The following is a 57,671-nucleotide window of genomic DNA, read 5'->3' on the forward strand; positions in this document are numbered from 1 at the left end:
GGGCGGTGTCCGGCAGTACTGGACACCGCCCGCCGCGCTTCATGAGGTAGCGCATGAATCTGACCCCAGCCTCACCCGCAGCCCCGCAGCCAGGGCTCGAGCCAGCCGCCGTACTGCAAGCAGCCGCAGCCAGTGTCTTCGCCGAGCGCGCCGCGCGCTTCAAGCGTCTTGCCACTGCTCATCCCTCGGGCGACTACCTGGTGTTTCTCGCCCATCTGAGCCAGATTCAACACGAACTGCTGCAAACCCACCGCGTTGTGGCCCTGCCCTCCAGCGCCCAGCGCGAACAGGCGCAGCAACACGGCATGCCGGCCATCGCTGCCAATGGCTGGCAGCGCGATCCAGTCTGGCGTCAGCACCTCGCCACCCTGGCAAAGCGCCTGCTGCCAGTTGCACCCGAGACACTGCGTCCGGTCCTCGCCGCGCTCATTGACGCCGACACCGCCGAGCTCGAACGCCTTGCCGATGGCGTGCTGCGCACCGAATACGATCCCGCCCACAGTGCCCGCCTGCCTCTTGTCGCCGCGGCCCTGCAGGTGTACTGGACCTGGATGGCCACCCGCCCCGAACTGGCCGGACTGTCCCGGCTCGATGTGCCCGGCGTATGCCCGTGCTGCGGCAGCCTGCCGGTGGCCAGCGTCATCCAGCCCGGACAATACTCGGGCGCGCGTTACCTGCACTGCTCGCTGTGCAACACCGAATGGAATCTGGTGCGTGCCAACTGCGCGAGCTGCGGCGAGACCGACAAGGTCTCCTATCGCGTGCTCGAAAGCGCCGATGGCAGCACCCACGAACTCGTGCGCGCCGAAGTCTGCGGCGACTGCCGCAGCTACCTCAAGCTCGTGCTGCGCGACAAGGACACGAGCGCCGACCCGGTGGCGGACGACCTCGCCACGCTGGCGCTGGACATCCTGGTCGACGAGGCTGGCTATCTGCGCAGCGGGCCCAATCCGCTGTTCATTCCGGGCAACGCGGACGAGTGAGCAGCGGCCATTGAGCCGCCGACTCCTCTCCCTTTGAGCTTTCTGCCCGCTTCGAGCGCAGGCCATGAGCACACCGGCTCTTGCCTCTTTGCCCGCGTTCGCTGCGTGCAGGCAAGAGCATGCTCACCGGCTTCGAAAAGACCGCAGCAGCATTTGTCCCCCGCCCGCTCGATCGGGCATCATTCGCATCCTCGCTGCAATGGACGGCATGTCCATCGCAGCGACCGGACACATCAGGCCGATCTTCATATCGGCCGTCCGGTACGGCGACGCAGCTCGCCACCCCCACAGCCTGGCCCCAAGCCTGGCTCATTAAGCTCCGGCGGCATCCCGCACCGGGGCGGCTCACACATCGGGAGACCCCATGACACACCCTCATTCCCCACCCCAGCGGCGCCTTGAGTTCGCCTGCGCACCCCACGGACGAGGCTGCGCAGACCACCTTAGATGAGCACGCTCAGCCGCATGACAGCGGCGATCGCACTGAGCGTGGCGTGCACCGCCAGCCCCGCAGCGCCCGCCCTGGCCGCGAAATTGATGCCGGCGGACGCACTGCCGCCACCCGCGCCGGCGCTGCAGAAGGCACTGGACAGCGCAAGCGGCAAAGCCGTGATCGTCAACTTCTGGGCAAGCTGGTGCGAACCCTGCCGCGACGAGATGCCGGCCCTGGTCGAGCTCGATGAAGCCGAGCCCGGCTTGGTGCTGATCACCGTTGCCGTCGCCGATCGCGCCGTGGACACGCTGCGCTTTCAGACCGAGCACTTGCTCGAAGAGCTGATCGTCGTGCCCGACCCGGACCAGATCGTCGCGCGCGCCTGGCGTGCGCGCATGATCCCCACCACCTATGTACTCGACGCCAGTCACCAACCCCGCTACCACATCGTTGGTGAAGCGGACTGGCACGACCCTGCGCTGCTGGCGCCGATACGCGCCCTCGCCACCACAAAATCGAACGGATCCAAACCATGAATCGTCGCAACTTCATCAAGATCTCGGCACTCGCCGCCAGCCTCCCTGCCTTCCCCACCCTTGCCCGCGCAAGCACCGACGCGCTGCCCGACGCAGCGGCTTCACCGGTGTTTGCGCCGAGCTCCGACGCCGGCTGGCGCCAGTTCGAGGTCAGCACCCATGTTCAACCTCAGCGTGCCGACGGCATTGTTCGCGCCTGGATCCCGCTGCCGTCCATGTCCGAAGCCGCCTGGTTCCGCCCGCTGGGCAATCTCTGGCAGGGCAATGCCGACACCATGCAGCTCCTGCGCGACCCCCACTCCAAGGTCGAGATGCTGTACGCCGAATGGTCCGCCAACACCGCCGAGCCGATGGTGGAGGTGATCAGCCGCTTCGCCACCCGCGACCGCAGCACCGACTTCTCGCGCCCGAGTGCGAGCGCGCTCACCCTGCCACCCGAGCAGCACGCGCTGTACACCCGCGCCACCGAGCTCCTGCCTACCGACGGCATCGTGCGCGAAACCGCGCTTGCGATCACGGCCAACGCCAGGACTGACGAAGACAAGGCGCGCGCGATCTACCACTGGGTGGTCGATAACACCTTTCGCGAACCGAAGACACGCGGCTGCGGCATCGGCGACATCAAGGCCATGATCGAAACCGGCAACCTGTCGGGGAAGTGCGCCGATCTCAACTCGCTCTACGTCGGCCTCGCCCGTGCCGCAGGCCTGGCGGCGCGCGATGTCTATGGCGTGCGCGTGGCCGACTCACGCTTCGGCTACAAGAGCCTGGGCAAGAGCGGCAACATCTCCAAGGCGCAGCACTGCCGTGCCGAAGTCTTCCTCGAGCGCTTTGGCTGGGTGCCGGTGGACCCGGCCGATGTGCGCAAGGTCGTGCTCGAAGAGCCGCCGGGCAAACTCGCGTTGGACGACCCCAAGGTGCGCGCGGTGCGCGAACAACTGTTCGGCGCCTGGGAGATGAACTGGATGGCCTATAACGACGCCCACGACCTCAGCCTGCACGGCAGCAGCGGCCCCATCGTGCCCTTCCTGATGTACCCGCAGGGCGAGACCGAGGCTGGCCGTCTTGACAGCCTTGATCCGGACGCCTTCCGCTATACGCTGACTGCGAAGGAGCTCGTGTAGGCATGCTGATCGGCACCGCCGGCCATATCGATCACGGCAAGACCACCCTGGTGCGCGCGCTCACCGGGGTGGACACCACCCACTTGCCCGAGGAGAAGGCGCGCGGCATCACCATCGAGCTCGGCTATGCGTATGCGCCGCTCGAGCAAGCGCCAGGGGACGCAGCGGGCGCTGCATCCAGTCTTGGCTTCATCGACGTACCCGGTCACGAGCGCTTCGTGCCGACCATGCTCATGGGCGCAGCCGGCATCGACTACGCCTTGCTCGTGGTGGCGGCCGACGACGGCGTGATGCCACAGACGCGCGAGCATCTGGCCATCCTCCACCTGCTCGGCATCGAGCGCGGCGCCCTTGCGCTGAGCAAATGCGATCGCGCCTCGCCCGCCCGTGTTGCCGAGGTGGAAGCCCAGATCACCAGCTTGCTCGCCCCGACCCGGCTCGCCGGCAGTCCGATCTTCGCCCTGTCGGCCGTGAGCGGCATCGGCGTCGACGCGCTGCGCACCCATCTCCATGCCCTCGCCCGCAGCGAATCACAGCGCTCGACCGACGCCGGCTTTCGCCTCGTCGCCGACCGTCGGTTTGCGCTCGCCGGCGCCGGCACCATCATCACCGGCACGGTGCACGCGGGCGTGGTTCATGTCGGTGACAAGCTACTGCTGGCGCGGCCCGATGGTTTCCGCCGCGAAGTGCGCGTGCGCGCGCTGCGTGTCAGTAATCGCAAGGCCGACAGCGGCGGGCCGGGCAGCCGCTGTGCGGTGAACCTGAGTGGCATCGACTACGGCGAAATCGAGCGCGGCGACTGGCTTCTCCACCCCGCCCTGGCACGCGCCACCGAGCGTCTCGACCTGCGCCTGCATCTGCTGCCGGAGGCTTCGCGCAAGCTCGGCCAGTGGGCCAGCGTCACCTTGCATCATCCCGCTGGCCATGCGATGGCACGCCTCGCCCTGCTCGATGACACGCTCGAAGCCGGTGGTCTCGCTCCTGGCCGGTCCGCGCTGGTGCAGGCGGTGCTCGATCGCCCGGTCTTTGCCTGCAGCGGCGACCGCATCGTGATACGTGACGCCGCCGGGCGTGAGACCCTGGGCGGCGGTGCGGTGCTCGACCCCTTTCCGGCCGCACGCCATCGGCGCCGCCCGGCACGGCTGGCCTTGCTCAGCGCGCTGGAGCAGGCGGAGCCGGCATCACGCCTGGCGGCGGTGCTCGCCAGCGCCGCCAACGGCCTCGATCTCGAAGAGCTCACCGCCGCGCACAACCTGCCCGATGCACGCTGGCAGGCGCTGCTGCCCGACGCCAGACAGGTGTCAACGAAAATGGGCGGTCGCATTTTTTCGGCTACGGCCTGGGCCGACTTGGGTGAGACCGTTCTGGCACGACTCACCGCACACCACGAAGCCTTCGCCGACGAACCCGGCGTCGAGCGCGAGCGCCTGCGCCGCATGTGTGCGCAGCAACTGCCGCCAGCGGTGTTCCTCGCCCGCCTTGAAGAATTGCTGGCCGAGGGCCGCATCGCGCGCGCGGGCTCGGCCTGGCATCTGCCCTCGCACACCGTCGAACTCAGCGCCGCCGACCGCGAAAAGGCCGACGCCCTGCTGGCACGCCTGCAGGCAGGCGCCTTCGACCCGCCCTGGGTGCGCGAGCTCGCCGCCGCCTGCACGCTGAGCGAAACAGAGGTGCGCAGCCTGTTGCGCCGCATCGCCCTGCGCGGCGAGGCGTTCCAGGTTGTGCGCGACCTGTTCTATGCGCGCGCCACGGTGGCGCAGATGTGCGCGCTTGCCGTCGAACTCGCTGCAGGCGAGGATGGCCGCATCCGTGCCGCCGACTTTCGTGACCGCATCGGCGGCGGCCGCAAGCGCGCAATCCAGATTCTTGAGTTCTTCGACCGCGTCGGTTTCACCCGTCGCGTGGGCGATGGCCAGCATCGGGCACACGTGCTGCGTGGCGAAGCGCCAGCACACGACGAGGCATGAACGGCGTGTGCACGCTTAGAATGTTGCTGCAAACGGAAGAGATGCGTTCCCCGGTGGGGCGACTGGTCTTCAAAACCAGGTGGGGCCGTCAGCCGGTCCCAGGTGGGTTCGACTCCCATTCTCTTCCGCCCTCCCTTTCCCCGTCACCCTCGTTCATGGTGCGACATGGCTGAACTGCGCGGCTGCTCATACCCCGAGGATCTGCGCTACGACGCCGCCAACCACCTGTGGTTTGCCGCCGAATCCGACGACATCTGGCGCGTGGGCGTGACGCCCTTCGGCATCGCCATTGCGGGCGAAATCCTGTTATTCACCGCCAAGCCCGCACCTCGCGCGCTCAACGCCGGGCGCGCTTTCGGTCTGCTCGAGGCGGGCAAGACCGTGTTCCCGGTCAAGACCCCGCTCGATGCCGAACTGGTGGAGGGCAACGCGGCGCTGGCCGACTCGGCCTCACTGATGAACACCGACCCCTATGCGGCCTGGCTGGTGCGGCTGCGCATCCCCGCAGCCGATGCTGCGGCCCATCTTCTGGACTGGCCAGCGGCGCGGATCGCGATCACGGCGCAGATGGATCTGTGGCACTTCGACGACCTGCGCAGCTTTCGACCGCCGCTGCTGGGCGAAGGCGCGAAGGGCCTGCGCGCATGAGCGAGCGTCTCGCCATCCTGGTGTGGGCGGCCGAGCCGGGCACACCGCAGCTGTGCGCCACACCCTTTCATTTCGCCGCCACCGCCGCGGCGATGGACGCGGAAGTGGAGATGTACTTCACCGCACGCTCGGTACAGCTGCTGGCAAAGGGCGTCGCCGAGACCATTTACCCCGGCGGTCGCCCCGGCAGCGAACCCACGCTCGCCTACTTCGTGCAGCAAGCGGCGCAGTTCGGCACCCGCTTCTTCGCCTGCCCGACCGCCATGCTGGCACACGGCGTTGACGCCGCCGCCCTGCGTGCCGAGGTCAGCGGCCAGGCCGGCGCTGCTGCCTTCATCGGCCGTACGCTGGACCCGGCCTGGCGCACCCTGAGCTTCTGAGCTCGCTGTCGTTTCAAGGCGGACATCAAACCGGAGCCCGGATCATGAGCATCGACGCTGCAGCATCGCGACAATTCGCCCTGGTCGCGAAGGCCATTGCCTTCATTCGCGCTCAGGGAGCGCAAGCACCCACGCTGGAGGAGATCGCCGCTGCCGTGGGACTGAGCGCGCAAGCGCTGGAGCGCGTGCTCGCCGACTGGGCGGACATTTCGCCCCAGCGCTTCTTGCACTACCTGAGCAGAACCTACCCCAGTCCTCACGTGCAGTGGGCAGCGCCATCGCCGCGAACAGCCTCGGTTTCCTCGTTCCCTGTCACCGCATGATTCGCGCCGACGGCAACTTTGGCGAATACCGCTGGGGCAGCACGCGCAAGCAAGCGATGATCGTATGGGAGGCGCACAATCTCACCCTGAGCGCTGTCGGCACATCGGCCGATGGCCGTGCGCAGCGCCCTTGAGGACTTCATCCTGTGTCGCTCAAGGCCGCGCCATGACTGTGTGAAACACCCGTGACACATCACCGCCCCGAAACCATGAACCGTCCTTCCATACTGCACCGGCTCAACACCCTGATACGCGCTGAATGGCAGCATCTCACCGCCATCACACCCAGCGATCGGCGCTGGCAGATGCCCTTCGCCGGCGCGCTGGCGTCCGCGCTGCCGCTGGTGGTGGGCGCCTTCTTCGGCCATCTGGGTTACGGCCTGATCTCCTCGGTCGGCGGGCTGGTCTTCCTCTACCAGCCCCACACCGCGCTCTCGCATCGCATGGTGTGGCTGATGGCGTGCGCGTTCGGCATGACGGCCTGCTACGCCCTCGGCCTGATCGCGCACTTCCTGCCCCTCACCCAGGCCGGCGTGCTCGGCATCATCACCATGCTGGTGACCATGGTGTGCCGCTTCTATCGCGTCGGACCGCCGGGCAGCCTGTTCTTCGTCATGGCTGCGGCCATCGCGATCTATACCCCGGGCGTGGTCGAGGACATCCCGCTGCGGGTGGGCCTGCTCACCATGGGGGCCTTGCTCGCCAGCCTGATCGCCTTCTTCTACAGCCTCTACATCCTGCGCCTGGTTGGCACCCGAAGCGACCCCCACGCTGCAGCCGGCGACCTTCGACTTCGTCGTCTTCGATTCGGTCATGATCGGTGCCTTCGTCGCCCTGTCGCTGGTGCTCGCCCAGGCCCTGCAGCTGGATCGCCCTTATTGGGTGCCGATCAGCTGCCTGGCGGTGATCCAGGGCGCATCGCTGCGCGCGGTGTGGAATCGCCAGCTGCAGCGCGTGCTCGGCACCGCTGCCGGCATGGTGCTGGCGTGGGGCATGCTGTCCTTGTCCTTGTCACCGTGGAGCATTGCGCTGCTCGTGTTCGTGCTCGTCTTCATCATCGAGAGCACGGTGGTCCGCCACTACGGTTTCGCCGTCATCTTCATCACCCCGCTCACCATCCTGCTCGCCGAGGCCGCCATGCTGGATCAGCTCCCCGCCGCCGCCGAGCTCATCCAGTCGCGTTTCAACGACACCGTGCTGGGCTGCCTGGTCGGTCTGGTGGGCGGGATCTGCCTGCACAGCCGCCATTTTCGTGCACTGCTCGGGCCGCTTTTACGCCGCCTGCTGCCCTCACGGCCTGCCCAGCACGACACCTGACACGACTGCTGACACCTCGCCACTGAAGAACATGGCAGCTTCGGGCGCGTGCTAGGGCATACTGACGCGCCCCGCGTCGGAACCGTCATGTCTTCCTCCCTCACCGACCTGCTGTCGGCCGCCCTGTCTGCCCGCGCAGACCTGATCACCGCCTTGCACGCTGAACAAACCGATGCCTACCGTGTGTTCCACGGCACGGCCGAAGGCGCCCCCGGGCTCACGGTCGACCGCTACGGCGCGGTGCTGCTCGCACAAACCTTCCACCGCCCGCTGAGCGAAGAGCAACTGGCCGAACTGCAGGCTTTCTATGCCAGCGCTCTGCCCGGCCTGATGCTGGTGTGGAACGACCGCAGCGCCAGGAATTCGCGCATTGCCAACACCCTGACGCCCGAGCAGCAAGCCCTCGCCGCCCAGCCCTCCGAATTCAGCGAACTGGGTGTGCGTTATCGCTTCCAGGCCCGCCATGCGGGGCAGGACCCCTGGCTGTTCCTCGACCTGCGCGCCGCGCGCCGGCGCGTCATGGCCGAAGCCGAGGGCAAGTCCCTGCTCAACATGTTCGCCTACACCTGCGGCGTCGGCGTTGCCGCCGCCAAGGCCGGTGCGAGCCATGTGGTGAATGTGGACTTCTCCGAATCCAGTCTTGCAGTGGGCAAGGACAATGCCCGCCTCAACGCGCTGCCCATCCGCCTGCGCTTCGTCAAGTCCGACGCTTTCGCGGCGCTGCGCCAATATGCCGGCCTCGGCCAGGCCAAGATGGTGCGCGGCAAGCATCTGCCCCCCTTCCCCGAACTCGCAGCGCATCGCTTCGACATGGTCTTCCTCGACCCGCCGCGCTATGCCAAAAGCCCGTTTGGCGTCGTCGATCTGGTGCGCGACTACGCCGCACTATTCAAGCCTGCGCTGCTCGCCACCGCAGAGGGCGGCAGCCTGATCTGCTGCAACAACGACGCCCGTGTATCCCGCGAAGACTGGCTCGACCAACTCCAGCGCAGCGCCAGCAAGGCCGGCAGGCCGGTGCGCGAAGCGCAGTGGATTGCCCCGGAGGCGGACTTCCCCAGCCTTGACGACAATCCGCCACTGAAGACCCTGTTGTTACGGGTTTAGGTCGCCACCCTGAACGACCTGCGGCCGACACGGTCGGAGCCGACTGCAGCCCTGCGCGCAGGCCCCTCCGACCCCTCCTTGAGCACCCCCAAGCACACCATGTCCCGATTCATCCTTACCTCCCTTGTTTGCCTGCTGACGCTGGGCGCCTGTAGCGGCCCGGTGGAGGACACCCGCCCCGGCCAGCCGGTGAAGCACCGTCAGGACGCCTTCAAGGCCATGCTGCGCAGCTTCGAGCCGATGGGCGTGATGTTGCGCACCCACGGCTACCGCGCCGACGAGTTCGCCCGCCTCGCCAATGAACTCAACAGCCGGCGCGATGCGCCCTTCAACTCTTTCGCCGCCGACACCCATTATCCGCCGACCAAAGCCAAGGCCGCGGTGTGGGAACGTACGCAGGAATTCGAAAGCGAACGCCAGAAGTTCTACGAACTGACCGACGCCCTCGCCGCCGCTGCGCAGACGCATGACGAGGCCAGCGTACGGACGGCCTACGACAAGGTCCATGCCAGCTGCAAGTCCTGTCACGACGATTTCAAGAACTGAGGCGGCTAGTCAGGAAGGTCTCTCACCATGTCCGTGCGGTTTGAACGCTTGCTCGGCGCTGCCGCCCACCCACGGGCGGCGCCCGACTACCTCGCCGGCTACCCTGCCCACCTGCGCGAGCCGGTGTTGGCCCTCATCGAGCAGCAGCGCTTCGCCGCGCTCCTGCTCAAGCGCTATCCACGCGCGCACGAGGTGCGCTCGGATGGCGCGCTCTACGACTACGTGCAGGCGCTCAAGGCCGACACCATGCGCAGCGCAGCGCCGCTGAGCAAGGTGTGCTTCGACAGCAAGCTGCATGTGATCCGCAACGCGCTCGGCACCCACACCACGATCTCGCGTGTACAAGGCGCCAGGCTGCAGACCAAGCGCGAGATCCGTGTCGCCACCCTGTTTCGCGAGCTGCCGCTGGAGTTCCTGCGCATGATTGTCGTGCATGAGCTCGCCCACCTGCGCGAGCGCAATCACGACAAGGCCTTCTACCAGCTGTGCCAGCACATGGAGCCGCACTACCATCAGTACGAGTTCGATCTGCGCGCTTACCTGTGTTATCGCGATGCGGCCGGTGCGCCGCTATGGTCGGCCTGAGTCGCGCGACACGCTGGGCCTGGGGTGGCAATGTGCGCGTGCATGGGGCCGATTGAAAGCGCGCCTGTAATCCCGCCGCCGATTTGAAGGAAAATGGCGGCCTCGCCGCTTGTCTCCCTCAGCTGGGCCGAGCCGTCCCCGAACTCTCCTTCAGGAAGCGATCATGCTGCACAAACTCTCCACCTTCGCTGGCGTATCCGGTCCCGTCGTCGTCATCATCATGGACGGCTACGGCATCGCCAGCAACAAGGCCGGCAGCGCAATCGATGCTGCAACCAAACCCACCCTGGACCGCTTGTTCGCGCAGTTTCCGCACATCCGCCTGCGTGCCCACGGCACCGCGGTCGGCATGCCCTCGGACGAGGACATGGGTAACTCCGAGGTCGGCCACAACGCCATCGGCGCCGGCCAGGTCTATTCCCAGGGCGCAGCGCTGGTCGCCAACGCCATCGCCGACGGCTCCATCTGGCAAGGCAACGCATGGCAGGAAATCGTTGCCGGCGCCAAGGCGGGCGCACACGGCAAGCCCGGCACCCTGCACTTCATCGGCCTGTTCTCGGATGGCAACGTGCATAGCCACATCGACCACCTGCGCGCGCTGGTGGTACAGGCCAAGGCCGAAGGCATCAACACCGTGCGCATCCACGCCTTGCTCGACGGGCGCGATGTGCCCGAGACCAGCGCGCTGGATTACATCGTGCCCTTCGAGGCTTTCCTGCAGGCCCTCAGCACCGACGGCTTCGATGCTCGCATCGCCTCCGGCGGCGGTCGCCAGACCATCACCATGGACCGCTACGATGCCAACTGGCCGATGGTGGCACGCGGCTGGCGCACCCACGTGCTGGGCGAAGGCCCGCAGTTTGCCAACGCCACCGCCGCGGTGATCGGCCTGCGTGAGATGCACCCCGGCACCATCGACCAGGACCTGCCCGAATTCGTCATCGCCGAGTTTGAGGAAAACGGCCATGGCAAGCCGATCGGCACCATTGAAGACGGCGACGCGGTGGTGCTGTTCAATTTCCGCGGCGACCGTGCGCTCGAGATCACGCGCAGCTTCGTCGACGACGACTTCAGCCACTTCGATCGCGTGCGCCGCCCGGACGTGAGCTATGCCGGCATGCTTCAATACGACGGCGACCTGCAGCTGCCGAAGCGCTTCCTGGTGAGCCCACCGGCGATCAAGGACACCTCGGGCGAATGGTTCAGCAAATCGGGGCTGGCCCAGTTTGCGTGCTCGGAGACGCAGAAGTTCGGCCATGTCACCTATTTCTGGAACGGCAACCGCTCGGGCAAGTTCGAAGGCGAGACCTGGCAGGAGGTGCCCAGCGACCTCGTGCCTTTCGAGCAGCGCCCGTGGATGAAGGCGGCCGAGATCACCGACGCCATGATCGCCGCCCTGCAGTCAGGCAAGTACCAAGTGCTGCGCTGCAATTACGCCAACGGCGACATGGTCGGCCACACCGGCAACTTCCGCGCCGCGACGATGGCGATCGAGGCGGTCGACCTCGCCCTGTCACGCCTGCTGCCGGCAATCGACGCAGCCGGCGGGGTGGCACTGATCACCGCCGACCATGGCAACGCCGACGAGATGTTCGAGCTCGACAAGAAGACCCGGCAACCGACGCAGAACGAGAACGGCAGCTTCAAGGCCAAGACCGCCCATACGCTCAACCCCGTGCCCCTGATCCTCTATGACACGGTCAGCGGCGGCAAGCTGGGCCTGCAACAGACCGACAGCGCCGGTCTGTCGAACATCGCCGCCACCGTGGCCAACCTGCTCGGGCTGCAAAAGCACGACAAGTGGGACGACAGCGTACTGCAGATCAAGTAAGGCCGGGTTCGGCTCGTCCCGGAGAGGGCATCAGGCTGGGGCCAGCAAATGGGCCGCGCCGGGGTGTCGGCTACAATCAGGCAAGGCTTCAAGGAGAACCTGACCCATGATCCGCTCCATCTCGTGCACGCTGGGCGCTGCCTTCCTGCTGTCGGCCTGTGCCACCCCGGCGCCGCCGCCAGTCGCCACCGCTGCTGGCATTTCCATTCAGAGCGGCCAGTTCGAGTTTGCCCTGGCGAGCGGCGACTACCGCTGTGAGCGAGGCGTGCGACTGGGGATGCAGCGCGAGATGCGTGACCGCGTCAATCACCGCATCCAGCTCGACTGGAACGGCAAACACTACCAGCTCGAACGCGACCCCTCCTACTCCGGCCTGCCACGCTTCGAGGATCAGATCAGCGGCCTGGTGTGGATAGACCTGCCGTGGAAAGGCCTGCTGCTCGACGGCCGCACGCACGCGCCGCTCGCCAATGAGTGCCGTGTGAGCTGAAGGACACCACGCGCAAGCACGCGCGACGCAGCCGAAACCGGCTCAGGCCGATGGAAGGCCTGCAGCCGCGCGCGCGCGCTGCTTGGCAGCGACGAAGTCGCCGCGTGGAATGTAGAGCAGATCGCCGAGCTTGAGCATGAGCTGGGTCTCATGATGACTGAGACGGCCATCGGCAAAAGCCACCTGCCACAGCTGCTCGATCATGCCCACCCTCTGTTCGAGGCTGAAACCGCGCGCGAGGGTGGAGGTGAAGCGGTGCAGATCCGATGCCTCGCGCGCAGTCGCATCGGCGAGCTCGAGCAGGCGCGCCACTTCGTCGTCGGCGAGCGCAAACCCGCTCGCCAGCGCATTGACCGCCGCCTGGCGCTCCTCAGGCTGGCAGTCGTTGTCGGCGCGCATCATCTCCACCAGGAGCACGGCCGAGGCGAGCTGGAGCACGTGCTCCACTTCGCCCACGTCCGCGCTTGGCGGCATGAGCAGGGTGGAGAAGAACTGTTTCAGGGTCTGGATCATGAGCACGTTCGTACGTTGAGCAATGACTACCTTCAGTGTGCGCGATGGCCCTGGAGTTCCCCCTCCGGGCCCCGCACACAGCTCACAACATGAAAAAGCCGGTGTGCCTCGCAGGGAGGCCACCGGCTTGCAGACGACAGGCGACCGGGCGCGCCCGGCCGGGCGTCAGGCGCGTGCTGCCTTGAGGATGGCGTTGAGCGTGGCGCTCGGACGCATCACCGCGATGGTCTTCGCGGCATCGGCCTTGTAGTAGCCGCCAATGTCCACCGGCTTGCCCTGCACCGCGTTGAGCTCATCGACAATCTTCGTCTCGTTCTCGCTCAGTGCCTTGGCGAGCGGGACGAAGTGGGCCGCCAGCTCGGCGTCCTCGGTCTGCGCCGCCAGGGCCTGGGCCCAGAACAGGGCCAGGTAGAACTGGCTGCCACGGTTATCGAGCTGGCCGGTCTTGGGCGAGGGCGACTTGTTCTCGTCGAGCAACTTGCCGGTGGCGGCATCCAGGGTCCTGGCCAGGATCTTTGCCTTGTTGTTGCCGGTCTTGATGCCCAGATCCTCGAACGACACTGCGAGCGCCAGAAACTCGCCCAGCGAATCCCAGCGCAGGTGGTTTTCCTGCACGAGCTGCTGCACGTGCTTGGGCGCCGAACCGCCGGCGCCGGTCTCGTACATGCCGCCACCGTTCATCAGCGGCACGATCGACAGCATCTTGGCGCTGGTGCCCAGCTCCAGGATGGGGAACAGGTCGGTCAGGTAGTCGCGCAGGATGTTGCCGGTGACCGAGATGGTGTCCAGGCCACGCCCCACGCGCTCGAGCGTGTAACGCATCGCCCGCACCTGCGACATGATGTGGATCTCCAGCCCCTTGGTGTCGTGATCCTTCAGGTAGGTGTGCACCTTCTTGATCAGCTCGTTCTCGTGCGGACGGTAGGGGTCGAGCCAGAACACCGCCGGCATGCCGGAGTTGCGCGCGCGGGTCACGGCGAGCTTCACCCAGTCACGGATCGGTGCGTCCTTGACCTGGCACATGCGCCAGATGTCGCCCGCCTCGACGTTTTGCGCCAGCAGTACTTCGCCGGTGGCAAGGTCGGTGATGTTGGCCACACCCGCTTCCGCGATCTCGAAGGTCTTGTCGTGCGAGCCGTATTCCTCTGCCTTCTGCGCCATCAGGCCGACGTTGGGCACCGTGCCCATGGTGCGCGGGTCGAAATTGCCGTGCCATTTGCAGAAGTTGATCATCTCCTGGTAGATGCGGGCGAAGGTGGACTCGGGCATCACGCACTTGCTGTCGTACTGCTTGCCGTCCGAGCCCCACATCTTGCCGCCCTGACGGATCATCGCCGGCATCGACGCATCGACGATGATGTCGCTGGGCGAGTGGAAGTTGGTGATGCCCTTGGCTGAATCCACCATCGCCAGCTCGGGACGGTGCTCGTTGCAGGCGTGCAGATCGCGGATGATCTCGTCGTGCTTGGACTCCGGCAGGGTCTTGATCTTCTCGTACAGGTCGACCATGCCGTTATTGACGTTGATGCCGAGCTCATCGAACAGCTTGCCGTGCTTGGCGAAGGCGTCCTTGTAATAGATGCGCACGCAGTGACCGAACACGATCGGGTGCGAGACCTTCATCATCGTCGCCTTCACGTGCAGCGAGAACAGGATGCCGGCCTCACGGCAGTCGTCGAGTTCACGCTCGTAGAACTCGCACAGCGCCTTCTTGCTCATGAACATCGAGTCGATGATCTCGCCGTCCAGCAGCGACACCTTGGGCTTGAGCACGATGGTCTTGCCCGACGCGGTGATGAGCTCCATCTTGACGTCGCGCGCCTTGTCGAGCGTGATCGACTTTTCGCCGTGATAGAAGTCGCCGTGGTGCATGTGCGAGACGTGGGTCTGCGACCACTGCTTCCACTCGCCCATCGAATGCGGGTTCTTCTTGGCGTAGTTCTTCACCGCCAGCGGCGCGCGCCGGTCGGAGTTGCCCTCGCGCAGGACCGGGTTCACTGCCGAGCCCAGGCACTTGCCATAGCGCTGACGCAGCGCCTTTTCTTCGTCGGTCTTGGGGTCTTCCGGATAGTCGGGAATGGCGTAGCCCTTGGCCTGCAATTCCTTGATGCACACCTTCAACTGGGCGACCGAAGCGCTGATGTTGGGCAGCTTGATGATGTTGGTATCAGGCAGCAGGGTCAGGCGGCCGAGCTCGGCCAGCGTGTCCGGCACGCGCTGCTCTTCGCTCAGATACTCCGGAAACTCGGCCAGCACACGGCCGGCGACCGAGATGTCCGCAGTCTCGACCTCGATGCCGGTCGGCTCGGTGAAGCTGCGGACAATGGGTAGAAACGCGCACGTGGCCAGCAAAGGCGCCTCGTCCGTGAGCGTGTAGATGATCTTGGATTTCCCCTCAGCCATTCTTTTCCCCTTGATTTTGGTCTCGTGGCGCCAACCCAATGGCGACTCCCGGTCGCTTTGCACGACACGTGGGCATGCTTGCGCAGCCGGCAGGAAAATACCATGCAACGCGCAGCTCAGCATCGGTATACATCAAATCCCTGGCAGAAAGCGGGCGAATGCCGGCAATCCTGCTGCGCTCCCTTCTGCCGCGGTGTCCATTGCTGCACATGGTCAAAGCGGGCTGCGAATTGCCATGCGTTTTTTCGCGGGCGTGCGGGCGCAACCCGCGCTGCACTCAGGCCGGCCTGGCGGACTTTTCAAGCGCAGCAGCGGCAAGATCACGCCGCTCCACCACCTTGAGCACCAGCAGCAAGAGCGTGCCCAGCACCATCGTGCCGGCGGCGAAATACAGACCGCCCGCATAGCTGCCGAAAGCAGCGCCCAGCCAGCCCGTCACCGCCGGACCGATGATCTGTGCGATACCGTAAGTGACGGTCATCTTGCCCATCATCTTGGCTGGGCGGGTGGGGAAGTAGCGCCCGGCCATGGTCAGCACCAGGCTCACCATGCCCACGAAAGTGCCGCCGAACAGCAGCGCGCCGCCAAGGGCGCCTGCCATGCCACCGACCACCACCGGCAACAGGATGCCGAAAACCTGCAGCGTCGCGGCCATGACCAGCGCGTTGAGCTCGCCAGTACGACGCGCGATGAAGTCCCACACGATGCAGGCCGGCGCCGCCGCCAGGCCGATGGCAAGAAAGCTCCAGCTCCCCCTGCCCTCCATCCCGGGCAGTCGATCCACGATGGCAACGATGAAGGTGGCGCTGACGACAAAACCCACACCGGCACAAAAGTAGGACGCCATGAACACGCGCAGAAAGAGCGGGCTGGGTGGATTGTCGTGCATCGACGCACCCGTTTTCGTTACCCCACTGGTATCGGGCAAGGGCAGCCAGCCCAGGGCCGGCACCAGCAACACGCAGCCCATCGCGCTGAAGGCGATCCACTGCTGGCGCCAGTCCATGCCCTTGCTCATGAAGATCACTGCCGCCGAGCAGCCGGCGATGCCCAGACCGATGCCCATGAAGTGAATGCCAAGCTCGCTGCGATGATTGTTGCGAATCAGCCAGTTCAGGATGAGCCCGGTCCCCAGCAGCATGCTGGCCGCACTGGCCAGACCCGCAAAGTAGCGCGCCACCGCCCACACCCAGAAATCGGTGGTGAGCCCCATCATCAAGGTGGTCAACACTGCCACCACCATGCCGATGCGAAACAGCCTGTCCTTCAGCACCAGGTCGCTGATGGAGGCCGCGACCAGCGCTCCGGTGAGGTAACCGCCATAGTTGATCGCTGCCAGCCAGCCGCCTTCGGCCAGGCCCAGCCCGGCCTGCTGCTGCATCAGTGGCAACAGCGGCGTATAGGAGAAGCGCGCCACGCCCAGTGCAAGGATCAGGCTGAAGATGCCGGCGCCCAGCACCTTCATGCGTTGGATCTGATCAGTCATTGTGTTTGCGTCTTGTCATCAGCTGGGGTCGAAACCATAGTCGGCGTCCGCCATCTATTCAAGCGAATGTTCAGGAATACAGCATTGCCGGGAAGATGTCGCGCCACTTCGTGCCCGCTCACCACAGGGTACGCGTATCCAGCCAGGTGATGCGGTCGGTGTGGCGCCTGACCGCACGCACCATATGGTCGGTACCACCGGGGCCTGTGCCCTCGGCCCCATTCCACAGGCAGATGAAGCGCAGCCGATGCGCGCCCCACGTCAGCGCGGTCTGTAGCAGCCACAGATTGCAGCGTTCATAGCGGCTCGTTTCTTCCTCATCGCATGTTGTGGCGCTCAGGATGCGGGGCGCATCATCGAGCGTGGCGCGCAGCGCCAGATAGCGCGCACGCCAGCGTGCGCCATCGGCATGCAGGCACACCGAGCGCGCAATGAATTCCGCCTCGGCAAACGGCAGCATCAGCACCAGGCGCAGCCCACGTGCCTTGCACGCCTCGAGGAACAGCAGGTCGCCTCCATTGGCAGCCTGAGCCAGGGCGAGATCGCCCGGCCCGGCGCCGAGCTCATCCAGCGCGGCGGCGATGGCGCGCGCCGCAATGCCTTCCTTTTCGGCTGGAAAGCGCGGCTCGGCACGGTCGGGAGCATCGACCATGTGGCCACTGAAAAGAAAGACCAGACGTGGCGGCACCTGCAGGGCAACATGGGCAGGCTCGATAGCGGGTGCTGCAAGCGCGGGCGGCTGCCGCTCCATGGACTCCTCGCTTGCGCTGGCTTTCACTGGCGCACGCACAAGTATGGGTAAACTCCGCCTCATCTCATCCACTCCTTGCCGTCCATGCGCCATCTGCAACTCCTGTTGTTCCTGTTGTTGCTGCCCCTGCTCGCAGCTGCCCAGCCGGTGGCACCGCCCCTTGCCACTTCGGTGCAAGCGCGACTCGATGCGCTGAGCGCACGCAAGCTGCCTGCCGCCGAGGAGGAGGCGGCGAGACAGACGCTGCAAAAGACCCTGAGCGAATTGACTGCGGCCGAGGACAGTCGACGCCAGCTGACAAGCCTGCGCCAGCAGCTCGAGCGCGCCCCCGCGCTCATCAGCGAAGGCCGAGCTCGTCTTGCACAGCGTCAGGCGAGCGCCCCCACTCCCTCCGCAATACCCGCCAATGCCACGCTGGAGACGCTGGAAGCGCGTCTGGCCGAGCGCAACACCGAGCTTACACGCTGGCGCAGTGCGCTCGACGATGCCAGCGCGCTGAGTCTGAGCGCCAGCGCAGAACGCGCGCAGGCCGAAATCAGCACCAATCAGGCGCGCATGCAGCAACTGGAGGCCAGCCTGCGCACTGGTCGTGATGGCACGCGCACGCTCAGCCCTGAGCGCCGTGAGGCACTGGCCGCCGAGTGGCATGCGCTCGACGCCCGCGTGGCCGTGCAGCTCGCCCAGCTCTCGGGGAGCAGCCTGTTGCAAGACCTCGGCCAGGTGCAGCGCGAACGCGCGCAATTCGAGCTCGCGCTCATCGAGGGTGACATCGAAGCCCTGCAGAACGCCATCAGCGCGCGGCGCAAGGCCCAGACCTTGCAGACACTGCGCCAGCTCTCGCGCACCGAATTCAGTGCAGCTGCGGCCGGCAGCGTGCTGGCGCGCGAGGCTGCGGTCAATGACACCTTGTCGTCCTACCTGCTGAGCAGCTCCGAGCAGCTCGCCGACCTCACCCAGCGCAAGCTCGACACCCGTCAGCGCCTGGACGCCCTCAACCGCAGCAGCAGCGTGATCACCGAACAGATCAACATCCTGCAGGGCAGCCCCTTGCTGGCCCGCATCCTGTATGAACAGCGCCGCGCTCTGCCGCAGCCGCGCACGGATGACAAGCTCACCGAGCGCATCTCCGAGATCCGCCTTTACCAGTTCGAGATGAACAAGCAGCGCGAAGCCCTTGCCAACCCGGCACGCTACGCCAGCCAGCTGCTCGCGCAGGAGCCCACCGTACAGGACGGCGAGCTCGAAGCCCTGCAGGCCCTGCTCACCACGCGCTCCGGGCTGCTCGACAGCCTGAATCGCGAACTCAGTGCCCTGCTCAGTGAATCCATCACCCTGCAACTCAACGAGACCCAGTTGCAGACCACCGCCGAGCGCCTGCGCACGACTCTGGACGAGCAGATGTTCTGGGTGCCGAGCAATCGCCCGCTCGACCTGGAATGGTTCGCAGCGCTGCCCGCTGCCCTCGAGCGCCAGCTTGCCGCCCTGCCCTGGCGCGCAGTGGCGGAGCAGCTCTGGCAAGGCTTGCTGGCACGTCCCCTGGTGCTGCTGCCGGTGCTGCTGATCTCGCTCGTGCTCTTGCTGCGCCGGCGCTGGCTACGCAACAGACTGCACGGCCTGCATGCGGACATTGGCTATGTGCGGCGTGACAGTCAGTTCCACACCCCGCTCGCCATCCTGTTCAACATCCTGCTGGCGCTGCCGGTCAGTCTGCTGCTGGCGCTCGCCGGCCTCGCCCTGCAGATCGATGGCCGCGGCCAGAACCTCACCCTGGGGCTGGGGCTGATGGAGATGGCGCAGGCCTGGCTGGTGTTCTATACCGCCTACCGGGTGCTGTCACCCGGCGGCATCGCCGAGCGTCATTTCGAATGGAAGCCCGAGCTCACTCAAGCGGCCCACCGTCGCTTGCGCCACCTCGGCATGGTGGTACTGGCGGTCGTGCTGGTGGTCACCCTGGCCGAGCATCAGCCGGAGGGGCTTGCCGACGACGTGCTCGGCATTCTCACCCTGCTCGCGGTCTACGCCGTCATGGCCTGGCTGATCTGGCAGTTGCTGTCACAGCACCGCCTGCAGAACGCGGCGCCCTCGCCACTGATGGTGGTGTTCAGCATCGCGCTCGCGCTCATGCCCCTGGCCCTGATCGCGGCGCTGAGCATGGGCTACTACTACACCGCACTGAAGCTCACCGGCCGCCTCATCGACACGCTGTCGCTGCTCATCATCTGGGGGCTAACGGAAGCGACCGCGGTGCGCGCTCTGGCCGTGGCCGCGCGTCGCCTCGAACATCAGCGCGCGGTCGAGCGCCGCGAGGCCGCTGAACGCGAAGCCGGGCTGGACGTGGCCACCGACTCCGAAGTGCTGGAGCGCCCGGTGATCACCGTCGAGAAGCTCAGCCAGCAATCACTGCGCCTGGTACACCTGGGCCTGCTGGCGGCGCTGCTCGGCGGGCTGTACTGGGTATGGGCGGATCTGATCACGGTCTTTGCCTACCTCGACAACGTCACCTTGTACGAATACAGCAGCACCGTCGGCGACGCCTCCAGCCTGATACCGATCACGCTCAGCGATGTGCTCGGCGCCCTGGTGATCGCGATCTTGAGCTTCACCCTCGCCCGCAACCTGCCCGGGCTGCTCGAAGTGCTGGTGCTGTCGCGCATGAAGCTGGCGCAGGGCAGCGCCTATGCCATCACCACCTTGCTGTCCTACGTCATCGCCGTCGTCGGCTTCGTCGCCACCCTGAGCACCCTGGGCGTGAGCTGGGACAAGCTGCAGTGGCTGGTGGCTGCCTTGTCGGTAGGCCTGGGCTTCGGCCTGCAGGAAATCTTCGCCAACTTCGTCTCCGGCCTGATCATCCTGTTCGAGCGTCCGGTGCGCATCGGCGACGTGGTCACCATTGGCCAGCTGTCGGGCACGGTCAGTCGCATCCAGATCCGCGCCACCACCATCACCGACTTCGACCGCAAGGAGATCATCGTCCCCAACAAGACCTTCGTGACCGGGCAGTTGCTCAACTGGTCGCTGAGCGACACGGTGACGCGGGTGACGGTGAAGGTGGGCGTAGCCTACGGCTCGGACCTGGAGCTGACGCGCACGCTGCTGCGACAGATTGCCGACGACAACGCGCGCGTGCTGAAGGATCCCGAGCCGCTGGTGCTGTTCCTGAGCTTCGGCGCCAGCACCCTGGACCACGAGCTGCGCATCCACGTGCGTGAGCTGGGCGACCGCAATCTGGCCACCGACGAGATCAACCGTCGCATCGACGAATTGTTCAAGGAGCACGGGATTGAAATCGCCTTCAACCAGATCGACGTGCATGTGCGCAGCATCGACGGCAAGGAGGCAAGACTGGAGACGATCAGCCGCAACGCAGCCGCAAGCGCAGAGGAGCCCGCGCCCGCGCCCGAGCGCAGCCCGCCGCCCAGGTAGAACCGAAGGCAGGGGTGCGCAGCGCCACGAAGACCAGCGCCGGATCAGCGCCGGATCATCGCGTGCAGACGGGCGATACGCTCCTGCGTGGCCGGGTGAGTGGAGAACAGCCCGCGCAGGCCACCGCCGGAGAGCGGGTTCATGATCATCATCTGCGCGGTTTCGGGATGCTGATCGGCGGTGTGCAGCGGAATGCCACGGGCGTAGGCATCGATCTTGGCGAGGGCGCTGGCAAGCGCTTCAGGGTCGCCGGAGATCTCCGCGCCGCCACGGTCGGCGCCAAACTCACGCGTGCGGCTGATCGCCATCTGGATGATCATGCCCGCGAGCGGGGCGAGAATCATCATCGCGATCGACACGATCGGATTCGGTCTGTCCTCGCCATCACGACCCGCACCGAAGAACATGCCGAAGTTGGCGAGCATGGAAATGGCGCCGGCCACGGTGGCGGAGATGGTCGAGATCAGGATGTCACGATTCTTCACGTGCGCCAGCTCGTGCGCCATCACCCCGCGCAGCTCGCGCTCGGACAGCATGCGCACGATGCCGGTGGTCGCCGCCACCGCCGCATTCTCCGGGTTACGCCCGGTGGCAAAGGCGTTGGGCTGATCCTCGTCGATCAGATACACCTTGGGCATCGGCAACTCGGCGCGCTGTGCCAGCTCACGCACCATGTTGTAGAGATAGGGCGAGGAGCTGGCATCGACCTGGCGCGCCTTGTACATCTTCAGCACGGCCTTGTCCGAGAACCAGTAGGCCCAGAAATTCATCGCGCCACCGATGACGAGCGCGATCAGCATGCCTTGCTGACCGCCGATGGCCGCACCCATCGCGCCGAACAGGGCGACGATGCCAGCCATGAGGATGGAGGTCTTGATCCAGTTTCCGAACATTGCGCAGTCCTTGCTAAAGAGTCGGTTTGAGTCGACAGATGGGGGCGGAGCCGCCCCGCATCAAGTCGCGCCGGCTTCAGCGCATGCGAAGCGCTCACCGGCACAGACTGCGAAGCCGTGCAGGAATTCCCCCGCCGGCAGGCGCTTGCTTCCTGGGCGCTGCAACACCGTGCACCGCAGCGCGCCGCGCCCGCAGGCGATGACGACACCGCTCGCATCCGCAGCCAGAACCGTGCCCGGAGGGTGATCGGGTTCGCCATCAGGGTCGACGAGCTCGGCTGACCAGAACTTGACCACGGTGCCGCGCAGCGTGGACGCAAGACCGGGAAAGGGGTCGAAGGCGCGCAGCGCACGTTCGAGTTCGACGGCCGGGCGCGACCAGTCCACGAAGGCCTCGGCGCGGGCGATCTTGGCGGCATAGCTCACACCTTCAGCGGGCTGGGGCGTGGGCCTCAGGCCTTCACCCTGAAGTGCGGACAAGGCCTCGACGATGCATTCACCCCCCAGTACGGCAAGACGATCGTGCAGGCTGGCAGTGGTGTCATCGGGCAGGATGGGCAGGCTGCGCTTGAGCAGCATCGGCCCGGTGTCCAGGCCTTCGTCCATCTGCATGATGGTGATGCCGGTCTCGCTGTCGCCAGCCTCGAGGGCGCGATGGATGGGTGCCGCACCGCGCCAGCGCGGCAGCAATGAAGCGTGGATGTTGATGCAGCCCAAGCGCGGCAGTTCGAGCACGGCCGGTGGCAGGATCAATCCATACGCCGCCACCACCAGCACGTCAGGCGCACAGGCGACCAGCCGCGCGCGCTGCGCATCGGTGCGCAGCTTTTCGGGCTGATCGACCTCGATTCCCCTTGCCAGCGCGAGCTGTTTGACTGCGCTGGGGCTGAGCTTCATGCCACGCCCCGCGGGGCGGTCGGGCTGAGTCAGCACCAGCACCACCTCGTGGCCGGCAGCGAGAATGGCTTCGAGCGCGCAGGCGGCGAACTCGGGCGTGCCAGCGAACGCCACGCGAAGAGGGGCGCTGTGCATCAGGCGGTGATGCGTGCTTTCTTCGCCAGCTTGCCCTTGATGCGGCTGAGCTTGAGCGCGGACAGGTATTCGACGAAGACCTTGCCGTCGAGATGGTCGATCTCATGCTGAATGCACACCGCAAGCAAGCCCTCTGCATCGAGCTCGAAGGGCTCACCCTTGGCGTTCAGGGCACGCACCCTCACGCGCTCGGCACGCGCCACTTTCTCGTAGATGCCGGGCACGGACAGGCAACCCTCCTCACACACCTGCTCGCCGCTGCGTTCGAGAATTTCAGGGTTGATCAGCGCCATCAGCGCGCTCTGATCCTCGGAGACGTCGATGACCACGACGCGGCGGTGAACATTGACCTGGGTGGCGGCGAGGCCGATCCCCGGCGCCTCGTACATGGTCTCGGCCATGTCGGCGACCAGCTGGCGAATGTCATCAGTGACGGACTCCACCGCCTGAGCGTGGGTGTGGAGGCGGGGATCGGGGTAGCGAAGGATGGGTAGTAGAGCCATGAATGCTTGCCGCAATAAACCTTTAAGTGCAGAATTTCAAGTGATTTCGCATGCTTGAGCGCAAGCGAAATGCGCCGGGATCTCGGGACCGGTCGCGGTGGCGCGCGTTAGGCGCCGTCAATATGACCCAGACTCGCAAGAGACGTTCCAGAATTCAAGCCGCACGTCTCCCACAACCGGAAGCGATCAATGATCCGAATTATATTCTCTCTCCTGCTCAGCATCGCAGCCCTGTTCAGCACGGCCGCGGTCGCACAGTCGGGCGTACAGCTGGCCGATAATGCGCCAGACAGCTACACCGTGGTCAAGGGCGACACGCTGTGGGACATTTCCGGTCGCTTCCTGAGCGAGCCCTGGCGCTGGCCCGAAGTGTGGCGCCTGAATCGCGAGCAGATCCACAATCCGCACCTGATCTATCCCGGCCAGATCGTCATGCTCGACCGCAGCGGCCCCTGGCTGACGATAGGGCGGCGCATCGGCGGCACGGAAAGACTGCAACCCAAGGTCTACGAAGAAGCCCTCGAAGCGGCCGTCCCGAGCATTCCGGTGCATGCCATCGAGCCTTTCCTGAACAAGCCGCTGGTGATCGAGCAGGCCACGCTCGAGGGCGCAGCAACCATCATCGCCACCGAGACCAGCCGCGTCCTCACCGGCGCTGGTGACACGATTTTCGCCACGGACGTTGATGCCGACACCGAGGTCTGGCAGATCATGCGCCCGGCGCGCCCGCTGAAAGATCCGGTGAGCGGCGAAATCATCGCCTTCGAAGCCGACTACCTGGGCACCGCGCGCGTCACCGCACGCGGCGAACCCACCACGCTGGAGATCACTTCCGCAGTCGAGGAAATCGGCACCGGCGACCTCATGTTGCCGAGCGAGCCGATCGACGTGTTCTCCTTTGCGCCGCATGCACCGGATCGAGACATCGACGGCCGGGTCGTGTCGATCTATCGTGGCGTCAGCGAAACCGGCCGCATGCACGTCATCGCGCTCGGTGTGGGCGAACAGGACGGCGTGGAGCGTGGCCACGTCCTGAGCCTGTTCCGCAACCGCGGTAGCGCGGTCTATCGCGGCAAAAATGGCAAGGAGACCTACAAGCTGCCCGAAAAAGCTTATGGCGTGGTGTTCGTGTTCCGCGTCTTCAATCGTGTCTCCTACGCCCTGGTGATGGAGACCGATGGCCCGGTGAGCGTCGGCGACGCGGTGCGCAAGCCCTGAACACCTCTCCGCACTTGACTGACAACCACGACCTCAGCGACTGGCTGCGCCTGAGCGCGGTACCCGGCCTGGGTGCCGAAAGCCAGCGCAGCTTGCTTGCGGCCTTCGGCCTGCCACAGCAGGTCTTCATGGCCGGGCGCACCGCGCTGGCCAGTGTGGTGGGCAAAGCCCGGGCCGACGCCGTGCTGGCCGCGCCCAACCAGGAAGCGATCGAGCGTGCACTGGCGTGGGCGCAGGAGCCCGGCAACCACATCCTGAGCCTGGCCGACGACGCCTATCCGCGTGCCCTGCTCGACATCCCGGATCCACCCCTGCTGCTCTACGTCAAGGGCACCTCCGCACTGCTGCAGCGACCCGCGCTGGCCATCGTCGGCGCCCGCAGCTCAAGCGCGCACGGTGAAGCCAACGCCGAAGCCTTCGCCCGCCATCTCGCCAGCCAGGGTTTCACCATCGTCAGCGGTCTGGCAGCCGGCATCGACACCGCCGCCCACCGTGGCGCCCTGGGGTGCAGCACGGCGGGGGAAGCACAGGGCGCGAGCACGATCGCCGTCATCGGCACCGGCATCGATCGCATTTACCCTTCAAGCAACGCCGCGCTGGCACGCGAGATTGCCACCTGCGGCGCAATCGTGAGTGAATTTGCGCTCGGCACCCCACCACTGCCGCACAATTTCCCGCGCCGCAACCGCATCATCGCCGGCCTGTCGCAAGGCGTGCTGGTGGTGGAGGCGGCGCTCAACAGTGGCTCGCTCATCACCGCCCGGCTGGCCACCGAAACCGGGCGCGAGGTGTTCGCCATTCCGGGCTCGATCCACTCACCCCTCGCCCGTGGCTGCCACCGTCTGATCCGCGACGGCGCCAAGCTGGTGGAGACCGCCGAAGACGTGGTCGAGGAGTTGCGCGGCCGTCTTGGCGACCGACTGCCGCTGGCGGCGAGACCCGCCGCGCGCAGCCGACGACGCGCTGCAAGGGATACGCCGCAGCCTTCCACACAAGTCAATCTGGCGCTGGACGATGAGGCTGCGCGTGTGCTGCACGCAATCGCTCATGAGCCCGTGGACCTCGACACCCTTGCCCCACGCTGCGGCTTGACGGTCGATGCCCTGTACGCCATCCTGCTGCCCTTGGAACTGGACGGGCGTATCACCCGTTTGCCCGGCGGTCGCATCCAGCGCAGCTGAATCACCCCGCCGTTCCGCACTCACGATTGCCACCACCGATGGCAAGCTCGGCCGTCTGCCTGCCCTTCTCCTGAGAGGCCGTTTTGTTCGACATCCTCGTTTATCTGTTCGAAAGCTACATCCACGCTGACGCCTGCCCGGAGTCGGATCTGCTTGCGCGCAAACTGTCTGCTGCCGGATTCGAGGAAGGGGAGATCTCCGAAGCGCTGGAATGGCTGGCCGGGCTGCGCCGCGTGGCGCGCGAGATTCACCCGGGCGTCGCACCGGACGCGCGCTCGGTGCGGATCTACACTGAATACGAACAAGCCCATCTGAGCGCCGAATGCCGCGGCTTTCTCGCCCTGATGGAGAGCGCAGGCGCGCTCGAAGGCGTGCATCGCGAACTCATCATCGAACGCGCGATGGCGCTGGAAGATTTCAACATCACGCTGAATCGTCTCAAGGTCATCGTGTTGATGGTGCTGTGGCAACAAGAACAACCCATCGATACGCTGCTCGTCGACGAGTTGCTGAACGAGGACGAGGACTGGGACTACACCCCCACGGTGCACTAGCCAGTTGCGCCCGTCTGCACGGCCTGAGGGGCGGATGCATCATCCGCCGCCTCAAATTCCCGGACCCCAGCGGTCGGCACAAGCCGGCCCACTCCATAGTCAAAAAGCATGAGCAAGCAACTGATCATCGCGGAAAAGCCCTCCGTCGCGCAGGACATCGCCCGCGCGCTGGGCGGCTTCACCAAGGAGAAGGACTATTTCGAGTCGGACGACTATGTACTGTCGTCGGCCATCGGTCATCTTCTCGAGCTCGCCGTGCCTGAAGAATTCGAGGTCAAGCGCGGCAAGTGGACCTTCGCTCATCTGCCGGTGATTCCGCCGCATTTCGCGGTCAAACCGATCGAGAAGACCGAGGACAGGCTCAAGCTGCTCACCCGTCTGATCAAGCGCAAGGACGTCACCGGTCTGATCAACGCCTGTGACGCGGGGCGCGAGGGCGAGCTCATCTTCAATTTCATCGTCCAGCACGCGGGCACCAAGAAGCCGATGCAGCGCCTGTGGCTGCAGTCGATGACCACGCAGGCGATCCGTGACGGCTTCTCCCATCTGCGCGCGGCGGAGGACGTCGAAGGCTTGCGCAACGCGGCCATCTGCCGCGCCGAATCCGACTGGCTGATCGGCATCAACGGCACGCGCGCGATGACCGCGTTCAACTCCAAGACCGGTGGCTTTCACCTCACCACGGTGGGCCGGGTGCAGACCCCCACGCTGGCGCTGGTGGTCGAGCGCGAAGACCGCATCCGCAAGTTCAAGTCGCGCGACTACTGGGAGCTGGAAGCCACCTTCGGCGCCGCCGCCGGGCACTACCCGGGACGCTGGTTCGACGAGAAGTTCAAGCGCCCGGAAGGCGACGAACACGCCACCGCCTTCCGCCTGTGGGACAAGGCCCAGGCCGAAGCCATCCGCGCCAAGTGCGAGGGCAAGGCGGGCGAGGTGAGCGAGGAGTCCAAACCCTCCACGCAACTCTCGCCCCTGCTCTTCGACCTCACCAGCCTGCAGCGCGAAGCCAACGGCCGCTTCGGTTTCTCCGCCCGCGTCACGCTGCAACTGGCGCAGGCGCTGTATGAGAAGCACAAGGTACTGACTTATCCGCGTACCGACGCCCGCGCCCTGCCCGAAGACTACATCCCGACCGTAAACGAGGTCGTTCTCGGCCTGCCCGAACAGTACGCACCTTTCGCCAAGGAGATCGTCGAGCAGGGCTGGATCAAGCCCAACAAGCGCATCTTCAACAACGCCAAGATCTCCGACCACTTCGCCATCATCCCGACCGGCAAACTCCCCAAGAGCTTGTCGGAAGCCGAACAGAAGATCTACGACCTGGTGACCAAGCGCTTCCTGGCGGTGTTCTACCCCGCCGCCGAGTACCAGATCACCACCCGCATCACCCGCATCGAAAGCGAGGCCTTCAAGACCGAAGGCAAGGTGCTGGTCAATCCGGGCTGGCTCAGCGTGTACGGCAAGGAAGCGGCCAGCGACGACAAGGACGCCAAGGACGGAGGCAGCCCGCAGTTGGTCGCAGTCAAGCAGGGTGAGACGGTGTCGACCGAGGACATCACGCTCAAGTCGCTGCAGACCAAGCCACCGGCGCGCTACAACGAAGCCACCTTGCTGTCGGCGATGGAAGGCGCGGGCAAGATGGTCGACGATGAGGAACTGCGCGCGGCGATGGCCGAGCGCGGCCTGGGCACGCCGGCGACGCGGGCACAGACCATCGAGGGCCTGATCAGCGAGCAGTACATCCACCGTGATGGTCGCGAGCTGATTCCGAGCGCGAAGGCCTTCTCCCTGATCACGCTGCTCAAGGGTCTCGGCGTCACCGCCCTGACCTCGCCCGAGCTGACCGGGGGCTGGGAATACAAGCTGTCGCGCATGGAGCGCGGTGAACTGAGCCGCGAAGCCTTCATGCAGGAGATCGGCGACATGGCGCGCGAGGTGGTCGAGCGCGCCAAGCGCTATGAGTCCGACACCGTGCCCGGCGAATTCGTCACCCTGCAAACGCCGTGTCCGAAATGCGGCGGGGTGGTGAAGGAGAACTACAAGAAGTTCGCCTGCCAGAGTTGCGACTGGAGCACCTGGAAGATCGTTGCCGGGCGCCAGTTCGAATACAGCGAGATCGAGGCCTTGTTGCGCGAGGGCAAGGTCGGCCCCCTGCTGGGCTTTCGCAACAAGATGGGGCGGCTGTTCAATGCCGATGTCGTGCTCAACGAGGACAAGCAGCCCGCCTTCGATTTCGGTCAGCCGAAGGAAGGCGAGGAAGCCGAGGCGGTGGACTTCTCCGCTCAGGAGAGCATAGGCGCCTGCCCGAAGTGCGCCAGCCGGGTGTTCGAACACGGCATGTCCTACGTGTGCGAGAAATCGGTCGGCCCGGACAAGAGCTGCGACTTCCGCTCCGGCAAGATCATCCTGCAGCAGCCGATCGAGCGCGAGCAGATGCTCAAGTTGCTGACCGAGGGCAGAACCGATCTGCTCAAGGGCTTCGTGTCGGCACGCACACGGCGCAAGTTCTCCGCCTTTCTGGTGCGCGGCAAGGACGGCAAGGTGGGCTTCGAATTCGAAGTGAAGACCCCCAAGGCCGGCGCCAAGGCCAACGCCAAGACGGCGGCCAGCAAGAGCGCGAAGGACGCCACTGAGGCCGCTGGCGCTAATGACGACGGAGTCGCCGCACCGAAAGCCAGGAAGGCGCCCGCAAAGAAGCGCACCGCCACGCCCAAGGCGAGCTGAACGCCGCCGTCAGCAACGGGAAACGGGCCGCGATTGCGGCCCGTGTCATTTTTAAGCCGACTGAACTCGAGCACCCCGCGTACGCTTCTGCTCAGGCGCGCCCGACCACCTTCACCCCGGGCAGCTCGCTGTCGAGGATGGCCCGGCGCAACACGTCGATGGCGCCGTTGCGTGGATAGGTCACCCGCCACGCCAGGGCAACACGGCGCGAAGGCTGGGGGTCGGAGAACGGTCGCACGGCAACGAGCGGATTGTGTACGGCCAATTCATCCGCTGCAGAACTGGGTAGCACCGTCACCCCCAGCCCGGTCGCCACCATGTGCCGAATCGTCTCCAGAGAGCTGCCTTCGAGGGTGCGCTGCAAGCCGCCAAGATTGCGGCAAGCCGGGCACACCTCGAGCACCTGATCGCGAAAGCAGTTGCCGGCTCCGAGCAGGAGCAACTGATCTTCGGCCAGCTGTTGCGCGTCGACCTGTGCGCCCTGGGTCCAGGCGTGCGCGGCCGGCATCAGGACGCGAAAGGGCTCGTCATACACCGGCTGGGCCACGACGCCCGCCTCCTCCAGAGGCAGACTGATGATGATGACGTCGAGCTCGCCGCGCTTGAGTACCTCGACCAGGCGCGCGGTGTAGTTCTCATGGATGATCAGCGGCATGCGTGGCGCCAGCTCATGCACGCGCGGAATCAGCCGTGGCAGCAGATAAGGGCCGATGGTGTAGATCACACCGACGCGCAAGGGGCCAGCGAGCGGATCCTTTCCGGCTGCGGCGATCTCATGGATCTGCGTCGCCTCCATCAGCACTTTCTCGGCCTGCACGACGATGCGTCGCCCGGTTTCGGTGATCTTGACCTCGGACGCACTGCGTTCGAAGAGCTGTACACCGAGTTCTTCCTCGACTTTCTTCACCGCCACCGAAAGCGTCGGCTGGGAAACATGACATTTTTCCGCCGCACGGCCGAAGTGCCGTTCGCGGGCGAGAGCGACGAGATAGCGCAGGTCAGTCAGAGTCATGGTCCGGGCCCCCGTAGCGTGGCTGAAAGCCCGAGTTGGGCATCGCCGGATGTTACCGCGTCCGCCACCCTGCAGCATCACTGCCGGCAAGCGATATACTTCACGACATATTGCGGAGCCCGACTATCCAATGCACCCCAGCTTGCGTCACGCGCTGACGCTGACTGCCATTCAGTGCCTGGCGCTGTCGCCGTCAAACGCGGCTGAATACGAGTTCTTCGAAACGCTGCCACTGGTACTGAGTGGCTCCCGTCTGCCGCAATCGCTGCCCGACGCGCCGGGCGCGGTCACCGTGATCGATGCGGACAGGATCGCAGCCACGGGCTACCGTGATCTCGCGCGCGTGCTGCGGCTGGTGCCAGGATTTCAGCTTGCCCAGGAGCGCGGCGGAAAGCACTGGGTGACCTATCACGGCCTGGGGATGGATGTTCCCCAGCAAATGCAGGTCATGATCGACGGCCGTCCATCGCCGAGCACGCATTTCAACCAGCTTCCCGAGCGCATCCTGCTGCAGGATATCGAGCGTATCGAGGTCTTGCGCGGCTCGAACTCAGCCGCTTACGGCTCCAACGCCTTCCACGGCGCGGTCAACATCACCACCCGTCACAGTGCCTCGGAGACCGGCAGCGCGCTGCGCTTCATGGCAGGCACGGAAGGCATCAGCGGCGTGAGTGCGCGTCACACCGCCGGGAGCGGACTGCATAGCCTGCGCATCACGGCTGCTCACGAGAAAGACGATGGCTTCGACGGCTTGCGCGACGGCACACGCACCAACGCGCTGAGCATACGCAGCGACCTGCAGCTCAACACCCATGACGAAGTCACCCTGAGCGCAAACGTCGGCGAAAGCGTGGTTGAGGAAGGCTATGCCGGCTCCATCTTCAACTCCGCGAAAGAGCGCGAAGCACGCAATTACGGTCAGGCCCTGCTGTTGCGCTGGCGTCACGCCAGCAGCGCCGACGATGAATGGCTGCTGACCACGTCCTGGGACAGGCGGAAAGTGAAAGACGCGTGGCAGCTTGACACCACGATCAATGTGCCTTTCCCCCTGCTCGGCAGGGTGCCGGCGCTCACCTCAGCGGTGGGCAATGACCTCACCATCGAATACCACACGCTGGAACTGCAACAACAGACGCGCTTGAACAGTGACAGCCGCCTGGCCTGGGGCACGGAGCTGCGCCACACGCGCAATGAGTCAGCGTATTACTTCAACGCCGAGCGCGAAGTGTCGCGTCTGGAGCGCCGCGTCTTCGCCAATCTGGAGTGGCGCAGCGCGCCGGCATGGCTATGGAACTTCGCCGGCTTGGTCGAGCAGGTGGAGGGCGACTCCGCTCATTTCGCACCACGCGCCTTCCTTAACTGGCAACCCGACCCGAACCGAACCTGGCGCCTTGGCTACTCGCGCGCCTGGCGTCAACCCGCTCTGTTCGAACGTCGAGTGGACGTCCGAATCCTGGATCAGTCCGGAACACTGCTGCAGTGGCGGCAGATGCCGGCACATGACTTGCAACCACAACGTATCGACGCGGCCGAACTGGGCTACCTGGGGGTGAGCGCTGACCGCAGGACGACGCTCGACGTCCGCCTTTTCCACGAACGTATTCAGGACCTTATCGTTCGCAATCCAGTCGCAGGCGATTTGCCTGCAGCAGGCGTCTTGCCGGATACCTTGCGCGAGAGCCTGCGCGGTACGCGCTGGGAGAATGATCCCGGTCAGCTGCGCCTGAACGGCATTGAATATCAAGTGCGCACACGACCGCTGCGCAAGACCGAATTCATCCTCGCGCACAGCCTGATCGATCGCCGCGCGGACGACGAAAAACTCCGCCTCAAGGTCGCGCCCTACACCGCGAGCCTGAGCTGGCTGCAGGAGATCGGGCAGTGGAAGTCGATGCTGAGCGTGCTGCGCATGGGGTCGATCGATGCCGGCTTCAGCTACGCGCCCGGCTTCAGCTCCAGCGTACCCGCTTACACCACCGTCGACTGGAGCGTGGCGCGCAACTTCCGCGTGCGCGAAAACGAGCTTGAAATCCGCCTCAGTGGCATCAATCTGCTTGGCAACCATCAGGAGCTGGTGAATCGCCTGCGCCAATCGCAGTCAGGCACTCATCAGCCGGTCAATGAAGTCGGACGCCAGCTTTACCTGTCCCTGCAAACGCAGTTCTGAACACGCTTGCGGCACGCCGCTTCACTACCCGTTCCCGAGCCTGAGCTGAAAACACCCTCAGGCTCGGGAACGGGTAGTGCGATCAGGCGTCCACGACACTATCCACATAGCCTGAACAACCCCAAAAAACGCTTGGAAATCGATATGCGCAAAAATCTCGTCGCCAGTACGCTGGCCATCGCGCTCGCCAGCGCGCTTTCGCCAGGCAGCATCATCCCTTCCGCCGCTGCCCAGGCCACCGCGCCGGGGGCAGCTATCGTCACGCCCAATCGTTACGGCCTGCCCGACTTCGGCGACCTCGTCGAACAGGTCGGCCCCGCGGTGGTGAACATCAGCGTCGTGCAACAACAGCAGCAACAAGCCAGCAATGGACAGAACCCATTCGCCAACGATCCCTTCTACGACTTCCTGCGCCGCTTCGGTGTACCCATGCCGGGCATGCCCGGCCAGCCCGGCAGGGGCCCGCGCGCGCGCCAGGGCATAGGCTCGGGCTTCATCGTCAGCCCGGACGGCTACGTGCTGACCAACGCCCACGTCGTGGCCGGTGAAGAGGGCGATGGGAGTGACGCCGCCCTGTCCGAAGTCACCGTGACCCTGATCGACAAGCGCGAGTTCAAGGCCACGGTGGTGGGTATCGACCGCCGCACCGATGTCGCCCTGCTCAAGATCGACGCCACCAAGCTGCCGAGCGTGACCATCGGCAAGGCGGACGAGGCCCGCGTCGGCGAATGGGTGGTGGCCATGGGCTCGCCCTTCGGCTTCGACAACACCGTCACCGCCGGCATCATCTCCGCCAAGGCCAGACGTTTGCCGGATGAGACCTATGTGCCCTTCATCCAGACCGATGTCGCCATCAATCCGGGCAACTCGGGCGGCCCACTGTTCAACCTTGCGGGCGAGGTGATCGGCATCAACTCGCAGATCTATTCCCGCTCGGGCGGCTTCATGGGGATCTCGTTTGCCATCCCGATCGATGTTGCGATGAACATCAAGGACCAGCTCGTGACCCACGGCCGTGTACAGCGCGGTCGCCTGGGGATCGCCATTCAGGGCGTGGACAAGGATCTCGCCCAGTCTTTCGGCCTGCCTGACGCACGCGGCGCCCTCGTCGCCAGCGTGGAGCCAGGCAGCGCCGCAGAGAAAGCCGGCCTGCAGCCCGGCGACGTCGTGCTCGGTGTGAATGGCAAGCAGATAGTCGAATCTGCCGACCTGCCACGGGTGATCGGCGAGAAAAGGCCGGGTACGCGCATCCGCATGGAGGTGTGGCGTGATGGGCGCAGCCGCGACGTGGTGGCAACCCTTGACGAGCTCACTGCCGACACCCTCGCCAGCACCTCCACACCGAGCCAGGTGGAAAGCCTGAATACCAGCCTCGGCCTGAGCGCACGCGCACTGACCGAGCAGGAAGCCAGCCAGTTGCGTCTGCGCGGCGGTCTGGTGGTGGAAGGGGTGGACGGGCCTGCGGCACGCGCCGGCATGCAGCGCGGCGACATCATCCTCGCGCTCAACAACCAGCCGGTCACCAGCGTGGGCGAATTCCGCAACCTGCTCAAGAGCGCCGGCAAGCGCTTTGCGTTGCTCATTCAGCGCGGCGAGGCGCGCATCTTCGTGCCGCTGCGGCTGGAATGATGCAACTGGCCGGGCCTCGTGCCCGGCCCCATGCGCTGCAGCGCGCGTCGCCTAAACACGAAAGCGTCCGACCGATTCCTGCATGCGCGCCGCGAGCTGCTCCAGCTCGAGCGCGGCGTTGACGGTTTGCGCGATGGCGAGGTTGTTCTCGCCCGCCATGCTGGCGATGTCGTCGATGCTCAGGGTCACCGAGGCGCTGGAGCGGCGTTGTTCAGCGGTCGCGGCGGCGATGTTGTCCAGGCCCTCTCCCACCTCCGCCACCAGGGCATTCGCCGTCGCCAGCACACTCGCTACATCCTCAGCCATGGTATGGCTCGATTCGAGATGCTGCAGACCGCTCTCGATCGCGCCCTGCACCGAGTCCGAGCGGCGCCCGATCTCGCGCGTGATGGTGTCAATTTCACCGGCCGAGCGTGCCGACTTTTCTGCGAGCTTGCGCACCTCGTCGGCGACCACCGCAAAGCCCCGGCCCTGCTCACCAGCGCGCGCAGCCTCGATCGCGGCATTGAGCGCGAGCAGATTGGTCTGCTCCGCGATCTCACGCACCTCACGCGTCATGCGCGAGATCGCCCGCGTCGATTCGACGAAATCACTCACCGTGCCCGCCATCTGCCGCACCGCCGCTTCGACCTGCCCCATCTCACCCATCAGTTGCTGCAGGCTGTGCTGACCTTCACGCGACCGTGCCAGGCTGTCGTGCGAACGCTCGCGCACCGCAGCCGTGCTGTCGGCAATATGGGTGATGCTATCGCCCATCGCATCGACCGCCGCCGCCGCGCTCACCGAGCTGTCGTTCTGTCGATGCGAGCGCTGCGCCAGGTCGGAAGCGCCGCTTGCCAGACGCTGTGCAGCCGTCGTCACCGCGCCCGCCGCTTCTCCCACCTGTGCCACGAGCGCGCCGATCACACCCATCATGTTATTGAACGAACCCGCGGTACGACCGATCTCGTCATCGCCGCCACGGTCCAGGCGACGCCTCAGGTCACCGCCGCCGTGCGCGATCTCGGCCAGGTTGGCGGCCAGATGCGACAGCGGCAGGGTGACGAAACGGCGAATGAAGAAGAACACGAAACCGAGCACGGGCAGCGACACCAGCAGCGCGAAGAAGATACTGTTGTTGCGGAACTCGGTGACCGCGGCATCGGCCTTGTCCAGCGACACGCGCATGCTGACCACGCCCAGTGGCACACCCTCGGCGACCTGATGGCAGGCGATGCAGTCCTTGCCCAGCCAGCTACGCGATGCCAGCGCCGGCATCACCACGCGCAGGTGCTCGCCATATTCTGCGTTGTGTTCGACCGTCATCAAGGCCTTGCCGTCGGCAAGGGCCTGACGTTCGACCGCATCGGCCTTGAACTCGCCATCCGGGCCGGGGCCGAACACCTTGCTCACCTCTTCGCCCCGGATCACCTTCAGGTCGCGCACCACCGACAATTCCTTGATCTGATCGAGAAACACGTCGCGCTGGGCGACGGTGCCGGTAATCATCATGCCGGTGAGCCCCGCCATGGTCATTTCATTGACCGTGGCGGCAAAGTCCTTCGCCTGCTCGATTGCCATGTCGCGCGTGACGCGTGTTTCCCATGCAATCATGCTGCCCCAGGCGATCACCAGCATCAGCCAGATAGCGGCGGTGAGCCGAAGCCAGATCGGAGTATCCGCAAGGCGGCGCATCATCATCTCCACATCCGCATTGGCGGATCACAGTTGCCCACAAACAGGCTCGCAGCTCATCAACGGCCACTGTGGGGCAATTCTTGAACGAAAAACCGCGGTTTGCATCGGACTCATGCAGCACAAATATCAAGCAATCCTGATATAAAGGGGCGTTGAACCATCGTTGCACGAGCTTGGTCGCAATACGGCCCGGTGTTCAGCAACGCCATTTCAGGCTACTTTCTGTTTTCATCCACTCACGAGGTTATCAATGAAGAAGATCATCGCGCTCGGCATCATCGCACTTTCCCTGGCTGGTACTGCGTCGGCCCAGGTCAAACCCGAAGAGCAGATCAAGTACCGCCAGGCCGGCTACAGCTTCATGTCCTGGAACATGGGCAAGATCAAGGCCAACCTCGAAGGTGAGTACAACACCCAGCAAGTCCAGGCCGCTGCCAACGCCATCGCCGCCATCGCCGGTTCGGGCATGGGCGCGCTGTATGGCCCGGGCACGGACAAGGACATCGGCGAGGTCAAGACCCGCGTCAAGCCCGAGTTCTTCGATCCGGCCAACGGCCCGGACATCGGCAAGATCGCCACCAACTTCAACACCGCGGCCGCAGAGCTGGCGAAGGTCGCTGCCGGCGGCGACAAGGCCGCAGTGCAGAAGGCATTCGGCGCAACGGGCGAGACCTGCAAGGCCTGTCACGACAAGTACCGCATGGAGTGATCCTCAGCCGCTCACACGCGCAAGAGCCACCCTCAGGGGTGGCTTTTTTACGCGCTGAAGCGCAACTGCGTGGGGGTGGCCGAGCGAAAGAAGGAAGGAAGCGGGGCGCATGACGACGCTTTTTGACTGATGTGCACCCAGCGGGCAACATCACCCCATGAGCCCCGCCACCGCCGCCCTGCTTGCCGACGCGCTGCTCGCGCTGCACGTCGGCGTGGTGCTGTTCGTGGTCGGCCTGCTGGCGCTGGTGCTGGTGGGCGGCGCGCGCGGCTGGGCCTGGGTGCGCTGCTTTTACCTGCGCCTCATCCATGTGCTGCTGATGGTCTTCGTCACCGGGCAGGCCTGGCTGGGCCGCCTGTGCCCGCTCACCCTGTGGGAGCAGGATCTGCGCCGCATCGCGGGCGAGGCGAGCTACGAGGAGAGCTTCATCGCCCACGGGCTCTCGCGCCTGCTGTACTGGGAGGCGCCGTGGTGGGTGTTCGTGGCGACATACACCGGCTTCGCTATGCTGGTGCTGCTGGCATGGCGCTGGGTAGCGCCGCAGCGCAAGCCAGCAGGGCGCAGTTAGTCGCCCTGGCGGCGCGGCATCCTTGCTGCCACGCCGCCGCTCCGATCACCAGGGCGCGACCGGTGGGGGCGGAGGTACTTCGATGAAGCTGCCGGTGGCGACATAGAGCACGCCGGCCGTGATCGCGAGCGCGATGAGGAAGGCCACCAGGCCACCACCTCGGGCGGGCTGGTGCGCGGGATCGACGACTTCCTTCACGCCAGTGATCATCGGCTTGACCAGATTGTCCTTCTTCACCAGGGCGTAGAAGGCGATCGCCAGCACATGCAGTGACACGAGGCCGATGATGATCCAGAAGTTCTGCCGATGCAGGCTGCTCAGGCTGTCGCTGGTGGCCTTATCCACCAAGGCATAGAGCGGGCCTTCGAAGGCGATGTCGTCATTCGCAACCAGGCCGCTCACCGCCTGGAAGATCAGGATCGCCAGCAAGGCCAGCACCGACAGCGCACCGACCGGATTGTGGCCCAGGCCGCGCCATTGCCCGCGCACATAGGCAAGAACACGACCGGGACCGGGGACGAAGTGGGCGAAGCGCGCATAAGTCGAACCGACAAAGCCCCACACCAGGCGGAACGCCAGCAGGCCGGTGATGGCGATGCCGGCGCGAGCGTGCCATTCGATCAGGTTCCCGCCCACCCAGCCGGTCACGAAGGAGGCGACCACCAGCAGCAGCAGCAGCCAGTGGAAAAGCCGCGTCGGCAAGTCCCAGATCCGTATTGTTCGTGTGCTCATTGACGTTTCCCTGCGTTGGTGGATGACAGCGCCCCGCGTTCAGGGCGACCCACAGCCTTGATTATGACAGCGCTGCAGCCCGGACCGAACCGCAGCCCGGCCCGGCCCGGCTTCAGGCCGGCTGGCGCAGCGCGAGGAATTCGCGCAGATGGCGCCCGGTGTGCGACTCCGGCGTCGCCATCGCCACCTCGGGCGGCCCCTCGGCGACCACCTCACCCCCCCCGTCGCCGCCCTCCGGCCCCAGGTCGATGAGCCAGTCGGCCTCGGCCATCACATCCAGATCATGTTCGATGACCAGCACCGTATGGCCGGCGTCGGACAGGCGGTGGAGGACGCGGATCAGCTTGTCCACATCCGCCATGTGCAGGCCCACGGTGGGTTCGTCGAGCACGTACAGGCTGTGCTTGTCCGCGGGCAGGGGCACGCCGCCGGTGTCGGTGGGGTCGCCGGGGCGGACGCGCACCTTGCTCAGCTCGGTGACGAGCTTGATGCGCTGCGCCTCGCCGCCCGACAGGGTCGGACTGGGCTGGCCCAGGGTGAGGTAACCCAGGCCGACGTCCTGCAGCAGCTGCAGCGGATGGGCAATGCCGGGATGCGCGGAAAAGAACGCCACCGCCTCATCCACCGCCATCGCCAGCACTTCGGCCACAGTCTTGTCGCGCCAGCGCACGGACAGGGTCTCGGGGTTGAAGCGCGCACCCCCACAGCCCTCGCACGGCGTCTTGACGTCGGGCAGGAAGCTCATCTCCACCGTGGTGTGACCGGCGCCATCGCACACCGGGCAGCGTCCGGCGCCGGTATTGAAGGAAAAGCGCGAGGCACTCCAGCCCCGGGTGCGGGCGTCGAAGGTGTCGGCGAAAAGCTTGCGGATCGCGTCCCAGAAGCCGACATAGGTTGCCGGACAGGAGCGCGGGGTCTTGCCGATCGGGGTCTGATCCACTTCCAGCACGCGCCCCACCTGCTGCCAGCCGTGGAGGGCGCGGCAACCGATCAGGGCCTGATCCACCTCGTCGGGCTGGGCCTGGCCGCGGCGGCGGGCGCGGGTCGCAAGCGGATCGCCCAGGCGGGTGCGCAGGTTGGCGTGGATCACGTCACGCGCCAGGCTGGATTTACCCGAGCCCGAAACGCCGGTGACCACGCTCAGGCGCGCGAGCGGAATACGCACCGAGACCTCGCGCAGATTGTGCAGCCGCGCGCCCTCGACTCGAATCGCCGGATGATCGGCGGCCACCGCACGGCGCGGGCGCAAGGGGTGTTGCAGGGGATGACGGAAGCACGCCCCGGTGGCGGATTCGGGCGCCGCGAGCAGGGCGGCGAGATCACCTTCGGCCACCACCCGGCCACCGCGCACGCCCGCGCCCGGACCCAGATCGATGATGTGGTCGGCACGGCGGATGGTGTCCTCGTCATGTTCCACCACGAGCACGGTGTTGCCGCGGTCACGCAAGGCCTCCAGGGTGTCGAGCAGGAGCTGGTTGTCGCGCGGGTGCAGGCCGATCGTGGGCTCGTCGAGGATGTAACACACGCCACGCAGATTGGAGCCGAGCTGCGCCGCGAGGCGGATGCGCTGCGCCTCACCACCCGACAGCGTGGGCGCGGCTCGGTCGAGCGCCAGATAATCCAGGCCAACATGCTGCAGGAAGGCGAGGCGACCGCTGATCTCGCTCACCAGATCGCGCGCGATGTCGACTTCACGCGCGTTGAGCACCAGCTCGGCGAAGAAGCGCGCCACCTTGCTGACCGGCTGCGCGGCCAGCTGATGCAGGCCGAGCGCACGAAAGCGCACCGCGCGCGCCACCGGGTTCAGGCGCGCACCCGCACACGCAGGGCATGGCTCGTCGCTGCTGATCACGCCTTCCGCGTCGCCCAGATCGAGCGCATTGGGGTCTTCGATGCGCGCCGCCGTCTTCAGACCGGTGCCGTAACACTGCGGGCACCAGCCATGCTTGGCGTTGTAGGAGAACAGGCGCGGATCCGGCTCGGGGAAACCGGTGTTGCAACTCGGACACGCACGCAGGGTGGAGAAGGTGATCGGCGTGGCGCCCAGTTTGCCGATCTCCAGCACCTTGATCACGCCCTTGCCGATCTCCAGCGCCTGGCGCACGAACTCGCGCAGCGTTGCCTCGTGCTCGGGCTGCACCAGCACCATGCCGGTCGCGAGTTCGATGTTGTGTTCCTTGTAGCGGTCCAGGCGCGGCCATTTTGTTGTCGGCAGATACTCGCCATCGACGCGCAACTGGGTGTGACCCTTGGCACGCGCCCACTTCGCGAGATCGGTGTACAAACCCTTGCGATTGACCACCAGGGGCGCGAGCACCTCCACCGAGGCGCCGCGCAGCTCATGCTGGATCTGGGCAACGATGGCCTCGAAGCTTTGCGGCGTCACCGCCACATTGCAGTCCGGGCAGAACTGCGTGCCCAGCTTCACGTACATCAGGCGCAGGAAGGGGTGGATCTCGGTCAGGGTTGCGACCGTGCTCTTGCGTCCGCCGCGGCTGGTGCGCTGCTCGATCGCCACCGTGGGCGGAATGCCGAACAAGGCGTCCACGTCCGGCCGGCTGGCGGGCTGCACGAACTGGCGCGCGTAGGCGTTGAGTGATTCCAGATAACGGCGCTGACCCTCACCAAAAACGATGTCGAAGGCCAGGGTGGATTTGCCCGAGCCCGACAGCCCGGTGATGACGGTGAGGCGGTCGCGCGGAATGCGCAGGCTGACGTTTTTCAGGTTGTGCTCGCGCGCATGGCGGATCTCGATCGCGGGCGCGGTAACGGCACGGTATTCCACCCGCGCTTCCGCAGCGAGGAGTGCCCCTGCAGGAGCGGCGCCCGCGACCAGGCCTTCGGGGACGATCGTGCTGTCGGCAGCGCCATATTCGCGGCTGGCACCGCTCCTGGCGGAGGGCGCGCCGCGGGTGCGGGCGAGCGCTTCGGCGTAGTCGCGCAGCGCGGCGCCGGTATGCGAACCGACATGCGCACGCACCACGGCAGGCGGACCCTCGACCACCAGCCGGCCGCCGTCTTCACCGCCCTCCGGGCCAAGGTCGATGATCCAGTCCGCAGCGGCGATGACATCAAGGTTGTGCTCGATGACGATCAATGAGTGCCCGGCCTGCAGCAGTTTGTCGAAGGCATTGAGCAGGGTGGCGACGTCCTCGAAATGGAGGCCGGTGGTGGGCTCGTCGAAGAGGAAGAGCAGGCCGGGCTCGGTCGGCTCGGCCAGCCCCGAGACTCCACCCGCGGCGCCCTTGCCAGCGCGCACGGCGAGCTCACCCGGAGCGCTCTTCGCAGCCCGCGTGGCGAGCGTTCCCGAATTGCCCCCAGACTTATCCACAGCACTGGCTTTGCGTACAGGCTTGCGCTGTGCGGCCGCCGCGAGATGTCCGGCCAGCTTCAGGCGCTGCGCCTCGCCCCCTGACAGGGTGGGCACGGGTTGGCCCAGGCGCAGATAGTCGAGGCCGACATCGGCCAAGGGCGCGAGCGCGGCAAGCACCTTGGGATGCTCGCGGAAGACGTCCAGCGCCTCATGCACCGTCAGCTCCAGAACGTCCGCCACCGACATACCTTTCCATTGCAATTCAAGCACTTCTGGCCGGTAACGCTTGCCGTTGCAGTCTGCGCAACGCAACCAGACATCGGACAGGAACTGCATCTCGACGTGCTCGAAGCCCGAGCCGGTGCAGGTCGGACAGCGCCCATGGCCGGCGTTGAAGCTGAAGGTGCCCGGGGTGTAGCCGCGCTGCTTCGCTTCGGGCAGGGCCGCGAACAGGGCACGGATGGGATCCCAGGCACCCACGTAGCTGACCGGGTTGGAGCGCGAGCTCTTGCCTATCGGTGACTGGTTGACCATCACCACGCCACGCAACTTATCCACATTGTCCAGGCGTTCGAAGCTGCCCGGAGCGGTGGTCGCCGAGTCGCTGGCCTCGCCGAAGTGTCTGGCCAGGGCGGGGTAGAGTACATCCTCGATCAGGGTCGATTTGCCCGAGCCGGAGACGCCGGTCAGGCAGGTCAGACCCTGGAGCGGGAAGGCAACACTCAGACCACGCAAGTTGTGCTGATGCACTCCGGCCAGCACCAGGCGCGGGGCGGTGGCGTCGACCGGGCGTGGCGCACGATCGACATCGATGGATTTCCTGCCCGCGAGCCACGGACCGGTCACCGAGTCGGCGTTGGCCGCGATCTCGGCATAGCTGCCACGGGCGACGATGTGGCCGCCCCGCTCACCGGGGCCGGGGCCGATCTCCAGCAGCTCATCGGCGGCAACCATCACCTGCGGATCGTGCTCGACCACCACCAGGGTGTTGCCAGCGTCGCGCAGCCGCGTCATGACGCCGAGGATGCGGCCGATATCACGCGGGTGGAGGCCGATCGAGGGCTCGTCGAGCACAAAGAGCGTATTCACCAGCGAGGTGCCCAGCGCCGTGGTGAGGTTGATGCGCTGCACCTCACCCCCGGACAGCGTGCGCGACTGCCGATCCAGGGTCAGGTAGCCCAGGCCGACATCGGCCAGATAGGTGAGACGGCTGCGGATCTCGCCCAGCACCAGCTCGGTGGCCTCGTCGGGCACGTCGGGGATGTGCAGCGCGGCGATGGCCTCGCGGATGCGATCGATGGGCAGGGCCATGAGCTCGTGGATGGCGAGGCCGGGAGCGCCGGTGGCGTCAGCCCGCCCCATGGTGGCATCCGCAGCCGCAGCGTCAGCCATGCCTGCGGCGGCGGACGTGGCTGTGTCGGCGGACGTGGCTGTAGGGGGCCAATCCGTCGTCGGCAGGCGCCACAGCAGGGCGTCAGGCTTGAGGCGCGCACCATGACAGGACGGGCATTCGGTGTAGCTGCGGTAGCGCGACAGCAGCACGCGGATATGCATCTTGTACGCCTTGCTCTCCAGCCAGCCGAAGAAGTGGCGCACGCCGTACCAGTAACGCGGCCAGGAGCTGTCCCAGCTCTTCCACTTCGGGTCACCTTCGAACAACCACTGGCGGTGCTCGGGCGGCAGCTCGCGCACCGGAATGTCCATCGCCACGCCGTGCTTCTTCGCCATCTTCGCCAGGTCATGCTGGCTCTCACGATAGCTTTCCGTCTGCCAGGGCCTGATCGCGCCTTCGGCCAGCGTCTTCGACTCGTCGGGCACCACCAGACCGAGGTCAACCCCGATCACACGCCCGAAGCCGCGACAGGTCTCGCACGCGCCAAGCGGTGAGTTGAAGGAAAACAGGCCTGGGGTCGGCTCGCTGTAGTGGAGGTCGCAGTCGGCGCAATGCAGGCCGGAGGAATAGGGCCAGACCTCTTCGCCCGCCACCGCCTTGCCCGCCGCGCCCGCAGTCGAGCCACCTTCGACCGTGGCATGCACCGACAGCCGGCCCTGACCGCGTGCGAGGGCGCTCTCCAGGGCTTCAGCGAGACGTGCTGCATCCACCGTGGACGCACGAAACCGATCCTGCACCACCTGCAGCACATCGTTGTCACCGCCCACCGCCGCAATGCGCTGCTGGATGCGAGTGTAGCCCTGGGCATTGAGCAGGGCGGTGACTTCCTCAGCGCTGAAGTTCGCCGGAATGGGCACAGGAAAGCACACCACCAGGCGGGGATCCCCGGCAGCGGCGGCGCGCCGGCGCAGATCAGCCGCAATGCTGTCCGCGGAATCACGCCGCACCGGCTGGCCGCAACAACGGCAATGCAGCTGCGCCGCACGCGCATACAGCAGCTTGAAGTGGTCGGCGAGCTCGGTCATGGTGCCGACCGTCGACCGTGAGCTGCGCACCGGATTGGTCTGATCGATGGCGATGGCGGGGGGTACGCCCTCGATGCGATCCACCTGCGGCTTGTCCATGCGGTCGAGGAACTGGCGCGCATAGGGCGAGAAGGTCTCGACGTAGCGGCGCTGGCCCTCGGCGTAGAGCGTGTCGAACACCAGCGAGGACTTGCCGGAACCGGACACGCCGGTGACTACGGTGAGGCGGTTCAGCGCCAGATCGAGCGACAGATTGCGCAGGTTGTTCTGGCGCGCGCCAAAAATGCGGATGGCGGGCGCCTTGGGATCGGGTGCGGGCATGGTGGGGGAGACGAAGCAAAGAGGAGGGATTCTAAGGGCGAGCCCGGTGCAGACCATTTACCGAGCTCAGAATTCCCATCGGCTATCATTCGCCCATCCTGCCGCCCGCAGCACAAGGTGTGGCGATGAACCGAGCTTATGGAGATACCCTTTTGAGCGAACACCTGATGCTCACCATTGCCGCGATCACCCTCATCGGTGGCGCCTGCCAATGGCTGGCCTGGCGCCTGCGTTTACCGGCGATCGTATTCCTGCTCCTGACCGGTATCGTGATCGGGCCTGTCACCGGCTGGTTCGATCCGGATGCGCTGCTTGGCCCCTTGCTGTTCCCCTTCGTGTCGCTGTCGGTCGCGGTGATCCTGTTCGAAGGCAGCCTGACCCTGAAGTTCTCCGAAATTCGCGGCATCGAGACGGTGGTACGGCGTTTCGTCACCAGCGGCACCCTCGTCACCTGGTCGGTGACCACCATCGCCGCGCGCCTGATCGCTGATCTGAGCTGGGAACTCGCCACCCTGTTTGGCGCCTTCATGGTGGTCACCGGTCCGACCGTCATCGTGCCCATGCTGCGCACCGTGCGGCCTACCGCGAACATCGCCAATATCCTGCGCTGGGAAGGCATCATCATCGATCCCATCGGCGCCTTGCTCGCAGTGCTGGTGTTTGAATTCGTGGTGTCCGCGGGGGCGGGCGATGCGCTCGGTGCCACGGTGCTCGCCTTCATCAGCGTGATCGCAGTGGGTACGGCGTCGGGGCTTGCGGCGGGCTACGCGCTTGGTGAGGCCTTGCGCCGCGACTGGCTTCCCACCTATCTGTACAACACGATCACGCTCGCCGCGGTGTTCTGCTCCTTCTCCGTATCGAACGCCTTCATCGAAGAATCCGGCCTGCTCGCCGTCACCGTGATGGGCATCTACCTCGGCAACCGCCGCGGCGTACCGATCGACGAAATCCTGTCGTTCAAGGAAAGTCTGTCCCTGCTGCTCATAACGGTGCTCTTCATCCTGCTCGCGGCCCGACTCGACCTCGACCACTTGCAGCAAATGGGCTGGATCGTCGTCGGTGTGTTTCTCGCCATCCAGTTCATTGCCCGTCCGCTCGAGGTGCTGTACTGCACCTGGGGTTCCAGCCTGACCTGGCAGGAACGCAGCCTGCTGGCCTGGATCGCACCGCGCGGCATCGTCGCCGCCGCGGTCAGCGCGCTGTTCGCGATCAAGCTCGAACAACGCAACTTCGAACAAGCCGAGCTGCTGGTGCCGCTGACCTTCGTCGTCATCATCGGCACCGTGGTGCTGCAAAGTCTGACCTCAGGCTGGATCGCCCGCAGGCTGGGCGTGTCCGAACCCGCCGCGGCCGGCTTCCTGATTCTGGGTGCAAACCCGCTCGGCAGGGCGATGGCGAAAGCGCTCGAGCAACAGAAGGTGCGCGTGCTGCTGTGCGACACCTTGTGGGACAACGTCAGCCGCGCGCGCATGGCGGGCTTGAAAGCCTACTACGGCAACCCCTTGTCGGCACATGCGGAGAACTACCTCGACCTGTCGGGATTGGGCCACCTGCTGGCGGTCACGCCCGATGCCCACATGAACGCCCTGGCCTGCAGTCGCTTCAAGGACATGTTCGGGGTCAAGAATGTGTATTCGCTACGCGTTGGCAGCAGCACCGGCACCAGCCGCCGCGACACGCGGCGCGAGGGCCGCACTGCGTTCAGCGACGAAATCACCTATGTCGACCTGTCGCGGCGCATCTATCGCGGGGCCGAGGTGCGCAAGACCAACCTGTCCGAGACCTTCAGCATGGCGCAGTTTCACGCGGTGCACGGCGAACGCGCCACGCCCCTGTTTGCGGTCGACCCCAAGGGGCGGATCGAGGTGTTCGCAGCCGAGACCGAGCTCGAGCCCGCCGCGAACTGGTCGATCATTGCGCTCATCGATGCCGACAGCAACAGTGCCAAAGCTGACGGCAACGGCACGAGTCGGGCTCAGGCGCCCGCTACATCAGCCACTGGGGACGCAACAACATGATCAGCCCCAGGACCAGCATCACGGCGCCCGACACCAGCTTGAGCATGCGTCCGCCACGTTCAGTCAGTTTGGCCTTGCCCAGCGCCAGCACGGCAAGGCTCACCATCAGGGCATCGTCGGCCATGTAGGCGAGGATGTAGAGGCCAATATAAGCATAGTGCGCCAAGGGTGAAAGGCCTTGCTGCGTCAGCACCGCGGTGTAGATCGCGGGCAGCCCGGCGGTGCACAGCAACTCGACAAAGTTGACCACGACCGCGAGCAACGCAACGGCAGCGAGCGAAGCCGGCAGTGTTTCGGCCTTGAGGATGCCGCGCATGCGCGCGTAAAGCCCGGGTTTGGATGACGCTGGAATGGAGAGCGAAACGCCGCGACCAAAGGCGAAGAAATCCTTCACATTCACCAGGCCGATCAACAAGGCGAGCACGGCGAGCCCGACACGCAAGGCCGTGCTCATGCCCACGGCAAGAAAGAGGTTGAGCCAGGCGGCCATGAAGGCGTAATACACCGCGCCGCTGACGAGCACGAAGGTGCCGGCCACCAGGACCATGCGCCTGCGGTCCTGCAGCCGTACCAGCAAGGACAGCAGAAACAGCAGCACCCACATCGCGCACGGATTGAAGCCATCGAGCAGGCCGAGCGCAAGCGTGAACGCCGGCAGCCCCAGCTCAGTGGCGCTGAGCGTACCGAAAAACGAGGATTCAACCGTTTCACGTGGTTTTGCGGGCTCACCGAGCATGGCAAGGAGCTCGCGCCCGATATGCTCCGCATCATCGAAACCGACCAGGAGCTGATCGGCGAAAACGAAGCTTGGCACCCCGGGTGGCCAGGAACCCGCGTCACGGCTGAGCACCATCAGTTCATCACGCGCCGCCGGATCGCGATCGACCCAACGATAGACGATACGGAGATCGGGACGAGCCTGTGCCAGTTCGGCGAGAAAGATCTTGGCGTCGGTGCAGTGCGGACAGCCTTCACGCACGAAGACCTGCAGCACAGCTTGCGCCGGCGCGGCGACAGGATCGTCTGCAAACGCAGGCTGCGCTGTGGGCAGCAACGCGAACCACAACAGCAGCAACAGGCGCAGGATCATGCCGAAGCGGGTGTGGCCAAGCTCACCCGAGTCACTTTTCCGCAGTGCTGGGGGCTTCGCTCGCTGACTGGACGGCTTCTTGCTCGGGCTCCACCGCCGTGGCAGGTTCGCGCTGGCGAACGCTGTCGATGGCGTCCTGACCCACTTCCTTCAGGCGCTGGGCTGCGCCACGGGTTGCTTCGGCAATGCGCTGGGCGGCGGCCTCCGCCGCCTCCTTGGCATCACGCACTCCGACATCGGTGACTTCGCGCGCCACGTCGGAATTTTCGCGCAGCGCTTCTTCTGCGGCGGCGCTGCCTGCCTTCGCCTTTTCGGCTGCAGCCTCGATCACTGCCTTTGTGGCCTCTGAGCTGGCTTCGCCCAGCTTCTTTGCCGCCTCGCCGGCCTTGTCGAGTGCCTCACGTGCGGCTGCACTCGCCTCACTTGCGGATTTATCGGCTTTCTCTGCCGGCGCATCAGGCGCGCAGCCTGCAAGGAGAAGGCCAAGCGGCAGGACAAGGGCAAGGAGCAGTGGTTTGATCACGGCAGGGTCTGCAAAGTGGGAGATATCGTTGGCATTGTGCCAAGGAAGACAAGCGCCGGGGCGCTCAGTTCGACACGCACAAAACAAAAGGGCCTCTCACAGGCCCTTTGTTTTGTGATCGACGCTGCTGCTTATTTGACGCGGTTCTTGTACTCGTCGGTGCGCGTGTCGATTTCGATCTTGTCGCCGATTTCAACAAAGGCGGGCACCGGAAGCTCGAAACCGGTCGAGATCCTGGCCGGCTTCATGACCTTGCCCGAGGTATCGCCCTTGACGGCGGGTTCGGTATAGACGACCTCGCGCACCACACTGTTGGGCAGTTCAACCGAAATCGCCTTGCCGTTGTAGAACACGACCTGGCACTGCAGCCCGTCCTCGAGGTACTTGAGCGCGTCGGTCATGTTGTCGGCCTCGACTTCGTACTGCTCGTAGTCGGCGTCCATGAACACGTACATCGGGTCGGCAAAGTAGGAGTAGGTCACATCCTTGTGGTCGAGCACCACGACTTCGAACTTGTCGTCGGCCTTGTACACCGCCTCGGAAGGCGCGCCGCTGAGCAGGTTCTTGAACTTCATCTTCACGACCGCAGAGCTGCGGCCGGACTTGTTGTATTCGGCTTTCTGCACCACGAGCGGGTCGCTACCGACCATCACGACGTTGCCGGAGCGGAGTTCCTGAGCAGTTTTCATGCTGTTTCCTGAATGAAATCGACGCGGCGGCAGGCCTGACGTCTAGGGAAAATTCAGGCCGGGATTCTACCCCGGCACGATCTGGCTGTGGGAGCAGAATGCAATCAAGGCCGACGCGAGGTCCTTCTGCGCTGCGCGTTCATTGCACCAGCGCTCTGCATGCGCATTCAGGATCGGCAGTGCGGCAAGGAAATCCGGCCACGCATCGACCGCGTCGCCACAGCCGTTCCACGCCCACCAGAAGGCCTTCAGCGCCGCTGCCGCCTGTGGGTCCAGACGCGCGGCATAGCGCTCCATGAAGGCTTCGAGCTTGGGCCTGTGCGCGTTTTCGTCCTGAGGGTAGATGTGCCAGACGAAGGGCCGGCCCGCCCACTGCGCACGCACGAAGGAGTCCTCGCCACGCACAAAGTTGAGATCACAAGCCCACAGCAATTCGTCGTAGCCATCCTGATCGGTGAACGGCAAGGCGTGGACGATCAGGCTGGCCCGGCTGAGGTGCTCGCCAACCGCCAGCAGCGTGCTTCCCAGCGCGGAGCACACCGCCTCCAGCATGCGGCCCTCGGGCACCAGCAGATGCACGCTGCGCTGCCCTGTTGACCAGGCCTGCAGCAGCGCGGGCAGACCGGTTTGAGCGTAGGCAAACAGGGATACGCACAAGGCCTCCTTGTCATCACCAGGCTCGATACCGCGACCTGCCAGCCACGCCTTGCGAGCAGCCGGATCATCCCGGAACGCAGCGCGACGCTGCAGCAGCCCAGGCTCACGCAACAGCCCTCCGGTGTGCTCATCAAAACCAGGGAAAAAGAAGTGCTTCACCAAGCCTAGCCGTGGATGCGGTGAAGCCATGGCATGACACGCGGCCACCCAGGCTTCGGCAGACAGATACTCGAGATTGATCCACAGCGGGCGTGGCTGCTGGCCGAGCATGGTCTGCACATGAGCCTCGGGCAAGGTACAGGCGAAAGCCTCGATGACGACCGCGCCAGGCTCGACCTCGTTAGCTGCCAAGTGCCACTGCTCGGCGCTGTCGGGGGTGGAATTCCACCGCCGCAACTCGATTCCGGCCACCTGGCCGCCGGCCTTTTCATCCACATCGACCACCTGGGGACAGATGCCCTGCAACACACTCCAGTCATCGACCCACAAGCGCACTGCCGTCCCCGTACGCAGGGCCAGGTCCCGTGCCAGGCGCCAGCAAACGCCGATATCCCCAAAATTATCCACAACCTGGCAGAAGATTTCCCATTGCGGCCGTGCTGTCTTGCATTCGCTATTCATCACTGTGGATATCTATGGGTTAAAGAAGGGGAAGACTTGTGAACAAGCGCCTCTCATGCGCATGCTGGAAAAACGATGGACATTTGACGCACAGCTCCTCCTACCCCTGATCAACCTAGTTCTACAATCATCAAACCGGTGTGGAGCATAGCCCTGGCGGACTTATCCACAGATTTTTCCCGACTGTTTACATGTTTATCTTTTAAATTAAAAGAAAAACATAAAGAACGAAGCCTCACCCAGCTTGCGCATGACAGCCTGCCTGCAGCGCATCAAATCGGGATTGAAACTGACGGGACAAGCCTCAAGGTCGAGTACAATCGCCGCCAGACCAAGCACCCGGAGGAAACGCAATGTCTCGTTGGCACCTCCTGTACCTGAGTCTGTTGCTGACAGTGAGTGGGTGCTCCACCCTTTCTCCGCCACCATCCGCGAACGCAAGCACCGAGCCTCGGTTGCACCCGGATTCAGCGACCGCAGCTTCGACCGACGAAGCCGAGACCATCGAGGCCGTCGACACCACCCGCCGGGGCGTGCGCCGTTTTGCCGTTTGGCTGGGCGAAGAGGTCAATGACTGGTTTGGGGACAAACCCTTTTCCGAAGGGGGAAAGGTGTCTCACGGGCGGCTCAGCGTACGATTGCGCTGGCAGGAGGACGGAGGAACGGATACCAATATCCGCTTTCGCGCGCGCTTCGATCTGCCCAACCTACGCGACAAGGCTTACGTTTTTTTCGGCAAGGAAAACGAGGACGAGCTCACCGCCAACCAGCCAGAAAGCTTCACTCGCGAGCAACTCCTGACTGAGAGCAACCGCAGAGACCAGACCGGATTTTTTGGCCTCGGCGTCAAGCTGCGCGATTACGTGGACTTTCGGGTCGGCGTGCGCGGTGGTCTGAAACCTTACACCCAGGCACGTTATCGCCGGCACTGGATGTTGTCGGCAAGGAATCGGGCCGAGTTTGGTGAAACCCTGTTCTGGCGTAGCAGCGATGGTTTTGGTTCGACCACCTGGCTCGAGCTCGAGCACGCCTACACACCATCGCTGTCGTTCAAGTGGCAGAACGCGGCAACGATCACTCGGGAAACCAACGACTTTGCATGGTCGAGCAGTGTGGGGATGTTCAAGACCTACGGCGACAACAAACTGCTGTCATTGGAAGCCCTGGTCAATGGTGAGACAGGCAGCAGGGACGATGTGCGCGAGTATGGCGCGCGCCTGAAATGGACGCAGCCGGTTTATCGCGATTGGTTGCTGGCCGATCTCATTCTTGGCCATTTCTGGCCAAGAGGTAAGGAAGATCCGGAGCGCGAACCCAATTGGGCGGCCAGCGCAGGCCTGGTGATGCACTTCTGAGTCCTGGCCTGCGACGCAAGTCAGGATTCAGTCGTAAGTGGCCAGCGTGTGCAGATCGGCGGCCTCCAGCCAGCGCCATTGTCCCGGCGCCAGTGCGCCATCCAGGTCCAGCCCGCCGATGCGGCTGCGATGCAGCGCTTCCACACGGTTGCCGGCGGCGGCGATCATGCGCTTGACCTGGTGATATTTGCCTTCGCAGATCGTCAGGCGCAAGGTGGTCTCGCTGCTCAGTTCGCAGGCCGCAGCCGCGATCGGTGCCGGCTCGTCATGCAGTTCAACGCCTGCGAGCAAGTGGGCGACAAAATCCTCACCCACCGCGTGCTTCAGCGTCACCTCGTAGAGCTTGGGCGTGCGCTTCTTGCCCGAACTCCACTGGTGGATGAACTGGCCGTCGTCGGACAGCAGCATCAATCCGGTGGTGTCCTGGTCCAGACGACCCACGCATTGCACGTCGCGCAACAGCATCTGCTGCGGCAGCAGGGTGAACACCGAAGGGTGGAAGGTCGGCTTGTGCGAACACTCGTAGCCCGTGGGCTTGTGCAGCATCAGGTAAGCCTTGGCGCGGTAGTGCCAGCGCTGCTCACCGACCTGAAATTCAAGGCCGGCTGAACCGTCCTTGCTGCCGGGGTCAAAATCCGCGAAGGGGTCTTCACATGAAACGCCGGCAATGCTGACGTGGCCGGCACGAATGAGGGCGCGGCATTCCTTGCGGCTGCCGAAGCCCTGGCTATGGAGAAGTCGATCGAGTTGCATGGCGTGCATGTTATCGCGACCCTCGGGGTCATCGGGATAAACTGTCGCGCCTGTCGTCCAGGAGAAGTCCGTGAAGTTCGAACACCTGATCGAGGTCAATGACCTCAGCAATCCACTGCAAGAGCTGCTCACACGTGAGGAATTGTGGTTCGGGCTGTTGTGTCGTGCCGAGGATTCGCGCGCCTTTCTACCCGGCCTGGAGGCCTGCCGCATCGTCGAACGTGGCGCTGATGCGCTGGTGCGCGACCTGCACTTTGGCAATACGGTCATTCGCGACCGTGTCAGCTTCAGCACGCTCGAGTGGATCTGCTTCGAGTCCGAGGCCAACGATCAGCATGCCGGCGGCAGCCTCACGATCAGCATAGAGGAACCCGAGCCGGGCGCCTTGTTCCTGCGCTTTCGCTACCGCACCAGCTTGCCCGAAGGCGCGGGCAGCGAAGACGGACAATATGCCGAGTTCGTGCGCTCAGCCTATCACCAGTCGGATCTCGACACGGTTCGCGTCATCCGCATGATCGCCGCATCCGGCGGTCTGCAGCAGTAAGTCCAGTTTGCAAGCCATTTTTTATAAGCGCACCCGTTGCCGTGGCGGCGGGTGCGTTTGCGTTCACGACAAGGAAACTTCCGTATGTGGTTCAAGAATCTGCAGATCTATCGTTTGCCCGCAAAGTGGGACATGAGCGTCGAAAAACTCGAGGAGCAGCTGGCGAAAAAGCCTTTCCACCCCTGCGGCAGCCAGGACATGGAAAGCCGCGGCTGGCTGTCCCCGCTCAACAATGAGGTGCTGGTGCACGCGGTCGGCGGCCAGTGGCTGGTGGCGCTGGGCTTCGAGCATCGCCTGCTGCCCTCGGCCGTGGTCAAGGAAGTCGCTGACGAACGCGCCGAGGAACTGGCTGAGCAACAAGGCTACAAGCTCGGTCGCAAGCAGATGAAGGAGTTGCGCGAGCAGATCACCCAGGAGCTGCTGCCGCGTGCCTTTACCCGTCGTCGTCGCCTGTATGCCTGGATCGATCCGGTCAATGGCTGGCTGGTGGTTGATGCCGGGAGCCAGAGCAAGGCCGAAGACATGCTCGAGCAGCTGCGCCATACCCTGGACAGCTTCCCCCTCACCCTGTTGCGTACCGAACTGTCACCGATGTCGGCGATGGCCGACTGGCTGGCCGGTAACGAGGCGCCAGCGGGTTTTTCCATCGACCAGGACTGCGAACTGCGCTCGGTGAGCGAGGACAAGGCTGCGGTGCGCTACGTGCGTCACACCCTGGAAGGCGACGAGGTGAAAGCCCACCTCGAAGCCGGCAAGCTGCCTACGCGACTGGCGCTGACCTTCGATGAGCGGATCAGCTTCGTGCTCACCGAAAAGCTGGAGATCAAGCGCCTGGACTTCCTTGACGTGGTGCGTGACCAGATCGACGGCGACAAGGACGATGCCGAAGCCCTGTTCAACGCCGAGTTCGCCTTGATGACGGGAGAGCTCGCTCACCTGCTGCCAGCGATCGTAAGAGCCCTGGGAGGCGAGACCGGTGTGGCACAGGCCGAGCAGTCGGCACAGGCCTCAACACCGCTTGCGTCGCCTGTGCTGGCTTCTGTGGTGGATTCAAACCCGGTTGCGGCAGACGACCCTCCGTTCTGAGTTGTTTCGAGACTGTTTCAAGAAAGGCGCCAGTTGATTTCTGGCGCTTTTTTTTGGTGTACACAGTTTTTATATATTTAAAAGACTGTAAAGATCATGTATCGGCACTTTCTGTGGAAAACCACTTTTAAGTGATTGAAAACAGAATGTTGCGATATGTATGAATAGCTGTATGAGCGCACCCGAAGCGAGGTAGGGTTTGTTGATGAAAAAAGCCGTCGACGGCAAACCTTGACTTATCCACAAAGTGCTCCCGGTGCTGAACACAGCTTTCCCACCGCCGCTGAGGAGGGATGAAGACTCAGCGCTCTAGAGCTGCGTTAAAGTCGCGTCATGGAAAACGTTCTGATCATCGAATGGTGGCACTGGGTGCTCGGCGGTCTCGGGCTGGTCCTGCTCGAGCTGGCCCTGCCCTCGTTTTTTGTCATCTGGTTCGGCCTGGGCGCGCTGCTGGTCGGATTGAGCGTGCTGGCGCTGCCCACGCTTGCGCTGACGGCGCAGATCGCGCTCTGGATCATCACCTCGGTGGTGATGGTCGTGCTGTGGTTCAGCGTGTTCAAGCGTTCGCAGCACAAGACCCTGATCGGCACCGCGGCGGGTGAAGTGATCGGCGAAGTCGGTCTGCTGGTGAGCGCGGTTGCCCCCTTCCAGCGCGGCAAGGTGCGCTTCCAGCGCCCGCTGCTGGGCGCTGAGGAATGGGTGTGCATGGCCGAAACTGCGATCACCGCGGGCGAGCGCGTGCGCGTCGTCAGCGTCGAAGGCAGTTTCATCAAGGTGGCGAAAGCCTGATCAATTCAAGTCAAGGAAGAATTCATGACCGAAGGCCTCGCCATTGCGCTCGCCATTCTGGTGTTTGTCGTTGTCACCATCGCCAAGGGCGTGCGACTGGTCTCACAGGGCGAGGAATGGGTGGTCGAGCGCCTGGGGAAATACCACACCACCCTGCGCCCCGGCCTCAACATCCTGATTCCCTATCTGGACAAGGTCGCCTACAAGCTGGTGACCAAGGACATCATCCTCGATGTGCAGGAACAGGAAGTCATCACCCGCGATAATGCCGTCATCCTGACCAATGCCATCGCCTTCGTGAAAGTCACCGATCCGGTCAAGGCAGTGTATGGCGTGACCGATTTCTCCGAGGCCATCCGCAACCTGATCATGACCACATTGCGCTCCATCGTCGGCGAAATGGAGCTCGATGAAGCCCTGTCTTCACGCGACAAGATCAAGGCGCGGCTGCGCGAGAGCATTGCCGATGAGGCGGTGGACTGGGGTTTGACGGTGAAGTCGGTGGAGATCCAGGACATCAAGCCTTCACCTTCGATGCAGAAGGCGATGGAGTTGCAGGCCGCCGCCGAGCGCGAACGCAAGGCTGCGGTGACCAAGGCCGAGGGTGCCAAGCAAGCCGCCATTCTCGAGGCCGAGGCACGTCTGGAGTCGGCCAAGCGTGATGCCAGCGCGCAGGTCATGCTCGCCGAAGCCTCGGCCGAATCCATCCGACGCGTGTCGGCCGGCATCGGCGAGCAGACCACGCCCATGCTCTACCTGCTGGGTGAGAAATACATCACCGCGCTGGAAAAGCTGGGCGAGTCCGGCAGTTCCAAGGTGGTGATCATGCCCGCCGACCTGCAGGAAACCTTGCGTGGTCTCGTTGGCAGACTGGGTGTGCGGAGCTGAGTTGGCGGGCCTGGGGGCTGCAAACTTGATGCAAGCAGGGCAGAATTACGCAATGCATCATCAGATATGACAAAAAACAGGATGAACATGAAACTCAAGCTCGGGAACACGAAACGCGCCCTGTTGGTGGCAGTGGCTTTGTCAGCCGCGAGTGGCCTTGCAACGGCACAGAACTTCATCAGTACCAAGGCCGAGGCCGAGCAGTTGCTCAAGGGCGCGACCCTGATCGGTATCTACCTGCGCACCGAGTCCGCCTACACGCTGAAGTTCGGTACTGACGGCAGCCTGACCGACACCGGCGGCGCCAAGGCGCGCTGGTGGGTAGACGATCAGGGGCGCTATTGCCGTGAGTGGCTGGACGGCAAACTCGCCGGCAACAAGGGCTGCATGAACATCGAGTTCGAAGACGGTCAGGTGGCGCTGTATTCGGAGGGGCGCAAGGTGGTCGAGGGCATTCTCAGGGGAAAATGAGGATGTGGCTGTTGATCGCATGCTAGACGACGGATGGTCATACTCTGGAAGCCTGCGATCCCGTCGTCATTGGTGCCAGTATCCGCTACGGCCATCATCGACCGGTGGTGGCCACCTTTATTGCGCGCCGCTTGGCGCGCTAAGGTTGTTCCTGTGGAAGCGGGTGTTTTCTTGCACGCCCGCCCCCGGACGCTCAGGCCTGACTTCCCGAATACAGACGTTTTTCCACGAACATCGTGTTCCTGAGGCCGTTCAAGAACTTCGCCGCGGCCAGCAGGCCAAGGTCGATCAAGGGTTCGATGATGATCACGCTCATGTAGACGGAGCCGAAGGCGAGGACCTCGGACAGGTTCTCGGCGCCGACGCCCTGACCATAGAAGGCCCAGAACGCGACCCAGACGACGATACCGCCCTGATAGGCCACCGACAGCTTCAGCGCCTGGCCGTAGCGGATATCCACATAAGGCGTAGCGGCGGGGATGATCTTCTTCGCAAGCAGACTGGTGGCGAACAGCGGGACCAGCAAGGTGGTGACGTTGATGCCGTATTGCGGCAGATCGGGAAGTGCGAACAGGCTGCCCTGCAGCAGCAAGCCGACTGCCAGTCCGATCGCCGCGGGCGCCAGACCGAAGATCAACAACAAGGTGGTGCCAAGGATGAGGTGGACCTCCGAGACCCCGACCGGATGGTGGGGAAGGATCTCGAAGAAGCTGAACACCAGCAAGGTGGTGAGCACGCTGCGCAGCAGCAGGGAGGCGGCGCCGTCGCGCTTTACGGTGTCGAACGAGAGCTTGGCAGTGAAGGCCAGCGCAGCAACAGCGGTACCGTAGCTGAGCAGGATTTTCGAGCCTTCGACGATTCCGGGTTCGATGTGCATGAGAAGTGCTCCTTTGAAACAGGCTTGAAAACGTTGAGTGCCATGCCCTGGGGCTGGCGAGGACTGCCGGTTCTGTTGGTGTCGGGCGTTTTTACCTCCTTCATGGTGATTTCAATGTCGGCTCAAACCTGAGTGCATGTGTCTGTGCCAGCGACCCCGCCCAGTTCGATGGCAGGCCAGCACTGCGCCCCCCAGGCCTGGGCAATGCGCGCGGCGCGTCCCAGCGTCAGCGCGCCCTCATCAAAATCCACCACCATGCACACGTCGGCTTGGCGGGGACGCGGAGGTATCTCGTCGAAACGTGCATCGGTCAGCAGCCACAACACGACGTGTTGTCCGCGCACGCTGCGCCGGGGCTTGGCCAGCACGGCATCGGCCAGTGCCACCGCCGAACCTGCCGGTGTCGCCCCGCCGCCGGCGATCTCGGCAATCCAGGTGGTGTTGAAGGCCACCGCCTTGAGCGGTGCTTGCAGCAGGTTTGCCTGCTCACCGCCAAAGCCGATTACGGCAAGGTATTCACGGCGGCGGTAAAACTGCGCTGTCCATTCCAGCAACAGGCCTTTGGCGAGCGCCAGCCGACGCCCCTGCAGCATCGACGCCGAGCAGTCGAGCAGCACGCAGTTCAGCACGCCGCTGCCGGCAGGCAGCGCACGCAGGCGTAGATGCTTGCGCTCGAGTGGCACGTTGGCCTTGGTCGCGAGCGTGCGTGGCCAGTCAATGCGAGTGCCGCTGGGTGGCCCGGGGCGACCCTTTCGCGTGGGGTTGGGAACGCGTCCGCTGGCTGCCCTGCCGGGCGCCGTCGGACGCGTCAGGGCTTTTTTGCGTGCAGTGGCCTCACGCTCTTGACGTTGAGGATGGGCACCGGGGGACGTGGCAATGCGCCCCAGTCTGAGTCGTCGTTTCCGTTTTCCATCTCCTCCGCGGCCCCGTTGTTCGGCTCTGCATTGCTTGTGTTGAAGTTCTGTCGTGGGGGCTGAGCGAAGGCGTCCACGGCAGGATCGTTTTGTGGCTCTGAGTGACTGCGTGGTGGTGGTGGCGGTGATGTGGCGCCCGTTGCCTTGCGACGGTGAGCAAGCACGAGTTCGGCAACGGCATCGATGTCGGTACCGACGATCTCGTAGCGACCCTCAAGCGCGGCGTGAGCGCGTGCGGCGCGCAACATGACGAGATCGGCACGCACGCCTTCGACCTCGGCCGCATGGCACAGGGCGGCGACGCGATCGTGGGTGGCGTCGGTAAAGTCGATGTGTTCGATTGCGCTGCGCGCGCTGGCGATACGATCGACAAGCTGCTGCTGTTGAGTGTCGAAACGGCGGGTGAAAGCCGCCGGGTCGGCATCAAAAGCCAGCCGGGCGCGCACGATCGCCTTGCGCGCGGTGGTATCGACGACTTCGCTCAAGCGCACGAAAAGACCAAAGCGGTCGAGTAATTGCGGGCGCAACTCGCCTTCCTCGGGGTTCATCGTGCCCACCAGGGTGATGCGAGCGGCGTGTTGCTGCGAGATACCGTCGCGTTCGATGCGGTTGATGCCGCTGGCGCAGACGTCGAGCAAGAGGTCGACGAGGCCGTCGGCAAGCAGGTTCACCTCGTCGATGTAGAGCACGCCCGCATGCGCCTGCGCGAGCAGGCCGGGGCGCAGGCGGACGCGCCCGTCCTGCAGGACTCCTTCAAGATCAAGTGCGCCGACGAGCTGTTCCTCGCTCGTGCCCAGCGGCAGGTTCACGAAGTGGCCCTCGGGCAAGAGCGCAGCGAGCGCCCGAGCGCTGGTGGACTTGGCGGTGCCGCGCGCGCCTTCGACCAGCACACCACCGATGAG

General features: G+C 64.9%; 49 protein-coding genes and 1 tRNA gene (1 of these 50 running past the window's edge). 31 read left to right on the top strand and 19 right to left on the bottom strand.

The window, feature by feature from the left end:
* Nucleotides 1–53 precede the first annotated feature (53 nt).
* The 14 genes from fdhE to M622_RS35020 all read left to right on the top strand — a co-directional run bounded on the left by fdhE (nt 54) and on the right by M622_RS35020 (nt 12,267).
* Nucleotides 54–983, top strand: a complete 930-nt coding sequence (gene fdhE, locus M622_RS34965; RefSeq protein ID WP_021250363.1) for a formate dehydrogenase accessory protein FdhE — start codon at nt 54–56, stop codon at nt 981–983.
* A 447-nt stretch (nt 984–1,430) separates the two neighbouring features.
* A complete protein-coding gene (locus M622_RS34970) occupies nt 1,431–1,952 on the top strand; it encodes a TlpA family protein disulfide reductase (protein WP_021250364.1) in 522 nt (173 codons plus the stop codon).
* The gene (locus M622_RS34975; protein ID WP_021250365.1) at nt 1,949–3,076 is read left to right on the top strand and encodes a transglutaminase-like domain-containing protein; all 1,128 of its coding nucleotides are present in this window, start codon (nt 1,949–1,951) and stop codon (nt 3,074–3,076) included. The genes M622_RS34970 and M622_RS34975 overlap by 4 nt, the downstream gene beginning before the upstream one ends.
* A 2-nt stretch (nt 3,077–3,078) precedes the next feature.
* Entirely contained in the window at nt 3,079–5,043 is a 1,965-nt protein-coding gene (gene selB, locus M622_RS34980) for a selenocysteine-specific translation elongation factor (protein WP_021250366.1), read from the top strand.
* A gap of 34 nt (nt 5,044–5,077) precedes the next feature.
* Nucleotides 5,078–5,171, top strand: a tRNA-Sec gene (locus M622_RS40195).
* 37 nt (nt 5,172–5,208) lie between these two features.
* On the top strand, nt 5,209–5,691 hold the full coding sequence (locus M622_RS0120530) for a glycine cleavage system protein H (protein ID WP_021250367.1): 483 nt from the start codon (nt 5,209–5,211) through the stop codon (nt 5,689–5,691).
* Nucleotides 5,688–6,071 carry a DsrE family protein gene (locus tag M622_RS34985; RefSeq protein WP_021250368.1) on the top strand — a complete coding sequence of 128 codons (384 nt, stop codon included), beginning with the start codon at nt 5,688–5,690 and terminating at the stop codon, nt 6,069–6,071. Before M622_RS0120530 ends, M622_RS34985 begins: the two co-directional genes overlap by 4 nt.
* Nucleotides 6,072–6,336: 265 nt before the next feature.
* Entirely contained in the window at nt 6,337–6,528 is a 192-nt protein-coding gene (locus tag M622_RS40625; RefSeq protein WP_245543092.1) for an MGMT family protein, read from the top strand.
* Nucleotides 6,529–7,207: 679 nt separating this feature from the next.
* Nucleotides 7,208–7,711, top strand: a complete 504-nt coding sequence (locus tag M622_RS40630; RefSeq protein WP_245543095.1) for an FUSC family protein — start codon at nt 7,208–7,210, stop codon at nt 7,709–7,711.
* An 87-nt stretch (nt 7,712–7,798) separates the two neighbouring features.
* Complete coding sequence (locus tag M622_RS35000; protein WP_021250372.1) at nt 7,799–8,815, top strand: class I SAM-dependent rRNA methyltransferase; 1,017 nt, start codon at nt 7,799–7,801, stop codon at nt 8,813–8,815.
* A gap of 99 nt (nt 8,816–8,914) precedes the next feature.
* Nucleotides 8,915–9,361 carry a c-type cytochrome gene (locus tag M622_RS35005; protein WP_021250374.1) on the top strand — a complete coding sequence of 149 codons (447 nt, stop codon included), beginning with the start codon at nt 8,915–8,917 and terminating at the stop codon, nt 9,359–9,361.
* Nucleotides 9,362–9,388: 27 nt separating this feature from the next.
* Nucleotides 9,389–9,946 carry a M48 metallopeptidase family protein gene (locus M622_RS35010; protein WP_021250375.1) on the top strand — a complete coding sequence of 186 codons (558 nt, stop codon included), beginning with the start codon at nt 9,389–9,391 and terminating at the stop codon, nt 9,944–9,946.
* 163 nt (nt 9,947–10,109) lie between these two features.
* The gene (gene gpmI / locus M622_RS35015) at nt 10,110–11,777 is read left to right on the top strand and encodes a 2,3-bisphosphoglycerate-independent phosphoglycerate mutase (protein ID WP_021250376.1); all 1,668 of its coding nucleotides are present in this window, start codon (nt 10,110–10,112) and stop codon (nt 11,775–11,777) included.
* A gap of 106 nt (nt 11,778–11,883) precedes the next feature.
* Nucleotides 11,884–12,267, top strand: coding sequence for a hypothetical protein (locus tag M622_RS35020; protein WP_021250377.1), 384 nt, complete (start codon nt 11,884–11,886; stop codon nt 12,265–12,267).
* 42 nt (nt 12,268–12,309) lie between these two features.
* Here M622_RS35020 and M622_RS35025 read toward each other — a convergent pair whose 3' ends face one another.
* The 4 genes from M622_RS35025 to M622_RS35040 all read right to left on the bottom strand — a co-directional run bounded on the left by M622_RS35025 (nt 12,310) and on the right by M622_RS35040 (nt 17,483).
* Nucleotides 12,310–12,780, bottom strand: coding sequence for a tellurite resistance TerB family protein (locus tag M622_RS35025; RefSeq protein WP_021250378.1), 471 nt, complete (start codon nt 12,778–12,780; stop codon nt 12,310–12,312).
* Nucleotides 12,781–12,945: 165 nt separating this feature from the next.
* Entirely contained in the window at nt 12,946–15,183 is a 2,238-nt protein-coding gene (locus tag M622_RS35030; RefSeq protein WP_021250379.1) for an NADP-dependent isocitrate dehydrogenase, read from the bottom strand.
* A gap of 277 nt (nt 15,184–15,460) precedes the next feature.
* Nucleotides 15,461–16,669 (bottom strand): YbfB/YjiJ family MFS transporter, encoded by a 1,209-nt coding sequence (locus tag M622_RS35035; RefSeq protein WP_021250380.1) that lies wholly within the window; start codon nt 16,667–16,669, stop codon nt 15,461–15,463.
* 118 nt (nt 16,670–16,787) lie between these two features.
* Nucleotides 16,788–17,483 carry a hypothetical protein gene (locus M622_RS35040; protein WP_245543093.1) on the bottom strand — a complete coding sequence of 232 codons (696 nt, stop codon included), beginning with the start codon at nt 17,481–17,483 and terminating at the stop codon, nt 16,788–16,790.
* Nucleotides 17,484–17,504: 21 nt separating this feature from the next.
* Here M622_RS35040 and mscK point away from each other — a divergent pair, with 21 nt between their 5' ends.
* Nucleotides 17,505–20,843, top strand: a complete 3,339-nt coding sequence (gene mscK / locus M622_RS35045) for a mechanosensitive channel MscK (RefSeq protein WP_021250382.1) — start codon at nt 17,505–17,507, stop codon at nt 20,841–20,843.
* Nucleotides 20,844–20,887: 44 nt separating this feature from the next.
* On the opposite strand, the gene htpX is transcribed toward mscK, so the two are convergent.
* From htpX to def, 3 genes are read right to left on the bottom strand one after another with little or no spacing between them, the layout of a single operon-like run.
* Nucleotides 20,888–21,736, bottom strand: coding sequence for a zinc metalloprotease HtpX (gene htpX / locus M622_RS35050; protein WP_021250383.1), 849 nt, complete (start codon nt 21,734–21,736; stop codon nt 20,888–20,890).
* Between the two features lie 60 nt (nt 21,737–21,796).
* A complete protein-coding gene (gene fmt / locus M622_RS35055) occupies nt 21,797–22,768 on the bottom strand; it encodes a methionyl-tRNA formyltransferase (protein ID WP_021250384.1) in 972 nt (323 codons plus the stop codon).
* Nucleotides 22,768–23,271 (bottom strand): peptide deformylase, encoded by a 504-nt coding sequence (def, locus tag M622_RS35060; RefSeq protein ID WP_031347374.1) that lies wholly within the window; start codon nt 23,269–23,271, stop codon nt 22,768–22,770. The genes fmt and def overlap by 1 nt, the downstream gene beginning before the upstream one ends.
* A gap of 189 nt (nt 23,272–23,460) precedes the next feature.
* Between def and M622_RS35065 the strand changes: the two genes are divergently transcribed.
* The 4 genes from M622_RS35065 to M622_RS35080 all read left to right on the top strand — a co-directional run bounded on the left by M622_RS35065 (nt 23,461) and on the right by M622_RS35080 (nt 28,948).
* The gene (locus tag M622_RS35065; protein WP_021250386.1) at nt 23,461–24,489 is read left to right on the top strand and encodes a LysM peptidoglycan-binding domain-containing protein; all 1,029 of its coding nucleotides are present in this window, start codon (nt 23,461–23,463) and stop codon (nt 24,487–24,489) included.
* Nucleotides 24,490–24,503: 14 nt separating this feature from the next.
* Nucleotides 24,504–25,670 (top strand): DNA-processing protein DprA, encoded by a 1,167-nt coding sequence (gene dprA / locus M622_RS35070; protein WP_021250387.1) that lies wholly within the window; start codon nt 24,504–24,506, stop codon nt 25,668–25,670.
* 83 nt (nt 25,671–25,753) lie between these two features.
* The gene (locus M622_RS35075; RefSeq protein ID WP_021250388.1) at nt 25,754–26,224 is read left to right on the top strand and encodes a Smg family protein; all 471 of its coding nucleotides are present in this window, start codon (nt 25,754–25,756) and stop codon (nt 26,222–26,224) included.
* 108 nt (nt 26,225–26,332) lie between these two features.
* Entirely contained in the window at nt 26,333–28,948 is a 2,616-nt protein-coding gene (locus M622_RS35080; RefSeq protein ID WP_021250390.1) for a DNA topoisomerase III, read from the top strand.
* A 91-nt stretch (nt 28,949–29,039) separates the two neighbouring features.
* Here M622_RS35080 and M622_RS35085 read toward each other — a convergent pair whose 3' ends face one another.
* The gene (locus M622_RS35085) at nt 29,040–29,960 is read right to left on the bottom strand and encodes a hydrogen peroxide-inducible genes activator (RefSeq protein WP_021250391.1); all 921 of its coding nucleotides are present in this window, start codon (nt 29,958–29,960) and stop codon (nt 29,040–29,042) included.
* Between the two features lie 130 nt (nt 29,961–30,090).
* Here M622_RS35085 and M622_RS35090 point away from each other — a divergent pair, with 130 nt between their 5' ends.
* Together M622_RS35090 and M622_RS35095 are read left to right on the top strand one after the other, a co-directional pair.
* Nucleotides 30,091–32,127, top strand: a complete 2,037-nt coding sequence (locus M622_RS35090; protein WP_021250392.1) for a TonB-dependent receptor plug domain-containing protein — start codon at nt 30,091–30,093, stop codon at nt 32,125–32,127.
* Between the two features lie 144 nt (nt 32,128–32,271).
* A complete protein-coding gene (locus M622_RS35095; protein ID WP_021250393.1) occupies nt 32,272–33,756 on the top strand; it encodes a DegQ family serine endoprotease in 1,485 nt (494 codons plus the stop codon).
* 51 nt (nt 33,757–33,807) lie between these two features.
* Here the strand turns inward: M622_RS35095 and M622_RS35100 are convergent, their stop codons facing one another.
* Nucleotides 33,808–35,430: a methyl-accepting chemotaxis protein gene (locus M622_RS35100; protein ID WP_031347375.1), complete on the bottom strand. Its 1,623-nt coding sequence runs from the start codon at nt 35,428–35,430 to the stop codon at nt 33,808–33,810.
* 253 nt (nt 35,431–35,683) lie between these two features.
* Here M622_RS35100 and M622_RS35105 point away from each other — a divergent pair, with 253 nt between their 5' ends.
* Both M622_RS35105 and M622_RS35110 read left to right on the top strand, forming a co-directional pair.
* A complete protein-coding gene (locus M622_RS35105) occupies nt 35,684–36,142 on the top strand; it encodes a c-type cytochrome (protein ID WP_021250395.1) in 459 nt (152 codons plus the stop codon).
* A 157-nt stretch (nt 36,143–36,299) separates the two neighbouring features.
* Nucleotides 36,300–36,710: a DUF2784 domain-containing protein gene (locus tag M622_RS35110; protein WP_021250396.1), complete on the top strand. Its 411-nt coding sequence runs from the start codon at nt 36,300–36,302 to the stop codon at nt 36,708–36,710.
* 45 nt (nt 36,711–36,755) lie between these two features.
* On the opposite strand, the gene M622_RS35115 is transcribed toward M622_RS35110, so the two are convergent.
* Together M622_RS35115 and uvrA are read right to left on the bottom strand one after the other, a co-directional pair.
* Nucleotides 36,756–37,442 (bottom strand): cytochrome b/b6 domain-containing protein, encoded by a 687-nt coding sequence (locus M622_RS35115; protein ID WP_031347376.1) that lies wholly within the window; start codon nt 37,440–37,442, stop codon nt 36,756–36,758.
* Nucleotides 37,443–37,554: 112 nt separating this feature from the next.
* A complete protein-coding gene (gene uvrA, locus M622_RS35120) occupies nt 37,555–43,494 on the bottom strand; it encodes an excinuclease ABC subunit UvrA (protein ID WP_021250398.1) in 5,940 nt (1,979 codons plus the stop codon).
* 152 nt (nt 43,495–43,646) lie between these two features.
* Here uvrA and M622_RS35125 point away from each other — a divergent pair, with 152 nt between their 5' ends.
* Nucleotides 43,647–45,512, top strand: a complete 1,866-nt coding sequence (locus M622_RS35125) for a cation:proton antiporter (protein WP_021250399.1) — start codon at nt 43,647–43,649, stop codon at nt 45,510–45,512.
* Here M622_RS35125 and M622_RS35130 read toward each other — a convergent pair.
* The 4 genes from M622_RS35130 to earP form a co-directional block, all read right to left on the bottom strand.
* Nucleotides 45,481–46,602 carry a glutaredoxin family protein gene (locus M622_RS35130; protein ID WP_021250400.1) on the bottom strand — a complete coding sequence of 374 codons (1,122 nt, stop codon included), beginning with the start codon at nt 46,600–46,602 and terminating at the stop codon, nt 45,481–45,483. The two genes, M622_RS35125 and M622_RS35130, sit on opposite strands and share 32 nt — an antisense overlap.
* Before the next feature lie 31 nt (nt 46,603–46,633).
* Complete coding sequence (locus M622_RS35135; protein ID WP_021250401.1) at nt 46,634–47,125, bottom strand: hypothetical protein; 492 nt, start codon at nt 47,123–47,125, stop codon at nt 46,634–46,636.
* A 131-nt stretch (nt 47,126–47,256) separates the two neighbouring features.
* Nucleotides 47,257–47,814, bottom strand: a complete 558-nt coding sequence (gene efp / locus M622_RS35140; protein ID WP_021250402.1) for an elongation factor P — start codon at nt 47,812–47,814, stop codon at nt 47,257–47,259.
* A gap of 66 nt (nt 47,815–47,880) precedes the next feature.
* Nucleotides 47,881–49,092, bottom strand: a complete 1,212-nt coding sequence (earP, locus tag M622_RS35145) for an elongation factor P maturation arginine rhamnosyltransferase EarP (RefSeq protein WP_031347379.1) — start codon at nt 49,090–49,092, stop codon at nt 47,881–47,883.
* A 455-nt stretch (nt 49,093–49,547) separates the two neighbouring features.
* Between earP and M622_RS35150 the strand changes: the two genes are divergently transcribed.
* Entirely contained in the window at nt 49,548–50,447 is a 900-nt protein-coding gene (locus M622_RS35150) for a hypothetical protein (protein WP_021250405.1), read from the top strand.
* Between the two features lie 27 nt (nt 50,448–50,474).
* Here M622_RS35150 and M622_RS35155 read toward each other — a convergent pair whose 3' ends face one another.
* A complete protein-coding gene (locus M622_RS35155; RefSeq protein WP_021250406.1) occupies nt 50,475–51,209 on the bottom strand; it encodes a 16S rRNA pseudouridine(516) synthase in 735 nt (244 codons plus the stop codon).
* Between the two features lie 61 nt (nt 51,210–51,270).
* Here M622_RS35155 and M622_RS35160 point away from each other — a divergent pair, with 61 nt between their 5' ends.
* The 6 genes from M622_RS35160 (at nt 51,271) to M622_RS40735 (ending at nt 55,121) form a co-directional block, all read left to right on the top strand.
* Entirely contained in the window at nt 51,271–51,744 is a 474-nt protein-coding gene (locus M622_RS35160) for an SRPBCC family protein (protein WP_021250407.1), read from the top strand.
* Between the two features lie 84 nt (nt 51,745–51,828).
* Nucleotides 51,829–52,830, top strand: a complete 1,002-nt coding sequence (locus tag M622_RS35165; protein WP_021250408.1) for a recombination-associated protein RdgC — start codon at nt 51,829–51,831, stop codon at nt 52,828–52,830.
* A 333-nt stretch (nt 52,831–53,163) separates the two neighbouring features.
* The gene (locus tag M622_RS35170) at nt 53,164–53,619 is read left to right on the top strand and encodes an NfeD family protein (RefSeq protein ID WP_021250409.1); all 456 of its coding nucleotides are present in this window, start codon (nt 53,164–53,166) and stop codon (nt 53,617–53,619) included.
* Nucleotides 53,620–53,643: 24 nt separating this feature from the next.
* On the top strand, nt 53,644–54,507 hold the full coding sequence (locus tag M622_RS35175) for an SPFH domain-containing protein (protein WP_021250410.1): 864 nt from the start codon (nt 53,644–53,646) through the stop codon (nt 54,505–54,507).
* A gap of 87 nt (nt 54,508–54,594) precedes the next feature.
* On the top strand, nt 54,595–54,978 hold the full coding sequence (locus M622_RS35180) for a hypothetical protein (RefSeq protein ID WP_031347381.1): 384 nt from the start codon (nt 54,595–54,597) through the stop codon (nt 54,976–54,978).
* 44 nt (nt 54,979–55,022) lie between these two features.
* On the top strand, nt 55,023–55,121 hold the full coding sequence (locus M622_RS40735) for a flavodoxin domain-containing protein (protein WP_281168230.1): 99 nt from the start codon (nt 55,023–55,025) through the stop codon (nt 55,119–55,121).
* 50 nt (nt 55,122–55,171) lie between these two features.
* Here the strand turns inward: M622_RS40735 and M622_RS35185 are convergent, their stop codons facing one another.
* The 3 genes from M622_RS35185 to M622_RS35195 form a co-directional block, all read right to left on the bottom strand.
* Nucleotides 55,172–55,855 (bottom strand): energy-coupling factor ABC transporter permease, encoded by a 684-nt coding sequence (locus M622_RS35185; RefSeq protein ID WP_021250412.1) that lies wholly within the window; start codon nt 55,853–55,855, stop codon nt 55,172–55,174.
* A gap of 122 nt (nt 55,856–55,977) precedes the next feature.
* Complete coding sequence (locus tag M622_RS35190) at nt 55,978–56,538, bottom strand: vWA domain-containing protein (RefSeq protein ID WP_021250413.1); 561 nt, start codon at nt 56,536–56,538, stop codon at nt 55,978–55,980.
* Nucleotides 56,539–56,663: 125 nt separating this feature from the next.
* Nucleotides 56,664–57,671, bottom strand: partial view of a magnesium chelatase ATPase subunit I gene (locus M622_RS35195; RefSeq protein WP_021250414.1) — the 3' portion only. 114 nt of this gene lie beyond the right edge of the window; 1,008 of the gene's 1,122 nt are visible here — the last part of the coding sequence; its start codon lies beyond the right edge, outside the window — the gene reads right to left on this strand; the stop codon is at nt 56,664–56,666.

Origin of the sequence: Thauera terpenica 58Eu (genome assembly GCF_000443165.1) — a bacterium.
GTDB classification, from domain to species: Bacteria; Pseudomonadota; Gammaproteobacteria; order Burkholderiales; family Rhodocyclaceae; genus Thauera; species Thauera terpenica.

Excerpts from the sequence above, each read along its gene's own strand:
- def (WP_031347374.1), bottom strand. The coding sequence starts at position 23,271 with ATGGCTCTACTACCCATCCTTCGCTACCCCGATCCCCGCCTCCACACC.
- M622_RS35035 (WP_021250380.1), bottom strand. The coding sequence starts at position 16,669 with ATGACTGATCAGATCCAACGCATGAAGGTGCTGGGCGCCGGCATCTTC.
- M622_RS35085 (WP_021250391.1), bottom strand. The coding sequence starts at position 29,960 with ATGACTCTGACTGACCTGCGCTATCTCGTCGCTCTCGCCCGCGAACGG.
- M622_RS35000 (WP_021250372.1), top strand. The coding sequence starts at position 7,799 with ATGTCTTCCTCCCTCACCGACCTGCTGTCGGCCGCCCTGTCTGCCCGC.
- M622_RS0120530 (WP_021250367.1), top strand. The coding sequence starts at position 5,209 with ATGGCTGAACTGCGCGGCTGCTCATACCCCGAGGATCTGCGCTACGAC.
- htpX (WP_021250383.1), bottom strand. The coding sequence starts at position 21,736 with ATGTTCGGAAACTGGATCAAGACCTCCATCCTCATGGCTGGCATCGTC.
- M622_RS35100 (WP_031347375.1), bottom strand. The coding sequence starts at position 35,430 with ATGCGCCGCCTTGCGGATACTCCGATCTGGCTTCGGCTCACCGCCGCT.
- M622_RS35080 (WP_021250390.1), top strand. The coding sequence starts at position 26,333 with ATGAGCAAGCAACTGATCATCGCGGAAAAGCCCTCCGTCGCGCAGGAC.
- M622_RS35185 (WP_021250412.1), bottom strand. The coding sequence starts at position 55,855 with ATGCACATCGAACCCGGAATCGTCGAAGGCTCGAAAATCCTGCTCAGC.
- M622_RS35065 (WP_021250386.1), top strand. The coding sequence starts at position 23,461 with ATGATCCGAATTATATTCTCTCTCCTGCTCAGCATCGCAGCCCTGTTC.
- M622_RS35005 (WP_021250374.1), top strand. The coding sequence starts at position 8,915 with ATGTCCCGATTCATCCTTACCTCCCTTGTTTGCCTGCTGACGCTGGGC.
- M622_RS35105 (WP_021250395.1), top strand. The coding sequence starts at position 35,684 with ATGAAGAAGATCATCGCGCTCGGCATCATCGCACTTTCCCTGGCTGGT.
- fmt (WP_021250384.1), bottom strand. The coding sequence starts at position 22,768 with ATGCACAGCGCCCCTCTTCGCGTGGCGTTCGCTGGCACGCCCGAGTTC.
- M622_RS35010 (WP_021250375.1), top strand. The coding sequence starts at position 9,389 with ATGTCCGTGCGGTTTGAACGCTTGCTCGGCGCTGCCGCCCACCCACGG.
- M622_RS35110 (WP_021250396.1), top strand. The coding sequence starts at position 36,300 with ATGAGCCCCGCCACCGCCGCCCTGCTTGCCGACGCGCTGCTCGCGCTG.
- M622_RS40630 (WP_245543095.1), top strand. The coding sequence starts at position 7,208 with ATGATCGGTGCCTTCGTCGCCCTGTCGCTGGTGCTCGCCCAGGCCCTG.
- M622_RS35090 (WP_021250392.1), top strand. The coding sequence starts at position 30,091 with ATGCACCCCAGCTTGCGTCACGCGCTGACGCTGACTGCCATTCAGTGC.
- earP (WP_031347379.1), bottom strand. The coding sequence starts at position 49,092 with ATGAATAGCGAATGCAAGACAGCACGGCCGCAATGGGAAATCTTCTGC.
- M622_RS35025 (WP_021250378.1), bottom strand. The coding sequence starts at position 12,780 with ATGATCCAGACCCTGAAACAGTTCTTCTCCACCCTGCTCATGCCGCCA.
- M622_RS35095 (WP_021250393.1), top strand. The coding sequence starts at position 32,272 with ATGCGCAAAAATCTCGTCGCCAGTACGCTGGCCATCGCGCTCGCCAGC.
- M622_RS35175 (WP_021250410.1), top strand. The coding sequence starts at position 53,644 with ATGACCGAAGGCCTCGCCATTGCGCTCGCCATTCTGGTGTTTGTCGTT.
- gpmI (WP_021250376.1), top strand. The coding sequence starts at position 10,110 with ATGCTGCACAAACTCTCCACCTTCGCTGGCGTATCCGGTCCCGTCGTC.
- M622_RS35040 (WP_245543093.1), bottom strand. The coding sequence starts at position 17,483 with ATGAGGCGGAGTTTACCCATACTTGTGCGTGCGCCAGTGAAAGCCAGC.
- M622_RS35170 (WP_021250409.1), top strand. The coding sequence starts at position 53,164 with ATGGAAAACGTTCTGATCATCGAATGGTGGCACTGGGTGCTCGGCGGT.
- efp (WP_021250402.1), bottom strand. The coding sequence starts at position 47,814 with ATGAAAACTGCTCAGGAACTCCGCTCCGGCAACGTCGTGATGGTCGGT.
- M622_RS35030 (WP_021250379.1), bottom strand. The coding sequence starts at position 15,183 with ATGGCTGAGGGGAAATCCAAGATCATCTACACGCTCACGGACGAGGCG.
- M622_RS35180 (WP_031347381.1), top strand. The coding sequence starts at position 54,595 with ATGAAACTCAAGCTCGGGAACACGAAACGCGCCCTGTTGGTGGCAGTG.
- M622_RS35155 (WP_021250406.1), bottom strand. The coding sequence starts at position 51,209 with ATGCACGCCATGCAACTCGATCGACTTCTCCATAGCCAGGGCTTCGGC.
- M622_RS34975 (WP_021250365.1), top strand. The coding sequence starts at position 1,949 with ATGAATCGTCGCAACTTCATCAAGATCTCGGCACTCGCCGCCAGCCTC.
- mscK (WP_021250382.1), top strand. The coding sequence starts at position 17,505 with ATGCGCCATCTGCAACTCCTGTTGTTCCTGTTGTTGCTGCCCCTGCTC.
- M622_RS35020 (WP_021250377.1), top strand. The coding sequence starts at position 11,884 with ATGATCCGCTCCATCTCGTGCACGCTGGGCGCTGCCTTCCTGCTGTCG.
- M622_RS34970 (WP_021250364.1), top strand. The coding sequence starts at position 1,431 with ATGAGCACGCTCAGCCGCATGACAGCGGCGATCGCACTGAGCGTGGCG.
- fdhE (WP_021250363.1), top strand. The coding sequence starts at position 54 with ATGAATCTGACCCCAGCCTCACCCGCAGCCCCGCAGCCAGGGCTCGAG.
- uvrA (WP_021250398.1), bottom strand. The coding sequence starts at position 43,494 with ATGCCCGCACCCGATCCCAAGGCGCCCGCCATCCGCATTTTTGGCGCG.
- M622_RS35130 (WP_021250400.1), bottom strand. The coding sequence starts at position 46,602 with ATGATCCTGCGCCTGTTGCTGCTGTTGTGGTTCGCGTTGCTGCCCACA.
- M622_RS35115 (WP_031347376.1), bottom strand. The coding sequence starts at position 37,442 with ATGAGCACACGAACAATACGGATCTGGGACTTGCCGACGCGGCTTTTC.
- M622_RS34985 (WP_021250368.1), top strand. The coding sequence starts at position 5,688 with ATGAGCGAGCGTCTCGCCATCCTGGTGTGGGCGGCCGAGCCGGGCACA.
- M622_RS35165 (WP_021250408.1), top strand. The coding sequence starts at position 51,829 with ATGTGGTTCAAGAATCTGCAGATCTATCGTTTGCCCGCAAAGTGGGAC.
- selB (WP_021250366.1), top strand. The coding sequence starts at position 3,079 with ATGCTGATCGGCACCGCCGGCCATATCGATCACGGCAAGACCACCCTG.